Here is a 42,545-nt window from a genome sequence, read left to right as displayed (position 1 = left end):
TTTAATATTTATTAATTATTTTATAAAACTAAACATTATAAATAAATTATAATATGGGTTTAATAGCTATTTAAATATAAAGTAGTATAAGAATTATTAATTATAAAAATTAAAATAGAAAATATTAATAGTAATAAAAATAAATAATTTTGAAAGTTTAAAATGCCAAAATTAAGAATATGTAGACTTTTCATAAAATTTATAAAAATAAACATGTTTAAAGCATTTAAGAAAGGAACATTAGATTTTAAAGAACTATAAAATCATATTAACTTTCTAAAACATCACCTTCTGTTGAAAGAATAATACATTTATCACAAGAATTTTTTAAAGCTATTGAAAATCCATAATCCACCCCAATAACAATTGTTTCTTTACCATTCTCTTTTGCTTTATTTATTATAGGTAAAAAATCAGCATCCCGTGTCATTAATGCTATTATATCGATGTTGGGATTATAAATTAATTCCATTGCTTCAATTGCCATGTGAACATCTGTATCTCCCGCAACAACTAAAGGAGTAAAACCCTGGTTTACAACAGCTTCTATTAGTTTATCTGAAGCATATTGATTAAAGAGGACTTTAGCTATTCTCAAATCTCCTGAAATATCCATTAAATCCTTTATAACTTTTAAATCTAAATCAAATTCTTTCCTAAGTATATTAGGACCATCAACTAACAAACCAATGTTACTTTCTTCATTACCCTTTTTTTTAAGAGGCATATAGCGATTTAGTGAAGCTAATTTTTCAAATTTTCTCATAAATAACCAACAGATTTTTCAGATATTTTTGATAATGTATTTTTACACCACAATATTCTTGTATTACTATATTTCTTTTACATAATATATATATTTTTTATAAAAATTTAAAAATAATTATTAAAATAAGTAAAATGAAAAATTAAAGATAAATATAATTTAAATAGGAAAATAAATGTATAATAAGCAATATAAAATAATTTAAACCATAAAATAACAAATAATATTAGTAAATATAGAATTTTAAAAATTATATGAAAAAGTTGATTAAGAAGTTTAATATAATAAAATAAAGAATAATGAGTTTAAATAGCTAATAAAAATAATTTAACTATTAAAACCGATTTAAAAACAATGAAAAATAAAAATTTAAGTTAATAAATAAAATAATTAAATTATAAGAATATTTTAATCTAATTTGAAATTTGCTTTGAATATTTCGGTTAAAACATTTAAATCTTTGTCAGAAATAGGCAAAGAAGTAAAATTCTCTTCCCCTTCATTATATGAATATTCTGCATCAATTATTTTACCTTCAGCAGTAGTATAAAATATTATACTGTCCCCTTGCTTCTCTGGGTCTTTAGTAGGTAGAAATATTTCTACTGATGCTCCTAATTGATCAAAGAATTTTTCTTTTTCATTTTCATCTTTTGCAACTTTTTTAAATTTTCTAATTCTTGATTTCAATTTTTTTTCTGCAGCTTCTGTAATATCTGCCATAATATCACCCTTATAAACTAATTTAAAAATATATTATAAATTAAACAATATATTAAATAATAATTAAAGCATTTTCACCCTAAATTATTGAATTATTAATTATTAAAGTCATATAAACTATTAAATTTTATATAAACTATTAAATTTTAAATATGATTTTTTTACTTATAAATTTTTATATTTTAATATATACCAATTTTAAATTTACATAAATTTTATAACATAACACATTAAAAAATCATGTAGAAATTAAAAAATCATTACAAATTAAAAAATATATTATAAACTAAACATTCATATCCACTAAAAATTTAATATAGCTAACTTTTAAAGTTAGAAATTATTAAATGAAGTAGTATTATTTAATCTTATAATAGTATATAAATGTTTATAGAAATTTTTTATAAAAACCTTTTAATAGTAGGAAATATTTTTAATATAAGTTTTTTTCAAATAAGATAATATAAGAATTAAAGAATTAGTAGAAATAATATTAAATGATAATTAATGACAAATAAAAAAGATATTAATTAAATAAATAATATTTTTTAATAAAATATTTTAATAAAATAAAAATATTATTTATTAGATTGTTTATAAAAAAATGAAAGTTTAATTTAATTTAAAGAAACTTTCAATAACATACATGTCTAAATTATCTCCTTGCCACCCTATAGCAACATCTTTTCCATTAACAGTGAAATAGGCCCAAGTCATTTCACCAGTGAAATTTTGAGTAGAATAGTCATTATAATTAATTATTCTTAGATTATTACCCATCAACATTATATTTGTATCATTATTCACATTATTAGCTGCATATTCAGAATTAATCCTATTTAAAGGGTTTTCAATATTAGAGTCATTTGTTACCACAATAGAGAAAGAACCATTTTTTGCAACAAGTTGGGAAAAACTATTATAATCAACAAAATCTACTGATTTATTAGCAGTTAAATTCAAATAACCATCAAGGCCATTATATTTAGTTTTATTATTGACAATGACAAAATTATTATAATCCGATTTAATAAATCCTTTCATTCCATTAATAGTTATTTCAGAATATCCTTCTTTAGGTTCGATTTTAATGTCTGAAGTTTTTTTAACAGCTGTATGTTTTGATGTGTTTGAATCATTATGAGAATTATTCGAAAATTTATCAGTAATTGGATCAAAAATACCTGGCATTAAAATTGATAATGAAGCAATACCTACAACCAAAACAACTAAAATTATCAATAATGCAGGAATAATACTTTTACTTCCTTTTTTACCAGAATATACATTATCATCTATTCTATCATCATCTTTTTTTCGAAATATATTTACACCCCAAAATTTTATTATTCCAAAATGTAATTATTTTTAATAATCCTTTAATCATATATTTAACTAAATGTATATATTATCATGATTAGTTGTATAATATTTTGTATCTGCTTGTATATAAAATATAATAAAATCAAAACAAAAAAATAGTTTATTTTTAAAAATTAAAAATCTTAAAATATGATTAATAAACTTAAAAATCATGAAAAAATAAAAGAAAATTAAAAATAAATTAATAAAAAAATAAACTAATAAAAAATTAAACTAATAAAAAATTAAATTAATAGAAAATTAAATTAATAGAAAAAATGATTATATTAAATAATATACTTATTATTATTATTATTATTATTTATTATTTATTATACAATTTAATATAATACAATTGATTAAATATATATTATAATATACACAGATTATAAATCTACAATATCACATTTACCAGAAGGTAAAACTCTCACAACATCATCTAAGCTAATTATATCCTCTTTATTAATCTTATGTAGAATTTTTTTAGCTATTGCTTCTTTTTTTGTATAACCTGGTTTTATTACAACATAATTATCTGTATGGGCTTTCAAAGCATCAATTGGACCAGCCATGATTCTTTTTCCCTCATAATCAACAATTCCAACAGCAATCTTCAGATTAACTCCGCGAATATGGTTTCTATTTCCTCGAATTATAAAAGAACCTTTAGCTACAAATTCCCCAGATTCTGGAGTCTTTGATACTTGTTCTGGATTAACCCAATAAACATCCTGAGTTCCATAATTCTTTGACCATGCACTTGAAAATGAAGCTGCAAATATTGCAGATTCTTTAAGAGTATTATCATTTACATCATTACCTTCTGTTTTTATTACAACAGAAGATGCACCATGTATATCAGAATGAAGATAAATGTCATTATTATCTAAATATTTTTTAACAACCGCTTCATTAGTATTTGCATCACGCCCACCAATAACAAGAAAATTATCTGAAGAAACAAACCATCTTAACTTTTCATACCAATTAAGTTTCTTTTTAACCCTTTTTTGAGGAAGCATAACATTTTCCATTGCTATGTCCCTTTTATCCTCCATTTTCTTAAGTTGTTTTTCTGTGTTTTTAATAGCTATTAATGCTCCTTCAATTTTCCTTTTAGCTTTTTTAGCTTTCTCATAATAAACTTCAGCATTTTCAGGAATGGTTATTTTTGAGTCAATAGAAATCATTTTACCATTAATATCCAAAATCAAATTACCTAATTTATCCATAGACTCTAATATTTGAGCTTCATCCATCCCTGATTTTTTAGCATCCTTTAATGTTTTAGCAATTTCTTTCCAAGAATATTCTTTAGCCCTTGCATTTTGAATAACATTTAGAAGATTTTCAATTTGAGAATAATATGCATATAAAAGATCACCTTTTTCTTTAGAAATTTCTATTGTTTTTTTAAAACCTTCTAATGTTTCATTCTGAATTTTGAGTCTTTTTTCATATTTTCCAACTTTTTTAGCCCATATAGATTCTTGAACCCCTTTAATTTCATTTTTAACTCTTTTTGAAAAGAATTCATCAGCAGCCTCATTAAAAGTGCCGAAATGTTCCTTTTTATATTCATTATTATCTTCATAAAGCTTAAGTTCAAGAGGTAGGACATCTTCTTTTGGTTTATTAATATTACTAGAAATTTTTTCAGAAATACTACTTTCAGAGATATTTTGATCTTTTAAAACGATATTAGGAGAAATATTATGATCTTTTAAAGGATCAAATATGTCCAGAATAATATTATAAATATTTTTTATTTCATCATCACTTAATTTAGAAGCAGAAGCTTTTTTATCAATACCTGACCTTAAAACAATTTCTTCAGAATACACTCCACCCAAACCACTTCTAGCCAATGTTCTTATTAAATCTGTACTCGATTCTTTAAATACTTCATTTAGCTCTTCTTTTTTCAATTCAAGTGGATTTATTCCCCTTTTTGGAGGGAATTTATATTCTTTCTTAGAGCTAATATCCCGATCACTCCACTGTTTTCTCTTTAAAGGGATGATAATATTATCTTCTTCATCAAGTAATATTATATTACCCTTAGAAAATAGTTCTATTATTAGAGTGTAAACTTTTTCCTTTTTGATTTTTATTTCAACAACACGATCAAAATTATGTTGTTTTATAGAAATGACATTAGCGCCTTTCAGATGTTTTCTAAGAACCATTGGAAAAGAAGGAGGCATTTTTGGGTTATCTAAAGGATATTGAGTAGTGTGAATTCTTACACCTGCTTGAAATACAACATCAATCCGTCCAGTCCCTTTTACATGAAATCTCATAATAACAGTGTCTTTAGTAGGTTGAAATGATTTATCTACTCTCGCACCATTTAAAAGTTCATTCAATTCATAACATATAGCATTAATATCTACATTTGACATTGTTTTCATTTTAAAACCTTTTAAACCAATAATATGGATAAATAAATAAAATTAATTAAATTTAATTTATGCATTAATAAAATAATTTTGTAGCACGATATTATTCTAAAATAATAATAATAATAATAATAAATATAATAATAAAGATAATAATTAAGATAATAATAAATATAATATTAATAATAATATTAGTATTGAATAGTATATATAAAATTAATATTGAACTTGAATGAACTTAAACTTATTCTAAAATAATATATTAAAATAATTAATACTATGTTTAACTAAGTTTATACAACAAATCTAATATTAAAAAATATAGATTAAATATACATTATAACCATATTATAATTCATATATAATTTAAGATGATTTAATGATTAAATACCTACTGAAAATAATCAATAAACTAAACTATAAATTATTATTTTAAATTTAGTAATAATTTGATTTTATGAAAAATTTATAAAATTTTAAAATAGTTTATAAAAAGTTTTAAAAAATTTATAAAAAATTAAAATAAATAATTATAGAAATCTTTAGATAAGTTTTTAAAGGAATAAATTTATAATTATTAGCTACATATTTAATAATATCTGATAATATTTATAATTTTATGACAATTATCTATTACATATATTATTTATATAATAAAATATCATTATATAATTTTTATTTATGGAGGAAAATTAATGGAGATAGATACTAGTGTTAAAATCACCTCAATACACCTTGTAGCTGCAATAATCACAGGTTACATAACTTCTTTAATGAGTTTAGGAATGATACCTGGAATTGGGCAAAATCAGCTAGTTGCTGGAGTAATTGGAATAATCATACTTTATGCAATGGGCCAACTATGTGATAGGTTGTTTGGAAAGCAAGAAGGATTTACAAAATGGTTATGGGATGGAATAGTTCCATTTATATTTGCATGGTTTGTAGTCTGGACCCTTATAATAAATTATGCACCAGTAATTTTCTAAAATATATATCTAATTTTTAGTTAATTACTTAAATTTTATTTTTATTTCTAAAATTTTCCTATTTTTACAAATTTAAAAATAAAAAATATTTTTAATATTTTTCTAAAAATATTTTTAATCTATTTTTAATCTATTTTTATTCAATTTTTGTTATTTTTAGTTTTTATAGATATTTTAGATTTTCTATCTTATCTATCTTTTATATCTATTCTAAAAATTTTATATGTTCTACATGTGTTTTAAAACTAGTTTTTTGTTATTTTAAAAAAATATTAATGCTAAATTTATATTATATATGCATTGATATATCAATACTAATTTATACTCCTAAATCAATAATTTATTTGTATTTAGTTTTCAATTTATTTAAAAATGGTATTTAAATAAAAATTGTACTAAATAAAAATTTTTTAAAATAAAAATTTGTTTAATAAAAAATATTTAGATGAAAATTTGTTTAATAAAAAATATTTAGATGAAAATTTTTTAATTTAAATCTAAATTCCCGGCAAATAAAAAATCCAAACAAAAACAAATAATATTGCCAATATAAATATAATTGGGGCCATTATTTTACTAACTGCAACAATTGAACTAATAGTTGAAACAAGTTCAACAGAATTATTAGGTCCAAAGGTATTGAGTCCAACAATCCGCTCCACAGAACATCCTACTTCTACAGGTTCTAAATCATTTAGAGCATCTTTAAGGCCAGATTTAATATGTTTAATTATTTCATCTCTTTTTGTAAGGCCAACTGGATTATAACCATTTGATAATGTATTTACAAAGTGAGTGTCAGTAGTCATCACTTCAATTTCATCTATAGGTAACTCTTCATCAGATTGAATAGCTTTTATGATTTCCTCTCTAAAACCTATTTCCATGTTATTTGAATCTAAGAGAATATAAGCAGTTTTTTGGTTTTGAGTGTCAATTATCATTAATTTAAGGCCACTTTCACCAACACCATTATTCTTATCCAAATCTTCCATTAAATTTTCTGAACACCCTATTTTAATTCCTTTTTCAGTATCAGGACACTTAACTTTATCAATTGCATCTAAAAGTTGAAATACCTCTGGATTTCCAGGTAAAACCCTACCTTTTTCCTCATTGAAAGAATTATGGCAATCAACAACAATACTATTCTTAACATTACAATGTTTCTTACTTTGACTCATTAATGATAAACCTACACCAAATTCAATATCATCACTACCAAAAGGTGCAAAAGTACTTAAAATAACCATACTATCATTAAAAAATTGAACACCTACTTTAGCATTGGCTTCACAATATCTTAAAAATTTACTAGCTTTATCCCCATAATCAATATTTTTTAAAGCATTTTTAACTGTATTTTCAATTTTATTAATCTCTTTTTGAGAAACAGGATTGAAATCATGAGTAGAAGGTCCATGAGCAACCATTGTGAAATTATCAAATCTGCTTGCAAGGATTGTTGGCATATTAGAACCACCAATACTCCCAATTGGACCAGGATGAACACAAGGACTAATGAAAAGAGATTTAATATTATTTCCAATATTTTGATTTCCTAAATCAGTTATTTCATCATTATTTGGCATTTCATTCTTTCTTTTAAAACTAACTATACCTACTAATGTATCAATTGGTTCTCCAATATCTTCAAATATCTTTTCAAGAGATCCACTACCATCACTAAGATGAGATATAAATAGACTTACTAAGTCTAAAAGACCAATACCCAAATTTTTTCTCATTGGAGATTCAATTACTGCAACAAAGGAATAAATAGCTAATAAAAAAACTATATTTGCAACAATAACTTTTATAATTAGAGATAAAAAACCGAATTCAAATACTTTATCTGCATTTCCAAGGAAAAATACCACAATCAACATAGCTAATATTAATAATGGTTGCAAACATGCCACAATAGCTGATTTAAGAAGACCTATAGAAGAAGTACTCCAAAAAACAAATATTAAAAAAGCAAATACAAGTACACACCCAAATAAAACAGAGTTAGTTAAAAGTTCTATATGAAAAATTGAAGATATTATAGTCCCTATAATTGCAATTAAAACAACTAAAACCATTGACATCAATGCTAAAAGCATTGAATGTTTCGTTTTTAAGTTGATACCTTTCATGGAGGTTATTAGCTGTTGACTTAAAGCTCCTCCAATAATAGAGCTAATACCAAAAGCTCCAAAACCAAAAGCCCCACCATAAAATATTTTTTCAAGAATGGTTAAATTTATAGAAGGGTCTATAAAAAAAATCAATACTCCAGATATGAAACTTATAAATATCATTGAAAATATGGATATTTTAGTGCTAGGAAATGTTCTAATATACTTTGATAAACCTGCTACATTACTCATACTTGACATTAATTACACCTAACTTCATTTTAGATCAAAGCAATAGATAGACAATTTCATTAAATTTTTAATATAAGAAAATATTTAATATCAATGAAATAATTAAATATTACATAATACATTATAATTTTAAAATATAAGCCTTAATATTAATAACATATTTTTAATATTAATAAAATATAATTTAATAATTTAAATAACATTTTCAAAATTTAAATAACATTCCAATTTAAATTGTTATTTAACTTTCAAAATATTATCCCAATCTTGAAGGATTATTTAATATATTTAAATATAAATTAATATTAATTTATATATTAATTCATTAATATATATTTTTTAAAAATATAATCCTAAAAATATACTATTAAAAATATACTCCTAAAAAAATATACTATTAAAAATATACTTTATGATTTATTCTTTTAAATATTATAATTTTTAAATTATCCTCTTTAAAGATCATACTTTAAAAATATAATTTTTTAATTATTATTTTTAAAATTCTATTCAAAATGACACTTTAAATTTATACTTTTTACTAGTATAATTTTACTGAAAATTATGAAATTTATATACTAAAATTATATTAGGTCCATAAGATATTTAACAGTTCTTAAAAATAACATTATGTCAATTTTTAATATAAAAATTAATATAGGATAAATAATAAAGAAAAGATGAGAAAGTAATTAAAATATAAACTGATTATTAAAAAATCAACAAATAATAATCTAATAAAAAACAGCATATATACTAAAAACAAAATTTTAATTATAAGCAAACTTTAGAATACATATAAAACTTTTATTAAAAAATAATTAAGAAAATTTATGAAAAAATATTTTATGAAAAAATTATTTATAGAAAATAATTATTAAAATTATTTTATAAAAAATTATTATTAATAAATAGTTATAGTGAAAACATTATTAACAATAGGTGATTTTTTGAAAGAATTACTTACCCCTGTGAGTTCAAATGATATAAATGATTTAAAAGCTGGAGATGTAGTTACTATCAGTGGAAAAATCCTTACAGCTAGGGATCAAGCCCATAAAAGGATGATTGAACAAGGAAAAGATAAAATACCATGTAATATTGAAGGATCTGCAATATTCCATGCAGGACCCATAATTACAGGAGATAAAGAATCAGGATTTAAAATAGTTGCTATAGGACCAACAACAAGTATGAGAATGAACCCTTATGAAAAAGAAGTAATTGAAATGGGTTCAAAAATCATAATTGGAAAAGGTGGAATGGATGATACAGTCAAAGAAGCCCTTGAAAAAGAAGGTGCTGTATATCTTGTAGCTGTTGGAGGGTGTGCTGCACTTTATGTTGATTCAATAAAAAATATATCTGATGTTCATTGGCTTGATTTAGGAATGCCAGAAGCAATTTGGGAACTAGAAGTTGAAAATTTTGGCCCTCTTATTGTAGCTATGGACTCACATGGAGATAGTCTTTTCGATAAACAAAAAAAGTTTTAAAAATAAGAATATTATTAATATTTATAAAATAAACAAAATAGGAATTTAAAATATATTCCTAATTCTCTAAATCTATAAATATTATAAAATAAACAAAAAAGGAATTTAAAATATATTTATAATTATAAATTTGTAAAAAAAATAAAAAAATTATTAATCTTTTTTATCCCCTTTTCTATTCTTTCTTAAAAGAGAATTTATATCAATAGCATAATTGCCCTCTTTATCAGAAAAAACATCAGTTTCTCCTTCCAAAATATGATGAAGATTTACTTCATAAACCCCTTTATCTTCAACTTTTATACTTTCAACAGAATTTTTATCAATACTTATTTTTTCTTCAGGTGCAGGATTTTCCTTTTCTTCTTTTTCTCTGCGTTTTTTTTCCTCAATAGCTTTAGTATTGACGAATTTGAAAAGTTTGCTCCCACATTTTGGGCAACCTTTTAATAAATCATCGCCTTTTAGCTCTGTTCCACATTTACTACATATATTCAAATATACCACCATTATGAAAAAATAAAAATTAATAGCTAAATTTTATTATCTGAAGAGTTTAATTAATAATAAACATCCAATAATTCAAATGCATATTAAATTAAATTAAATTAAAAGTTAGTAAACAAAATTTATCAGCTACTTCCAAGATCTGCCACCATAGATAAAAGATTAGACTGTTTTTTAACAGTTTTCATTACATTTGCAGGTCCAATGATAGTTATAACAACAGTTCTCTTTTTTGATAAGCCAAAAAATGAGGCAGAATCTTTTTCTAAAGTGTGAACATCTATACCTACAAAATTTTCTATATCAATTTCCCTCATAGTGGTTTCAATAAGTTCTGCTCTTTCAGAAGGAGTTAAACCTCCTTCCATAACAACAACAGCCCCATTTTTAACTTTATCAATAATCATATATATTTTTTCCATGCTTGTAGCATTTTCAAGAGCTTCGGAGGATATGAAATCCATTTTTAGTCCTTCCATTTTATACACTCCCCTAATTGAACTTATTAAACATTGCTTTATAAAGTTCTTCTATTTTATCTCCGTTTAAAGCAGAAATAGGAATAACAGTGTGCTGTGGGAAAACTGAAACAATCTTATCAGGATTAGCATCTTCCATATCAATTTTATTAGCTACCACAATGAAGGGGATATTCCTTGCTTCCAAATTACCAATTATAGTTATGTTAGTTTGTGTTAAAGGATCAGTTGTAGCATCAACAACAAGAAGAACTCCTGTAACATCATCTAACCATTTTATTGCTTCAATGATTCCTTTAGTTGCCTCTTTTGCCCTACTTTTTGCTTCATCTTCCTCTAATCCAAACTCTAAAAAGTTTTGATAATCAATTTTAGTAGCTATACCAGGAGTATCAATTATATCAAAATCTAATTCATTTTCTCCATCCTTAATAACTACTTTCTCTTGTTTTAAAACAGTTCTAGTTTCATGCGGAATATTAGAAGCTGATCCAATATCTTTTCCCATCCAATCTTTAGCTATTTGATTAGCTAATGTTGTTTTACCAGAGTTTGGATGTCCATAAAGACCTATACTAACTTTTTTATTCCTTTTAAATAAATTTTTTATAAAATCAAGTAAACCCATTTTATCACTCAGAATAAATAATGAATTAATGAAATTCCAATGAATAAATATTTAACTAATGAAGTTATGAATAATATAAGAATAATGAAATTATGAATATCATCCAACTAATTATTTAGCTAATAACTATCTAACAAATGAATTAATGAATAATATCCAATGAATAAGATATAATAAATAAAATCTTGTATTAACAAAGAAAATTTTTAATTAATAAAATAAATTTTTAATTATAAATTTCTGATTATTTTTAACTATAAATTTCTAATTAATAGATTCTATTGATAATATTAATTTTTATAATAAATATATTTTAGTAAAAATTATAAAACTTTAAAAAATATTTTAAAGAAAATAATATTATTAAAACATATATTAATAATAATTACAACATTATACTATTTATATATGCATATAGTTTTATAATTTCAATCCTATTTTTTATATTATTTACAGTAAAACAGAATTCATAATTAAATTATAAATTCATTAAATAATATCAAAAATTAAAATATTCAAATGACATCTTTTTATTTAAATTATATAAATCAGATATTTTTGATGAATCAAATATTTTAAATTATTGTTTAAATTTAAATTAAATAATTTAAGTTAACTAATTTAAGTTAACTAATTTAAATTATATAAGATAAATTAGTTAATTTAAATTAGATAAGATAAATAAGGTAATTTAAATTATATAAGATAAATTAATTAAATTATATAAGATAAATTAATTAAATTATATAAGATAAATCAAATTTTTAATAAGAGATATATTAAATCAAAACTATTTTAATATCTTAATTTTTTATTTAATATTTTTTTGTTTTATTAATGAAATTTGAAACTTTCTCCAGAATTTAAAACAACAGTTTGTATTTTAGGAGTCATTTGCATTACAAAGTTAGCAAATATAGATGTATCTTGTTCAATTATTGGAAAAGTATTATAATGCATTGGAATCACAACATCTGGTGAAATCCACTTTGTTGCAATAGACGCTTCAAAAGGACCCATAGTAAATTTATCACCAATTGGGAGTAGAGCAATATCTGGTTTATAAATATCGCCAATAACCTTTTCCATATCACCAAAAAGACCAGTGTCTCCTGCATGAAATATTTTAGTTCCTTCTTCAGAAGTAATAAGGAAACTAGTAGCACAACCACCAGGTACAATCTCTTCTAGAAAATCAATTGTTGAAGAATGTCTTGCATCAAGCATTGTAATCTTTATATCATGAATAAATATCGATCCTCCGATGTTCATTCCAACAGCTTCTAATCCTTGTTGTGATAAAAATAAAGCCACTTCATGGTTTCCAATAATTTTTGCACCAGTTCTATTAGCTATTTCCATAGCATCCCCAAAATGGTCTGAATGGCCATGAGTTAATAAAATCAAATCTGCATCAATTTCCTCAACAGGGATATTGCATGAAGGATTATTACTTATAAAAGGATCTATTAATATTTTAATTTTCTTGTCTGAGAGTATTTCAAAAGCAGAGTGCCCTAACCATGTAATTTCTACCATTTAACCACTTCTTTTATAATTATGATAATTATATTAATCATATTTCAATCTAATAAAAAATTATTAATTAATTATACTTCAATAAAAAAAATTATTTATTGATTATATTTATGAAAAAATTATTTATTGATTATATTTATGAAAAAATTATAATTAAGTATATTTAAAAATAATTTATTAAAAATTATTTAATAAAATTGATTTAATAAAATTCATTTATATAAAATTTATTTAAAGCTAATTAAGATTATTAATTTTCAAATTATTTGCTATTTCCCAAGATTTTTCAAACATTGATTTGATTTTAGAAATAGATTTTGAATCATTGTAAACAGCACCAACATCCAAATCCTCTTTATTATTATCATAAATAACTAATGCATTAGATTCATCAGCTATCAAATTAATAGTATCTATTGAAGATAAAGTTTTTATTTCAATTCCTTGTTCAAGAAGAGATGTGATTAAAAGAACATGCGACATATTTTTAATATCAAATTCTTGAATAATTATTTTTACATTCAATGATGAAAGTTTTGATAAAAATTTATCATCATCAATATCTTTAATTGAATTTATTTTTAATAGCATTTCTTTTTTAGCTTTTTTAGCTAACTCTTCAAAAGCTTCTTTAGAAGTCATAGCACCTTTAGAGCAAACAACATAACTTCTTGAGAATTTAGAAAAGCTTTCATTATTAGAAATTTTTTTACTTAAATCGCCATCAATATTATTTAAATCTTCATCAACAGTATTTAACTCACTAATATTCTTTATATTATCAATATTATCAATATTATTTATATTTTTTATATTTCCCAAATCATCTATATCTTTAATATCATTTATATTAGATAGGTGATCTTTATTTTCAATATTTTCTAATTTATTATATAATTTGTCATTTGGATTAGAAATTTTTGATTCATATAAATTAGATTCATTGTGAATAGGTCTTATGAAATCATCAGACGCAAGTGCTTTTGCTACTGCTTCAGATTTCTTAATTCCTCCTGATTCAAACTTATTTTTATCTTCAGAATTATTTTTATTCTCATTCAAAGTAGAATTTTCTTCTTCATTTATTAAGTTTAATTTACTCTTTTTCTTTGGTCTCCTATTTACTTTCATAGGTTTTTCATAATTCGGAGTAAATCTAAACTTTTTATTATTTTCATTAGGTTTAGAATCTATTGGTGTTAGTACAGATTTGGGGTTTTTCTTCTTAGAAGAATTTTTAACTTTATTTTTTATTTTATCAGTGTCAATAGCCCCTAATTTATTATTAGATAAATTATTCTCCAAAGCACTAGCTAAAGCATTTTTTTTAGTTGCTTTGTTGAGATTTTTATTATTCTTATTATCAGAGCCATTATTGTTAATATTACCCTCTAAAATTCCACTTTTTGGTTTTTTATTATTTTTCTGAAAATTTTTTAAATTAGAAATTTTTCCTCTTTCAAAAAATGATAAAATAAGTAGATAAGCACCGATGATAACTAATACAATTCCAAAAATAATAAAAATATCTATAAGATGATATATAGAACTTTCATAAATTATAGTTATCCCCGCAGCCAATAAGACTAAGCCTCCAAATATTTTGACTATACTTGACATCAAAAACCACCTTACAGCAAATCCCTTTTAAAATCCAATGCATATTATTTAAGACCCTATTAATGTAATGGAAATAGATTTAAATATAATATTTAAATCCAATTTCTATTATTTTTAGTAATTTTTATTAATTTTTATCAATTATCTAAATTATAATTTTATTATATAAAAGATAATATCAAGATATAATATTTAAATTTGTTAAATATGTTTTAAAGGCACAAAGCAAATACAAATAACCACATATAATAAAAAAATTGACAATTATTAAATAAATATTAAATAACTATTATAATTATTGAAATTTCTAAATATCTATGTTACTAATTTTATGTTTAACAAATTTAAATAATATCCATTAATTAATTCAATTAATAAATCATTTAAATCAATTTATCTAATTAAACTAAATTTTATAATTTTATTTTGTAGATTTTTTATTGGATTAATAAATAAGCGAAAATAACAATTTTTTATAATGAACTTTAGTTATAACCCTAATAATCCTAACCCTAATCTATAATATAATATTTATAGTTTACTTTCTTTATAAATATGATGTTTAAATCAAGAAAATTTGTATAAAAAACCATTGTAAAAATGTAATACTTTTTTATAAATAGTTAATATTATATAGTTGTAAGATAAAAATAATATAGTAATAATTTATGGAGAAAAAATAATATGAATTTTTTTAATAAGTATTTTAATAAAGAAACTAAAGGAAATAAGATTAATATATTGAAAAAACTTAATTTACAGACAAAAAATGAAAAAATTAAATTTTTAAAATTAGAAATAAAAAATATCCAAAAAGAAAATACTGGGCAAGGAGCTGCAGAATATATATTATTATTTGGAGGAGTCATAGTAATAGCTATTGCCGCACTAATGATATATAGAAGCTATTTTTCAACTGCTCAAACTGATTTAAATGCAAGTAATGATGTTAATAGTGTTAGAGATTTGATGAACTCGACTTAAAGGAGCTTGTTTAAAATAAAAAATAAAATATATATAGAAGAAGAAGGTCAAGGGAGTGTTGAAATAATATTATTAATAGGGTCAGTATTGGTTATTGTCATATTAGCAGGTAGTTATGTTTTAAATATTTCAAATTCGATAAATAATAACCTTAAAACTCTTATAGAAGGTGTAAAAGACAATATTCTATTAAAAATATAAGAATATAAAATATAAGATTATAATAATATAAATAATATAATAAGATAATAAAATAATATGATACTAAGATAAAATATAAAAATAATGTATTATATTAATAAATGGCCTTTAGTATCTATTTCTCCTTTTCTTATTCTAGTAGAAGAAATAGGAATTCCATCTTCAGCATAAACAAAACTAATAACAATGATATCTAGAGGTTCCATTTTTTTGTTTTTACGAATCTCATTAATTTCAATAGCAGTTGGTTCAGTTTCTTCACTTACAACAATAGCATCAAAATCAGGTTCATAAACTGTAGACCCATAAGAGTCGTCTAATCTTGCAATATGGAAATTATTTTGTTTTGAAGCTAGAAAATCATTTAAATTTCCCATCCTTTTATCACAAGAATCAATATTACCCTTTTTACCAGCAAATACATTGGAAGTTACTCCAATAACAACAGATTCTCCATGTTTAAAAGCTTCTTCTAATAATTTTCTATGACCATTATGAAACCTATCAAATGTTCCACCAACAGCTATCTTTTTATATTGTTTTTTTACAGACATTTAACCCCTTAATAAGTATTTATTAATAATAAGTATAAAATTAATTATTTTACATTAATTATTCTATTTTTACACTTATATATTTATTGTTAATTTATAATTAAAAAAGTTAAAATTATAATTAAAAACAGTTTAAATTCAAAAAATAGTAATATAAAAAAATAAAATTAATAAAATAATAAATTTAGATATTAATTGATTAATAGAAGACAGATTAATTAATATATATAATAATAAAATAAATAAAAAAAGAAATTATTGATATTTAAAAATTATAAAAAAATGAATAAAATGATTAAGGAATAAACCTTAATCAACTAAATATTGATTTTATAGTTTAGCTTAGAAACTTATTGAAGAATAGTATCCATAAACCTTAGCAGTACTTGCTTTCCAGTTGTTAACAACACCAAAACTATTCCTTGAGCTTGTTGTATCTGCAACAACCCAAGTGTCTCCTATAAGTACTTGAGCCCATACATGTCCATAAGTATTACCACTAGTAAATTTAGCTTGACCATTAGCATATCTTGCCGCTATACCAGAAGATCTGAGTAATGCAATTAGTAAATGTGTTTTATCTACACAATTTCCAGTTCTAGAATTGTAAGTACCAGTAGCACCTTTTTTTGTATTGTAATAGAAACTATAAGAAACTTTGTCTCTAACCCAGTTGAATATTGCTTTTGCTTTAGATAATTGAGAAGTGTGACCACTAGTGAGTTTTTTAGCTAATGCTTTTATTTTTGAATTTGTAGATTGGCAATTTTTACTTGGATTTAAATATTTAGCTAAAGATTCTCCATTATATTTACTATTTAAAACACTAGAAGGAACTTTTTCTTTGCTTGAATCTGTAGTTGAAGATGAACTAGATCTAACATACTTAGGAATATACTTGTTTATTGAATTTTTTTTACCTACAGATATTGATAGAGATTTTAGCAATTTTGATTCATGGGAATTACTCCATTGAAGTAACATTGAAAGCCCAAAAATTGCTGTTTGATATTGCATTTTTCCTAGTTTAGTTGATATATAATTTGGTGCTTTATTGTATTTTTTCATAAACTTAATAATACTTTTTGAATATGAAGAATATTGAGCTTTGCTTAATTTACCTTTAACAGAAACTCCAGTTGGTTTTGATGGGTTTGAAATCCCATACTTAGGAGTTACAGCTGAATTTTTATTAGCATTCTTATAATAAACTGTTACACTCATTAAATATAAAAATTCTGGCATGGAAAATTTATATCCTGCAATAGTAACATAATTTGGTAATTTTTTGTATTTTTTGATATATTTATATACTGAATCAGAAGCAGCTAAAATCTGACTTTGAGAAAGTTTAGTTGGCCTTTCATCCCCACCAGCAGCAAATTTTGTATTTGAACTAGATTTTATGGTTTCATTAGCTTTATTAGTATTATTAGTATTATTAGTACTATTTGAACTAATATTACTAGATGAATTTGTATTTATTACATTTCCACTAGAAAAACTACCATTTGAGTCTAAATTGTCAGAACTAACATTCAAGCCTAAATTACCAGAACTAACATCCAAGTCGGAATTATCAGAAATAATATTTGAGTCTAAATTATCAGAACTAGTATTTGAACTTAATAGATTATTATTAGTAGAATTTTCAGAATTATTAATATATTCTAATCCATTATCTGAATCTAAAAGGTCTGATGTGCCTGAATCACTATTTGTTATATTATCAAAATTTTTTAAATAATTTTTTTCTTCAAAATTAATATTTTCATTATCGCCTACATCACTTGCAAATGTTACCCCTATTGAAAAGAAAAATAGCGATAACACTACTATAAGTAATGTCTTACTTTTTAACGAAATTTTTCCACCTCGAATTATCTCACTATACTCATCATCATTTAAACCTCACTCTTTAAATAAACAATTTGTATAATGGATAATTATTGTATTACACCAATCACTTATAAAAGTTTCTAATATAAAAATAAAGAATAAATTGAGCTAATTTATTAATAATTACTATAAATTGAGAGAATCAAATGAATATGAATATGATTTGTTATGACTAATTCAAAAATGTCCAGAGAAAATATTAAGTCATGGGAAGTTTTTAAGTGATAATTAATTTAGCTAAACTAAATATGAATAAACATACCCCTAATTAAAATTTAAGCACCTTGGATGAAGTATTTTAATTAAAAATAAAGAAATTGTACCTTATAGTTACTTATTTAATAGAAAGTTAATATATTATTTAAAAATTCATCCAATATAAGAAAAGAAAATAATTATCCCATTTAGGGATTATTTTACAAGTATTTTTAATATTATTTTTAAATTAAAACTAAAATATTAATAAATTAATATCTTTAAAAAAATATAAATATAAAAAACCAAAAATCTTCTAAAAATCATAAATATATAAATATAAAAATTATCGTGATTACTAAAAAATTAGGAAATAAAAATAATTAGGAAATAAATAAAATTAGAATATAATAAATTTATAAAACAATTGAAAATATAAAATAATTAAAGTAGTTTAGAATATAATTATTATTATAATTATAATTACAGTTACATGATTATTATGATTATTATGATTATAATAAATATTATATAACTATTATTAAAATATAACTATCATTGAGATATAACTATCATTAAGATATGACTATTATTAAGATATGACTATTATTAAAATTATATGATTATTAAAATCATTATTATTAGGTAAATAAATGATATATGAAGAGAATACCATTATAAAAAAGCCGATGAAGGTAGATATTAGATTTGCATCCGTTTATCCTAATTTATATAAAACAGCTATGTCCTCTTTAGGTTATCAAATAATTTATGGAATGGTAAATGAAAGAGAAGATACTTGGTGTGAGAGAGTAGTTTATCCAGAAACAAGAAGTATTGAATCTAATAGTCCTCTAAAAGATTTTGACATAATTAGCTTTTCACTTCAATATGAACAAGATTATTTCAATATGCTAGAGATGCTTAGAAAAGCAGAAATACCCATAAGAAGAGAAGATAGAATTCAAGAAAAAATTGAAATCAAAAATTCAAAATATGGTAAAAAATCTAATTATCCCTTAATTATAGCAGGAGGCCCATGTGTGACTGCTAATCCACTACCGATTTCGGATTTTATTGATGTTTTTATTATTGGAGAAATTGAACCAGTATTATATGATTTTTTAGATATATATAAACAATTAAATAACCCCCTAAACCAAGTAGAAGAATTTTTATCATTAAAAGGGATTTATATTCCTTCAATAAATAACAAAGTAGAAAGAATTATTGTTGAAAATATGGATAAAGCTTATCATGTGACTAATCCAATCATAGTTAAAACTGAAAAAGAGAAAGATAAAGATTATTTACCTGTTTTTGGAAATTCAATACTATTAAATGTATCTAGAGGATGTACTAGAGGATGTAGGTTTTGTATGTCAGGATATTTATATAGGCCTCTTCGAGAAACATCCCTAGAGAAATTATTTAATATTGCAGATGAAGCAAGAAGAAAAACTGGATTAAAAAAAGTTTCAATAATTGGAGCAGCAGTTTCTGATTATTCAAAGATAGATGAGCTAATAAAAGGATTGTTAGATAAAGATTTTCAAGTTTCAACACCTTCAATGCGAGTTGAATCAATCACACATCAAACTCTTAAATCATTGAAAGATAGTGGAGCTAAAACAATTACAATAGCTCCAGAATCTATTTATATCCTTAGAAAGTCAATTAATAAGAACATAAAAGATGATAAGATAATAGAGATTGTTAAGGAAGCTACCAAAATAGGACTTAATTTAAAATTATATTTTTTGATAGGATTAATTAATGAAAAAAAAGAAGATATTGATGTTTTAGCAAAATATATCAAAGAAATAGACTCTTTAAAGAATAAAAATAAAATAAAATTTAGTATTAATCCCCTAATCCCAAAACCACATACTCCTATGCAATGGGAAGGATATAATTTGAAAGATATTAAATTTAAAGTAAAATATCTTAAAAAAGAACTGAAAGGGATAGATGTTAAATTTGATAGTCCAAAGATGGGATTAATTCAATATGTCTTATCTTGTAAAGGAAGAGAAATAGGAAATATTTTAGAAAAATCTCTTGATTTTAAGATTCCTATTAAAGAATGGGTCAAATATAGTGAAGGATATTATTCTTCTACAGATGAGGATAATGAACTTAGTGGTAAAAATATAACAAAAAAAAGTTTAGAATCTAATCTACCTTGGGAAAACATAGAAATTGGATTAGATAAAAATTTCCTAAAAAAAGAGCGAGATAAAATGTTAAAATGCCAAGATACTGAATGGTGTCAAATAGGATCTTGCTACAATTGTGGCTCCTGTGATTAGTTTTAATTATAAATTAAATATTAAAATAATCAATAAATTATTTAAACAAAATAATTTTTAATAAATAACTCTTAAAATACAATAAACTAAAGATAATTATTATATAAAAATTTTAAGTACCCCTAAATTTCATTAAGCCCCTAGAAAGTTAGGCATATCTAATAATAGTAAATATTAACTAATATTATTAATAAAAATTAAAAATTATAATAAATTAAAATAAATTATATTAAATTATATTAAATTATAGTAAATTATAGTAAATTGGAATTATAATTACTAAAAATAATTAGATAATGGATATTAAATATAATTATTAGAAATAATTAGATATTAAATATTATAAATGTTATTAAAAAGAGGATAATTATGGTCAAACCTGCAGAAAGAATAAAATCAATCGAATTGTCACAAATAAGAAAGATGTTTGAGGTTTGTGATGAAAATGCTATTAGTTTAGGAATAGGCGAACCAGATTTTGATATACCCGAAAATGTTAAAATAGCAATTAATAATGCCCTTGATGAAGGTTTTACTCATTATACCCATAATAAAGGATTCTTAGAATTAAGAGAAGAAATATCAAAAAAGCTTAAAAATGATAATAAGTTAAGTATAGATCCAAATTCAATATTAGTAACTGTTGGGGCAAGTGAAGCACTATACATTTGTGCACAGGGACTATTTGAAAAGGGTGATGAAATATTGATCCCTGACCCAGGTTTTTTATCATATAAAGCTTGTGTAGATATTTCTGATGCTACAGCAATACCTGTTGAAGCAAAAGTTAATAATGATTATAAGATTAAGTTTGAAGATGTTGAAGAAAAAATCACAAAAAAAACTAAAGCATTCATTATGAATTCTCCTTCAAACCCTACTGGAGCAGTTATGGAAAAACAAGATATAAAAGCTATTGCTGATTTAGCTACAGACAATGATTTTATAATAATTAGTGATGAAATTTATGAAAAAATTATATATGGTAAAAAACATTATTCCCCAAAACAATTTACTGATAATGCAATTGTCATAAATGGTTTTTCTAAAACTTATGCAATGACTGGCCTTAGAATAGCATATTTAGCAGGTCAAGAAGAAATAATAGAAGAATTACTTAAAATACATCAATACAACACAGCTTGCGCCCCTTCAATTTCACAGGTAGCAGGATATGAAGCATTGAGGGGACCACAAGGATATGTAAATAACATGGTGAAAGAATTTAAAAGACGAAGAGATTTAATTTCAGAACGTTTAAATGATTTAAACCTTAAATGTACCCCATTAGAAGGAGCATTTTATGCATTTCCCCAAGTAGAAGATGCATCAGAATATGTTAAAAAAGCATTAGATGTTGGAGTAATTACAGTTCCAGGAAGTGGATTTGGAAACACATGTAATTGTAATGTTAGAATGTCATATGCAAATTCTTATGAAAATATAGAAGAAGCGATGCATAGATTAGAAAAAATAAAAAATTAAAGATAAAAATAAGATAAATATAAAGAGAAAATAAATCAAAAGAAAGATAAAAATAAGATAAATATAAAGAGAAAATAAATCAAAAGAAAGAGAAAATTAAGATAAATATGAAATTATACTCAATAATTTTAATTATATTAGGATGTGTTTAAATAGATTATTCCAAACGAAAAAAAGAAGGAAATAAAGCAGCTACAATAGGGATAGCAGGAAACATATTTTTAACTTTTTTTAATATATCCGTAGGTTTGATTTCAGGGAGTTTTGCTCTTGTAGCTGAAGGAGCTCATACATTATCAGACATAGCTACCTCTGTTATAGCTTATGTTGGTTTTAAAATAGGACAAAAACCATCAGATACTGAACATCCTTTAGGACATGGGAGAGCAGAGGCAATAGCAGGCCTTATAATTGTAATATTCTTAACATTAATAGCATATGAAATAATAAGTTTAGCAATTGAAAGAATATTTTTTGGAGGACAATTTATAGCTCCAACATATTTGGCGGGAGTAATGGCAATAATTGGGATAATAATCAATATATTAATGAGTAGATATATCATCAATATTGGAAAAAAAATAAATAGTCCTGCAATAGTAGCTGATGGAAAACATCAACAAATGGACATATTTTCATGTATAGCAATTTTAATTAGTGTTATTTTATCTCAATTTGGATTTACTTTTTTAGATCCATTAGTTGGCCTATTGATAGGAATATTTATATTGAAAGCAGCATTTGAAGTTGGTAAGGACAATATAAATAATATAATGGGGAAATTACCCTCTAAAGAGCTTATTGATGAAATAAAAGAAATCTCTAACTCTATTGATGGAGTTTATGGTGTTCATAATATTAGGGTAAATTATTTTGGTTCATATGCTACTCTAACATTGCATGTTGAAGTTGATCCAGATATATCATTAAGAAAATCCCATGAAATAATACATAATGTTCAAGATAGTTTAACTGAAAAAATAGATATAGTTCAATTAGTAATAGCTCATGGATGCCCATATGGAGAAGAATACGATCATAAAGAACCTATTGATAAAATGTGATTATCAAAAATTGTATATTATTTAATATAAAACACTAAACATGATTAAAGATCAAATTATACCAATTTATAAAACAAACTTAAATTAATATGAGAATAAATTTTTAATAATAAATATATTATTAAAAATAAAAATTATAATAAAAAAATATATTAAAATAATAAAAATAATAAATTAAAATAATAAAAGTATTAGATTAAAATAATAAAAATAAAAATAATAAATTAAAATAATAAAAGTATTAGATTAAAATAATTTAATAAATATAACTTTTTAATAGGCATGAAAAATAAGAAAAACGCCGGGGACGGGATTTGAACCCGCGTGATCCAAGGGATCATTGGATTAGCAGTCCAACGCCGTACCAGGCTGGGCCACCCCGACATGTGATTTTTAAAAATTAATTAAGTAGTTTTTAAAATAATTTTATAGTTTTATATTAATAATTTATATTATTTAAAATAGCTATCTTGTATTTGTATGATTCTACTTATAAATCTTTTCTATTTTTAACAATATCAAATATAAAAAGTTTATAGTTATTCAAGAATCAATAAATAAACATCTGAATACTCATATAAAATATTAATATATATCAAGAGGATTATATATCCAAAAGATTATAGAATATTAATATACATTCTGAACATTAGTATTTTTTAACATATAAGTATAACTATAATATTCCAATAAAGTTAAATCAATTATATCAAAATATTAAGCTATTAATTTTCATTTTAAATTATATTAATAATCATATTGGCACGTCCAGAAGTGGACAATTTTCAATAATAACAGTACTCTCCAAAATCAACTCCACCCCGCTATTCTACAAGCACCAAGTGTTTATAGTAGAGCTGCTCCTTTCCAGGCCTGACACGTTTCCATAATAAACATAATTAATCTTAACCCTCCAGTTAAGACCTTATGACCATTAATCCTGTAGGACGAGGTTTCTATATCAATTTTGAAGGCTGTTAGTAAATCCAAAAGCCGCCTTCTGAACTTCAACTGCACCTAAGGGGGTGTGTGCTTACAGAGGACCCCTAACCCTCCAGTCTAGCCAATAAAAATATTGTATTTAATGTTATATAAATGTTTTTAAATTTATATATAAACTTTCAAAATAAGCATATAAAGAAAAATATATATATATATATAAAATTTTTTTATAGAAAACTAAAACAGAGCAGATATGAAAATAAAAAGCACAAGATAGTAAATTAGAAAATAATATTTAAACAAAAAAGATAAAAAATAATTAAAAAAGATAAAAAATAATTAAAAAGCGATTAAAAAATGATTGAAAATTAATATAAAATAATTATAATTAAAAATGTTAAATAAGAAATTATAATTAAAAAAAGTTAAGTTAACTGATTATAATTAAAATATTTATTTAAGAGCTTTTATAATATCTCCATCAGATATTATTCCAACAAGAGTATCGCCTTCCAATACAGGAAGTTGATTCACAATACTCCCACCAGGAGCATTTTCTTCCATTGTGCAAATAGCATCATATAATGATTCTTCAGGAGCGACTGAAGTCACATCTTCAACCATAACATTAGCAACTTTTGTTCCTAATTTATAATTATCTAAAATCAGATTATAGCCTAAATCAGAAGCAGTCACTATTCCAATCATTTTTCCATTATCATCTAAAACTGGAAGAGCACTTATTTTATTTTTCATTAATTTTTCAAAGGCAAATACTACCTCCTCATCAGGGCTTGTAGTGAAGACATTTTTAGTCATCACATCACTAACTTTTTTATTTTTTAACATCATTCATACCTCCATAAGTCTCAGTTATATGTTTAATTATAGAATCGATAGTAGTTACAACATCAATATTTTCAATAGCAGGAACATCAAACTTACTTGCCTGAGATTCAAAATATTTGTGAGTTTTTCTAATTGCATAAAAATTATCCAAATATCTTTGAAGTGGCCTTCTAGCCCACATTTGCCTACATCTTGAGTAAAATCTACCTTTATGTATTTCTTTATCATGTAATGTCAAAACAAACATTACAACATTGTTTTTTTCCATTAATTCTTGTTTAATGAACCCCGGGACAACATGAACCCCTTCAATGACAATACTTATACCTTCTTTTAAAGATCTTTCAATTACTGCGTCAATTCCAACACTAACTGTATCAACATGATCTCTAAACCCAGCTAATACATCATCAAATTCTGGAGGAGGTGGAACCCTCATGCCCTTATATGCTGTGAAACTAGATTCATGTATAACCGGAATTAATTCTTTTGATACAATTTTACGCATAACTTCACGAATCATATCTGTACTTATCATGTTTCTAATACCTAAGCGGTTAGCTATTTCAAAAGCTATTGAAGAAGTTCCCACACCAGAAGCCCCACCAATAAGTATGATTAAAGGTTCGGTTCCTTGTTTTATCTGTCTCCATGCAATGTACTTTTCAGCTATATCCGGATCCTCTTCTCTTAAGTCTTCTACAATAAGTTCAACTAATTCATCAATAGTGATTAAGGTTAAATTTTTCTCTTTTAATTTAGCTTCAATACAAGAAGCAAATGCATAAGCTTTATTAGGACCCATTTCAGCCCGTGTGAGTGATCTTGAAAGAACACCTTTTGAAAAAGGTTCAGTATATACCTTTCCACTAACTTCTCCTTGTACCATAATCATTTAATCACCTAATTGAAAATGAAAATAAAAATTAAAAGTTTATAAAAATTTATATAAACAAAAATGATTAATTTAAATCTTGAATTTTCATATATAAACCTAAAAGTAGCTAGTTTACCAATATTTAGATAATTTTAACTAAAATTTAATTAAGCTAATAATTAGCTAAAAAATAGCTACATAACATAAAATATTTATCACTAACTTATATATTAACAAAAGCATTTAATATAATTTTTTATTTGATTCCATTAGAAATATTTTAAATATAAAAATAGTAAGTAATAGATTTTTATAAAAATACTTTTATAAAAATAAAATACTATGTATTTTAAACTTATAAAATATAGAAAATATTTTATAAAAAATAAAAATTTAAAAATAAAATCAAAAGATAATGCCCAAAAATAAGAAAAATATTAGAAATTTATAAATAAATAAGAATAAAAACAAGATAAAAATCTAAAAATAAGAAGAAAATAGAATAAATTTAAAAATAAATAATAATAAAAAAAAATAAGATAAAAAAATATTAATAAATTAACTAATAAATTAACTAATAAATTAGCTAATAAATTATCTAATAAATTAACTAATAAATTAACTAATAAATTAGCTAATCATTTTTTTACCAGATTTCATCCCCACTAAAGAAGCTATAACTGCTATGAAACAAAGTCCTGTTGAAATAATACAAGCTATTTGAGAACTTTGTATTAGAAGTGGGAAATATTGAGGAACAATAGGAACTGACCCCATTATAACTGCAAATATGACTGTAAGCATACCTAAACTCATTGTTTGACCAATAACTCTTACAGTAGAAACAGTTGCAGAGGCAAGAGATGCAAACTTCCTAGGAACTGAACCCATAATTGAATTAGTATTAGGTGAAGAAAATATTCCATAACCAATACCTTGTAAAATCATTGCAATTATAATAACATATAATGGTGTTGATTCATTTAAAAATATTAAAATGAATATAGCTACTGTAACAAATCCCATACCTAAAGAAGCTAATTTTTGAGGTTCAATTTTATCAGAAAGCCTGCCAGAAAATGGTGCAATTAATGCCATTAAAGCAGGAGTTACAATAAGTATTAATCCAGTAGTTTGAGGATCCATATCCCTTATATATTGTAAATGATAATTCAATATATAAGTTACTATAAAAGTAGCTAGATAACTTATTAATGCTGCTAATGTAGATGAAGAGAATTTAAGATTTTTAAAAAATTCAATATGAAAAACTGGAAACTTTTGTCTTAATTCCCAAAAAGCAAACCCTATTAAAAGAACCAAACCAAATACTGTTAAAAATACTCCTAAGATTTCATTCAATATGGTAAACCCATACATAAAAAGAAGTATTCCTATAGAGTAAATAATAGTTCCAATAAAATCAAAAGAATCATTTTTCCCTGTAATCCACTCATTTTTTACCTTAAGAAGTAATATAGCTAAAGGTATGATTATTAGGGGCAAAGTAACATAAAAAATACTAGGCCAACCTAAGTTTTTTGTCAATATTCCCCCTACAACAGGAGCAAGTGTAAGTCCAATATAAACACTAGAGATAGTTATTCCAATTCCTTTACCTCTTTCTTTTGGAGGTAAAGCCTCTGTTACCATAGCTAAAGAAGATATATTTAGCATAGCTGCTGCAATTCCCTGAATAACTCTAAAAAATATTAGAGAGTAAGCTGAAAATGAAAAAGATGCTCCAACTGAACCTAAAAAGAATATTATCAATCCTAATATAAAAAACTTTTTAAGCCCATATTTACCTGCCAATTTACCAAATGGAACTGAAAATATAGCTATAGCAAGCAAAAATGATGTAGCTAACCAATTTTGGAGAATAGCATTTATAGAAAATTGAGTTGCAATATCTGGAAGAGCTACAGCAATAGCAGATGTTGAAAATGCTGTAATAAATGAAGTTAAAGCAGCTAAAAATACAATAAGATTTTTAGAAGATTCTTTTTTTAAAATTCCGCCATCATCAACATTTTGATTATTAGAATTATTATTATTATTATTATTATTGTTAATATTATTATTAATATCATTATTGTTATTATTATTGATATCATTATTGTTAATATTATTATTAATATCATTATTGTTATTATTATTGATATCATTATTGTTAATATTAATATCATTATTAGGATTATTATTATTATTATTATTATTAGAATTATTATCAGAATTATTACTAAAACTAACAATATTAAGTCCTAGAATATTAAGTCTAGGAATAAATTTTAGAAAAGTATTCCTATCAATCATAGTAAACCTCTCTAATCTAAATTAACAAAATTAGCTATTATATTATTATTTTCATCTATTTCAATTAGGCAACCATGGCCATGCTCAAGCATTCCTGGGTTGATAATTATTGTGTCATCTAACATATCCATAGACCTTGCTTCATGTATATGGCCACAAATATTTAAACGAGGTTTGTATTCTTCAATAATCTTTCGAACACTTTCACTTCCTACATGAGATCCATTAACAATCTTATCGGCTTCAGTGTTTTTAGGTGGAGCATGAGTAACTAAAATTGAAATCCTGCCATTAGGAAACTCATCACTACTTTCTTTAACTAAATTAATATCTTTAGAATCTAAAACTTTTTTGATAGATTTATAAAGAGTTTCCTCATCAACTTCCCCCGGAGTATCAAAGGGAGTAGGATTAGATCCTCCAAAACCATATATAACTAAATTTTCATATTCAACAACATTATCATGAATACAAATAGCATTAGAATCAATTATTTTTCCCTCTACATCATCAGGATCACAATTTCCAGGAACAGCAAAAATTTTAGTTCCATGATTAGAAAGTTTGTTCATAAAGTACTCTACAAAATCTACAGGCCCAAAATTAGTTATATCTCCAGAAATGATTAGTAAATCAACATTATTATTATTTAAATAAGAATATAGACCATTATTTTCATTACCGTGGACATCACTAATAGCTAGAATATTCAAAATAACACCTCATTAATTCCATTATTCAATCATAACATATTTTATGTTTTAATGGTATTAAACTTTTATATAAATAATAAAATACTTGGTATTTTAAACTTAAAAAATATAAAAAATATTTTATAATACAAAAAGATGATTTAAAAATTAGATTTTAAAAATATATTAAAGATTATGAATTAAATAAAAATTAAAATAAATATAATTAAAAAACTAAAAAATCAAAAAGAAAAAATGAATCAACCAAAACATAGAAATAAATATAATTTTAAAAATTAATTAAAAAAAATTAATTAAATTAATATAAAAATATTAAATAAAAATAGCAAAAAATAGAAATTATTCATTGAAAAAAGGAGCAAATTCTTTTAAAGCTTTTTTTATATTTTCAGAATCTCCATAAATAGCTATAGTTGTGTCGTCTTCAAATTCTATTATTAAATTAAAATATTCAGCTATTTCTTGAGTACGATCTTCAGCTAATGGTTTTTTAAGATGAATTTTTGCTGAAGAAAATCCCGGAGGAGCTCCTCCAATAAATTTAGAAGCTGTTTCTGGTTGTTTATAAATTTCTTCACCTAAATTGGCCCTTCTTAATTTATCAACCCATTCATTAAAATATTCATCACCCATCTCTTCTGCATATCTAAGAAGAGTATTTTGAATTTCTGTAATTTTAATATTAGCCTTATCAAACTCTTTAATCATATCTGGATGTGACATATCCTTCTTATAAAAATTAATAGATGTTTTAAGAAGACTTATTTCTTTATTAATAGAATTAGGAACATCCTTCCCATTTTTCTTAAGATCAGTAAGTAGTTCAACTAAAATCAACCAAGTTTGTTCAATAGGTAACACTAAAAATCATCCCAAATAATAAAATATTTTATTAAAAACACAATAAACAAAACAAAAAATTATTAAACAATTTAAAAATTATTAAATATAAAAATGGCTAAATATTTAAAATTATTAAATATCTAAAATTATTAAATATTTAAAAAAATATACCTTATCTTTAAAATATACTTATAAAATTATTAAATATAAAAATATTATTAAATATCTAACTATTATTAGATATCTGAATAATATAAATATCTAAAAATTATTTAATAATATTTTCTAATTAATAATATTATATTTAATAATTTATATTATTTTTGAGTTATATAAAAATTACTAATGTTTTATAATTTATTAATAAGTTATAAATCATTTATTAATTCAGATTTTATAAATTACTAATCAATCTATATAACCCTTATAAAACCTATAAATCCATTAAAAATGTTATATCTTTTATAAAATATTTAAATAGAAAATATAATTTTTATAAAATATATAGCATTATCTAATAAATAAAATCTAAAATATAAAATTAATTATTAGCTAAATGGCCTTCCAATATCTTCAAAGTTGTATGATTAACCTTTGCATCTGCCTCTCTTAACTCTTCTTTAATCTCTTCAACATTATTATAAGAATCTAAGAAAAGGACATGATGGCTTTCTGTTCCAGTAATGTCTAATATGGCTATTTCATCATCATCTTTAATTTCTCTTTTTTCAATTGTCGCTTTAAATTGTACATAAGGACCATATTCCTCAGGAATATCTTTAAACTTGAATATTCCACCCAAAATTGCTATAAACATTGTAAATCACCATCCACTCTTTTGAAAATCTATCAATCGAATTATAAATCATCTAATATTTATAGTTTTACTAGTATAAAAAATTATTGATTTGATGTTGATTAATAATAATTTTTAAATAATGACTTTTTTTAAGGAAAAAATATTGACAATATTTGTAATAATAACCCCATAATCAAAAAAATTTAAACAATGAAAATATAAAATTAAAATATTGAACATTATGTGAAAATAAATGTAAAGAATATAATTAATATTAATAGTTATTGTAAAAAAATGATTAATATAATAAATATAATTAATATTAATAATTATTGTTAAAAATATGATTAATATAATAAATATAATTAATATAAAAATTTATTGTTAAAAATATGATTAATATAAAATAGTATATTAAAATAAGTTATCTAAAAAAATAGTATATTTAAAAATAAGCTATATTATGAAAATAGATTTAAAAAATAAAAAGAAAAAGTGGAAAAAATCCACTTAATAAAGTACGAATACTTAGTAATTATTCTCCGCCAGTAATTTTATCAGACGCAGCAACTATTTTTGCAAGTGCTGGTGCAGAATCAATTAAGTGAGAATCTAAGGTTAATTCATCAGAACCTAATCCCATAGCTAATCCTAATAATTGAGCTAAATGGAAAACAGGAATACCGAAGTCAGTATCATACATTTTGTTTACTTCAGTTTGACCTACATCAAATTGTAAGTGACAGAATGGGCAAACATCTACAATAGCGTCTACACCTGCTGCAGTCATGTTATCAAGTTTTTCTTTGGTGAAACTTGCAGTAACATCTATATCTCTAGATCTGAGACCTCCACCTGCACCACAACACATCATTTTGTCTTTGTAAGGTACAGATTTAGCACCAGTAGCTTCTACTAATTCATCTAAGATAGTTGGTTTTTCTGCATTATCAATTTGGATTTCATCAGAAGGTCTTAAAAAGTGGCATCCATAGTGGACAGCTACATTTAAGTCTAATGGGTTAGTTATTAATTCAGAAAGTTTATCAATACCAACATCATTGTATAAGATTTGTGCAAGGTGTTTTACTTCAACAGAACCTTTGAACTCTCTACCAGTTTCAGCTAAAACTTCATTGATTTCATCTTTCATTTCAGAATCATGTTTTAACATATGGTTAGTTTCAAATAAGGATCCAAAACATCCATTACATTCAGTCATTATATCTGAGTCCATATCTTCTGCAATAGTTATGTTACGAGCAGCGATAGAAGCCCAGGTTTTTTTATCAAAAGAACCGAATACACCAGGAGCAGGACAACAGGAAGCTCCAGCCATATCGTTAAGTTCTATATCAAGTTTATCAAATAAAATTCTTGTTGCTTTTTCAATACCAGGATAACGGTTGTTCATAATACAACCTAAGAAATATGCGATTTCCATTATTTATTCCTCCAGTAAAAATTTATTCAAGCTCTCCAGTAGCTTTGTTGAATCCAATTAAATCATCGAATCCAGTAATTTCACAGATTTTTTGTACTTCTTCTAAAGCTTCTGGGTATGAATGAGTTGTTGGTGGTAATTCAGCAAGTCCAACTCTTTTTCTAAGTTCCATAGTTGCATCGTTAATAGGTACACCGTGACCAGTTTTTATAACAAAGGAACCAGTAGCTTTATGTGCAGGAGCCATAAATCCATTTTGTGCAGCAACATTTCTTGCCATTTTGACGATTTCGACAATTTTAATTTGACGAGGACATCTTTCTTGGCAAGTATAACAGGTAGTACACATCCATAATGCATCATCAGAGATTACTTCATCTTTTAATCCCATTAAACATTTTCTTACTAATTGTCTTACTCTGTATGGGGTTCTTCTTCCAGAAGGACATCCACCACTACAAGTTCCACATTGGAAACAAATTTCTACAGAGTCAATTCCAGCATCTTTAAATATTTGAGTAAATTCTGGATCAACATTTTCTAATGTTAATTTTCTTTTTTCATCTAATAGAGTCATATTATCTCTCTTTTCTTCTTTATTCTTAGAATCATCATCTGAATGATCTTCATTATTTTCTTCTACAGATTTAGCAGCTTTTTCATCTTGAGAATTCTCAGATTTGCCAACTTTCTCAACAGTATTTTCAATACTGTCTTTAACTTCTTCAACCTTTTTTTCAATTTTTTCTTTGGTTTTAGAAGTTTTAGAATTCAAAGTCGGAGTTTCTACTTCAACTACTTCAATTTTAGTTTTTTCAGTTACAGCAGAGGTAGTATCATCGTTCTTTGCAGAATCATCTTGAGAATTATCGTTTGTAGAAGATAAAGCTTCTTTTTCTTCTTTTGTATTTGAGTTTGTCTGTTTAGGTTTTAAATCAGATGGTTCACCTGATTTTTTCCGATCCAATACCTTATCTTCAGAATTATTCTCAACTACATCATCGTTTGACCCGGTAAATAGAGCCTTTAGACGTTTGAAAACAGACATTTAAAACACACCTTGGAAAATCATTGAAAAGTATTTAACACTTTTCTTAAATCCCTAATTATAATAAGAAAAACTCCATATATAAAGGTTACTAAAAATTTCTAAAGTGTAACCCAAAAGGCACCACTTTGATTTTAGGCATTTTTCTAAAAATTTTTTATTTAAAAAAATTGATTTACATTATATTATATATTATTATAATAAACAAATTAAGTATTTTATAATAAAAAAATTAAGTATTTTATAATAAAAAAATTATAATAAAAATTATATTTTATAAAAAAATTGGTTCTTAATAATTATAAAATATTAACTAATTATAAATTATATATAAAAAATATGTGAAAAATTTTTAAAACTAATTTAAAAAAATCTAAAAATAGGTTAAAAAATACAAAATTACTAATATTAAAAAATTATTAAATAATAAACCACAATAATATAAAAAATATTATATAAAGGGATAATAAATGGTAGAAAAATTTGAAATAAGAAGTCATGATGGTCCAGGACGACTTGGAAAACTTGGAGGAATTCAAACTCCCACAATATTTGATGAAAATAAAATTGAAAATATAGTTGCTCCTAGTGAAGAAACAGCATATAACATTGAAAGAGAAATAGCTGAATGGGGAGTTAGAAGAACTATTGAAAAAGCTAAGGATAAAAAGGAAAAGAATCCAGAAGCTAGTATAGCTGTTATTCAAGGATCAAAATATGTTGATTTAAGAATCGAATGTGGTAGGAAACTTGAAGAACTTGGATACAATGGACTCATAATAGCTAATGGTGATGATTTATTATTACATCCTCAAGATCTTGTTAAGATGATAGTTGAACTTAGGAAAAATCTTAAACCATCTACTTATCTTATATTTACATTTGCAGAATGTTCTTTTATCCCATTACTTAGTTATATGGGAATTGATGGATTTCTATCTGACTCTGGAAAATATTATAGCTACTTGAATGTTTTAACAACAACTACTAAAAACTATGATTTAGAAGTTTATAAGATAGCTGAGATGAACCAAGAAGAGTTAGCTGAATATAATAGGAATACTCTTGATTTTATTGTAGCTGAAGTAAGAGAACATATGAGAAATAAAACTCTTAGAAACTTTATTGAAGAAAGAGGAGTTACAAGTCCTCAGAATGCATCTGCACTTAAAATTTTAGATAAACAGTACCAAGAATATCTACAAGAAAATACACAATTATATTGATTAAGATTTTATTTATTAAAATCATATTAGTTTAATCTTATTAACTTAAATTTATTGATTTAATCATATTAGTTTAATCTTATTAACTTAAATTTATTGATTTAATCATATTAGTTTAATCTTATTAGCTTAAATTTATTGACCTAATTTTATTAATTTAATTTTATTGGATAATTTAATAGAGGTGTTTAAATGAAAAAAAAATATTTAGCTATAATAATTATTATTGTAATAGCTATAATAGCAATAGGAGCAGCATTTGCATTGGGTGTTTTTAATAACAATGAACCTAGTGATAGTAGTGATTGGAAAAATAAAACTGTAGTTGGGATAACATTTAAAATACCTCCAAAATATGAACAAGGAACTAGTCAAAGTGGAAATGTAGTTGATGGAATTAGTACCGGAAATAGCTATATTTCTAATGATTTAATTATTAACATAAATAACACAAATTGGACTAGTGATTTAAATAAATCTATGGATTCTGATTCAGCTGTTATGACTGTTTTAGATGTTAATGGACATGAAATTGAAATATTTAGTAATAATGGAACTTCAAAAGCATTCTTCAAAGTTAGGAATAGTACTGTAGCTATAACTTGGTCTGGAGATAATGTAAATGGAGATATAAAGGCCCTTATTAATAGTTTCTTTAGCTAATGATGAAATTTTTAGCTAATGATTAAAAATATTGTAAAATATACAATTTGAGTTTATAGTTAATGAACAGTAAATGGATATTAGCTATAAATCTTATACTTTTTTTATACTTTTTTAGAAAAATTTCGAAAGATTTATATAGTAAAAATGATAAAGTAACGATGTGAAGATATATACAGTTCAATATATGTCATAATTAGCTACCTAAATACTCTCTACTAGGTAGAATCATGAGTTGATGTTTAAGTTTTAATGTCTCCTTGTATGGTACCCACAATTATTATCTTCTCAACCTACGAAACACGACCAAAGATCATTAAAAAATACATATGCCATATAAAACTAATCATCAACTCATCTATTTTTTAAAAAACAGTGATTTAATCCATATAATTACCAATTATTATTTTTATTAAATTTTTATTTTATTATTGATATTAAATTTTATTTTATTATTGATATTGAATTTTATTTTATTATTGATATTAAATTTTATTTTATTATTGATATTATCTTAATATTTTTATTAATCTTATATTCTCATTATATTAATAAAATTTGAAATAGCTATTAACTTAATGATAATGGACTGATTGAATTTATAAATTATTATTATATTAAGTATGATAACTTGTATTTTAAGACAATTAGTTTAATGAATTTTAAAATAATTAGTAAAAATATTAATGAAAATAATTAATGAAAAGAATAAGATCAATAATATTTAGAATATTGATAATAATGATAATACAGATAAATGATAATATTGATAATACTGATAATAATGATAATAATGATAATATTGATAATAATTATGATATTTATTTAATTTTAAAATAAGTATTATGGAGGCTAAAATTAAAAATTGATATTATGTTAATTAATCATAAAACATAGTCTTGTATATACTTTTTATATAATTTTAAGAATTATTAGAATTATTTCGAAAGATTTATATAGTAAAAATGATAAAGTAACGATGTGAACATATATACAGTTCAATATATGTCATAACGTACCTACCTAAATACTCTCTAAAAAGGTAGAACTATGAGTTGATGTATTAGTTTTTTTATGTCTCCACATATGTTACCCATAATTTAAATATTATCTTCTCAACCTAAGGTATACAAAAAAAGCATATGTCATACAAAAAACAGTACAATCAATTCATCTATTTTTTAAATTATAAAACTTATATAAAAATAAATAGTTAAAATTCTATTTTTAAATTATAAAATTAATATATTAAACTAAATAGTTAAAATTCTATTTTTAAATTATAAAATAATTATAATAAACTCAATAATTAAAATCATTGCTAATTTAAATATTTAAAATATACTTAAAATATACTTAAAATATACTTAAAATATATTTAAAATATATTTTAAACATACTTTTTCAATTAATTTACAGTATGTGCAATTTTTCCACTAACTGAATTAAGTTTTTAGTAATGAAATATATTTCCAATAAAAATCATTTAATGTTCATTTTATTGTTTTAAATGTTTAGCTAGTTTTTAAAAATTCATAAACAGATTTATGTTTTGATCCATTTAAAATCATGACAAATGCTTTTTTGCCTAACATCACATTGTCGAAATTACCAATTAAGGAAATTTCATTACCATAAATTTTTATGGATATTTCAGCAAGTTCACTTATGGTATTTATAACCATACCATTTCTACCAATTACTCTTTTTGTTTGTTTATCTAATTCTTCTTTAGATTCACCAGAGTATGCTTCTAATTCAATTATTTCTAAATAATAATCATCATCATTTAATTGAATAGCTTTTTCAGGATGGAAACCTTTACCAATAGATTTAACTATTTCGTATGTTTTTGAAACAGCGAAAGGATCTTCCATATCCTCAGTAGGTGAAATAACCACAGTTCCATCGTTACTATTAATATATAATGAAGTACCAGTTAATGATTCAATTTCTTTTTTAACTGCACCGTTTAATCCAATTAAAGGCCCTAATCTATCTAAAGGAATTTTAAGACTTTCTGTTGTTGGCAAATCATCACCTCAATAAAAATTATAATAAAAAATTCATCAAAAAAATTAATTCATAAATGATCCATTAAAGATTTCACCAATATATATGGTTTATTAAATTCATTAATTAATAATTTACAAAATATTCCACTCATAAATAACCTATTAAATTATCTATCAATTAACTATTAAACATTTCACTTATAAATAGTTTATTAAATTAATTATAAATAATTTATTAAATGATTGATTCATTAAATCATTCTATTAAATATTTAAAAAAAATATTTTAAGATTATACTTTAAAATAAGTTAAAAGCAATGAATTATTCTCAATATTCAGTCCATCTATGACTTTAGATTTCATCAGTAAGTTTAGGATTTTCTTTTCTAAACTTTTCAAATTCTTTTTCAGCAATTTCTAATTCTTTTTCATCTTTTGTTGTTATAGTTTTTAAAAACAATTTATGAAATTGCATCTCTTTTTCATTTTTAAGATTCATGTGACCACTTTATTTAATCTGTTTATATTTTAATTTCTATAAATTTTATTTATATTTTAATTTAATTAAAATTGAAATAAAAAGATATAGAATATTAAATTTGTTAATATTAAATTTTAACCCTAAAAATATTCCATTCCAAAATAAATAATGAAAAAACCATATTCTTTAAAACAAAAATCCCAAATTTTGATTATATTGAATAATGAAATATGCATAATTAATAAAAAAAACTACATATCATTTTTAATCTTTTTTAAAATTCTATCACGACATTTTAAAGCATTATTATCATTATTTTTCATATCTAAAATACTATTACAAATTTTTAAAGCCTCATCAAAACGATCCAATTCATATAAAACATTAAGTTTATTATTTAAAATAAAGATATCATCAGAATCAAAATCCAAAGCTTTATTATAATATTCTAAAGCTTTTTCATATTTTTTTTGATGATAATATATTTCGCCAATATTATTAAATACATCCCCATTTTCAGAATCTAAATTTAAACATTTATTATAAACTTCTAAAGCCTCATCATAACACTTCATATTATCTAAAACAAACCCGATGCTTATCATAATATTTAAATTATCAGGATCCAAATCTAAAGCCTGATTGTAATATGATAAAGTTTCTTTATAATATCCTTTTTTAAATAAAATATTGCCTTTATTGAATAACACTTTATAATTATTTTTATCATTTTTTAAAATTTCATCATAAACATTTAATGCATCATCAAATCTCTTTAATTCAGATAAAATAAAAGCTTTTCCAAAAAGTAAAGAATAATGACTAGGATTCAAGCTTAAACCTTTATCACAACATTTTAAAGCTTTATTAAACCTTTTCAATTTATCAAAAGTCATCGAAAGATTATTCAAATAACTAATATTTTCTTTATCTAAATTATAAGCTTTTTTATAGTAATTTAAAGCTTCTTCAAACTTCTGTTGTTCATAAAATATAGTACCTTTAATATTGAAAACTATAGGATTATTAAAATCATTATTTAAATTTTCATTTAAAATGTTCAATGCTTCTTCAAACCGTTTAAGTTTCATTAAAGAGAGAGATTTTTCAGTTAAACCATTAATATCCGTAGGATTTATATTTAAGTATTTATCAATATAAATTAATGATCTTTCAAATTTTTTCATCTCATAAAAATTCTTAGAAAGATGAAAATAAGATTCAACAACTTTATAATTCTTTTTTATCAAACTTTCAAAAATTTCAGAAGCCCTCTCATAATTACCATTATTTTCAAGCTTTAAAGCATTATTAAAATCTCTTTTTAATTTTAAATTACCAAATAACAATTTCAAACCCCCTATATTTTTTTAAATATAAATAAAAGAACAATTATTAAAATATTCACTTAAATAACAATTATATTAAAAAATATAAACTTACATAACAATATTTTAATTACTATTATTTTAGAAATGTAAATTAGAATACTTTTAATAAAAAGTTTAGTATATTTTACTGAAAGAAAAAATTATAAAAAAATATAAATCTTTCTATATTTATATAAATATTTCTATTTTATTATAATCTAAAATAGATATTTTTATATTTTCTATTCCTTCTTTTAATTCATTTAATCCCATTTTTAAAGCAAATAAACTTTATTCAAAATCTTGTTTTATTTTTTATTATCCAATTTTGTTAATTAATTAAACAAATTTGGTTTTTCATCTTTTTATAATATTCATTAACTAGAATTCTATTTCATACAATTTTATTTCCCAAATGAATATTTATCATTATTCTCTTTTTTATACTTTTTAAAATTAAATATAAAAACTTATTATATATTATTCATAAACACCTAAATATAAATATTATAATGGAAAGTTAAAAATGAGAATTAGAAATAAAATAATTATAATCCTTTTATTAATTGGATTGTTTGCAAGTATAAGTTCTGCATCTGCATTTTTTGGTTTTTTTGAATCAGAACCAAAATTAGAAACATTTGATAACATCACAGATGTTCATTTATTAGAAGAAGGCGAACCTGCTTATACAGATGGTTTTTTTGTAGCTATTCAAAATGGTACTGAAGTTTATTATTTATATCAAGCAGATGTAATTGCTTTATCCGGAGACTTTAATCAAAGTTTCAAAGCAGAAGTTGAGAGAAATCAAACTGTTGGTTTAAATACAAATGCCAACATAATTATGAATGTTTACGACATGAACGGCAATAAACTATCAGAATAAACAATTAAAAGATAATTTAAAATATTTTAAACACCCCTAATTTATTTTAATCTTTTTAGTTTAATTTAATATTGAAAAAATTTAAATCATCCATCAAAATGATAAATTAAAACAAAAAATTATATAATATAATGTATAAAAAATGATGATATTCACATATATAACTATAGAATAGCTATTTTTTATCATTAAATATGGTACCCATTAATCAAGTAATAGAAAATAAATTGTCTAAAATTCAATATTAATCAATTTTTATCTGATTTTTTAAAGTTATTGATATAATTTAAAAAAAAATTTTAAGCCATTTAAATGGCTTAATTAAAAAAATAGTATATTTTATTATTTTTTACGAGCTAATACGCCAATACTTGCCAATAATACTAATATTGCTGCTATTATTGGTATTCCTGTTTCTCTCATATTAGCAGAAGTAGTAATATTATCAGTTATAACATTATTACTTTTTAAATTAGGATCTTCATAAATATTGGTTGCATTTTTAGTTTTATTCTCCAAATCTGTTTTATTATTTGAATTAGTATTGTTATTAGTATTATTATTAGTTGTATTATTAGTTGTGTTATTAGTTGTGTTATTAGTTGTGTTATTATTCACATCATTAGGAATTAGAGTTAATTCTGTATGATTTATACTTTGACTATCAAAAAGGAAGATCATTAAATCCTGAACACCTACACCCCATCCATCACCAGTCATACGAAATGTGAAAGTATCTATGATTTCTGTCCATTTAGTAACATTATATAAAGAACCATTAATATTTTGCTGAGTGGTTATTTTCTGATATTCATGGACTCTTTGTTGTTTATAATTATCAGGATACTGTTTAAAAGGTAATGAGGTGTTTTGTGACAAATTCCAAATGCCATTTTGAAACTCTGTAAAATTTTCAGTTTCATTTAATCCTTCATACCAATTATTGACAATATAGTTAATAACACCATCTCTAGTTGTTATATTTTCTTTAGTACTTACATTTGAACCAATATATATACTTCTTTCCTCATCAATAGATACTGCGTTGTAAGATACATTATTTCCACTTTCATTAAGAATAACTAATCTATCACTCTCTAGTGTACCATTATCAGCCATAACCGCTGAAATACTCCCTATTAAAAGGGTTATTAATATAATTAACAAATATTTTTTCATTTTTCATTCCCCCCAATGAAATATGTTTTTATTGTAAATTAAAATTGTTCAATATATATAAAATAATTGAACATACAACATTAATATACAATAAATATTATATATAGTTTGTTGTTGTAATAATAAAATAATATTGAATAATAAAAATACTTAGTATCTTAAATTTATATAAATAAATAAAAAAAATCTTCAATCACATAACAACAACCATTAACACAAATATTATAGGCATGTCAACAGCAATCCAACTATAAATATAATTCATAAAATTCTAAAGCTAATTTAGTTAGATTAACAAAGAATTAATGAATATATAGTCAGATAGACTATGTTCTAAAACAAAGATATTTAAATTATAGAAAATATGCAAAATTGCCAATTAGAAGATTTAAAGAAATTGACTTTTTTGAGTGCATAATAAACAAATATAATATTATGGAAAAAAGATATTTTTGGAGAAGAATCGCTGGATAGAAAAATATTAAATTATAAATGAAATTACAAACTTTTTTTAAAAACTTTTTTTAAAATTTAAAACAAATATATTGTATAAATATTAATTTTTAAATAATAATCAAAATATTACCCAAATCACTAATTGAAGAATTACTCCAAATATACCAAGTGGTTGGAAAAAATCAAAGGCTTTTTTAGATCTTATATCATAAGACAAATATTTATTAATATAATCTGGAAATAGAGGAATCAATGCAAATATAAACCCCATTGGAATTAAAAAAGGAACATACAATGGAATAGGATTTAAAAAAAGACCTGTAAAACCAAACATCAAACCTGGCCAACTAGAAAAAAATGAAAACTTAAAACCCAAAAAGGGATCATAACCTAAACCAGTTTCAGGCAAAATATTAGACTCATTAAAAGTACGAATACGCAACAAAAGCACAATACCCGGCACAAAAAAGATTAAAAACAAACCAAATTTAATCCCAAAAGTACCAACAGCCATAAACAAAAACAAAACACTAAAAGTCAAACTAAGAATAGCTAACCAAAAAGACTGCCCTTGATAAGTTAAACCATTTAAATTCATTGACCCATCATAACCTTCACGGAAAAAAGAAAAAGGAAGATTCCTATCCAAAAATCTCCACAAACCAATTTTAAAAAGAACCCAAAACAATAGGCCCAATAACAATGCCTCAACAATCAAAAGAAATAATCCAAAAATAGCTAACAAAATCAAAAACCCCTTTTTTACTTAATAAAATTATAAGATTACACCAATATAGATAAAGCTATAAATACCCATGAAATAGCAAAAAATATCCAAGTTATCTTTTCTAAAA

35 protein-coding genes, 1 tRNA gene and 1 other RNA gene are annotated in these 42,545 nt (G+C 23.3%); 10 read left to right on the top strand and 27 right to left on the bottom strand.

Translation table 11 applies throughout. The features are described from left to right. Window positions 1–268 precede the first annotated feature (268 nt). From Q0087_RS08595 to rqcH, 4 genes are all read right to left on the bottom strand, one after another. Window positions 269–766, bottom strand: coding sequence for a TIGR00288 family NYN domain-containing protein (locus Q0087_RS08595; RefSeq protein WP_297899496.1), 498 nt, complete (start codon window positions 764–766; stop codon window positions 269–271). 408 nt (window positions 767–1,174) lie between these two features. Further along, complete coding sequence (locus tag Q0087_RS08590) at window positions 1,175–1,489, bottom strand: hypothetical protein (protein WP_297899494.1); 315 nt, start codon at window positions 1,487–1,489, stop codon at window positions 1,175–1,177. Window positions 1,490–2,101: 612 nt separating this feature from the next. Next, window positions 2,102–2,731 carry a hypothetical protein gene (locus tag Q0087_RS08585; protein WP_297899492.1) on the bottom strand — a complete coding sequence of 210 codons (630 nt, stop codon included), beginning with the start codon at window positions 2,729–2,731 and terminating at the stop codon, window positions 2,102–2,104. A gap of 506 nt (window positions 2,732–3,237) precedes the next feature. After that, the gene (gene rqcH, locus Q0087_RS08580; RefSeq protein WP_297899490.1) at window positions 3,238–5,265 is read right to left on the bottom strand and encodes a ribosome rescue protein RqcH; all 2,028 of its coding nucleotides are present in this window, start codon (window positions 5,263–5,265) and stop codon (window positions 3,238–3,240) included. Between the two features lie 683 nt (window positions 5,266–5,948). On the opposite strand from rqcH, the gene Q0087_RS08575 reads away from it, so the two are divergent. After that, window positions 5,949–6,242 carry a hypothetical protein gene (locus Q0087_RS08575; RefSeq protein WP_297899488.1) on the top strand — a complete coding sequence of 98 codons (294 nt, stop codon included), beginning with the start codon at window positions 5,949–5,951 and terminating at the stop codon, window positions 6,240–6,242. Between the two features lie 497 nt (window positions 6,243–6,739). On the opposite strand, the gene Q0087_RS08570 is transcribed toward Q0087_RS08575, so the two are convergent. After that, window positions 6,740–8,626 (bottom strand): DUF2070 family protein, encoded by a 1,887-nt coding sequence (locus Q0087_RS08570; protein ID WP_297899486.1) that lies wholly within the window; start codon window positions 8,624–8,626, stop codon window positions 6,740–6,742. Window positions 8,627–9,567: 941 nt separating this feature from the next. Between Q0087_RS08570 and Q0087_RS08565 the strand changes: the two genes are divergently transcribed. Further along, a complete protein-coding gene (locus Q0087_RS08565; RefSeq protein WP_297899484.1) occupies window positions 9,568–10,113 on the top strand; it encodes a FumA C-terminus/TtdB family hydratase beta subunit in 546 nt (181 codons plus the stop codon). Window positions 10,114–10,266: 153 nt separating this feature from the next. Here the strand turns inward: Q0087_RS08565 and Q0087_RS08560 are convergent, their stop codons facing one another. The 5 genes from Q0087_RS08560 to Q0087_RS08540 form a co-directional block, all read right to left on the bottom strand. Beyond that, window positions 10,267–10,611 (bottom strand): Zn-ribbon containing protein, encoded by a 345-nt coding sequence (locus Q0087_RS08560; RefSeq protein WP_297899483.1) that lies wholly within the window; start codon window positions 10,609–10,611, stop codon window positions 10,267–10,269. A gap of 134 nt (window positions 10,612–10,745) precedes the next feature. Then, entirely contained in the window at window positions 10,746–11,099 is a 354-nt protein-coding gene (locus tag Q0087_RS08555) for a DUF2073 domain-containing protein (RefSeq protein ID WP_297899481.1), read from the bottom strand. A gap of 13 nt (window positions 11,100–11,112) precedes the next feature. Further along, a complete protein-coding gene (locus tag Q0087_RS08550) occupies window positions 11,113–11,727 on the bottom strand; it encodes an Era-like GTP-binding protein (RefSeq protein WP_297899479.1) in 615 nt (204 codons plus the stop codon). Between the two features lie 834 nt (window positions 11,728–12,561). After that, window positions 12,562–13,266, bottom strand: coding sequence for a metal-dependent hydrolase (locus Q0087_RS08545; RefSeq protein ID WP_297899477.1), 705 nt, complete (start codon window positions 13,264–13,266; stop codon window positions 12,562–12,564). Between the two features lie 237 nt (window positions 13,267–13,503). Then, on the bottom strand, window positions 13,504–14,886 hold the full coding sequence (locus Q0087_RS08540; protein WP_297899476.1) for a DUF308 domain-containing protein: 1,383 nt from the start codon (window positions 14,884–14,886) through the stop codon (window positions 13,504–13,506). Window positions 14,887–15,663: 777 nt separating this feature from the next. Between Q0087_RS08540 and Q0087_RS08535 the strand changes: the two genes are divergently transcribed. Continuing rightward, window positions 15,664–15,870 (top strand): class III signal peptide-containing protein, encoded by a 207-nt coding sequence (locus Q0087_RS08535; protein WP_297899502.1) that lies wholly within the window; start codon window positions 15,664–15,666, stop codon window positions 15,868–15,870. A 6-nt stretch (window positions 15,871–15,876) separates the two neighbouring features. Next, a complete protein-coding gene (locus Q0087_RS08530; protein WP_297899474.1) occupies window positions 15,877–16,071 on the top strand; it encodes a class III signal peptide-containing protein in 195 nt (64 codons plus the stop codon). Window positions 16,072–16,160: 89 nt separating this feature from the next. On the opposite strand, the gene Q0087_RS08525 is transcribed toward Q0087_RS08530, so the two are convergent. Both Q0087_RS08525 and Q0087_RS08520 read right to left on the bottom strand, forming a co-directional pair. After that, entirely contained in the window at window positions 16,161–16,625 is a 465-nt protein-coding gene (locus Q0087_RS08525) for a phosphopantetheine adenylyltransferase (RefSeq protein ID WP_297899472.1), read from the bottom strand. A gap of 342 nt (window positions 16,626–16,967) precedes the next feature. Further along, a complete protein-coding gene (locus Q0087_RS08520; RefSeq protein WP_297899470.1) occupies window positions 16,968–18,458 on the bottom strand; it encodes a transglutaminase family protein in 1,491 nt (496 codons plus the stop codon). A gap of 914 nt (window positions 18,459–19,372) precedes the next feature. Between Q0087_RS08520 and Q0087_RS08515 the strand changes: the two genes are divergently transcribed. The 3 genes from Q0087_RS08515 (at window position 19,373) to Q0087_RS08505 (ending at window position 23,580) form a co-directional block, all read left to right on the top strand. After that, window positions 19,373–21,031, top strand: a complete 1,659-nt coding sequence (locus tag Q0087_RS08515; RefSeq protein WP_297899468.1) for a radical SAM protein — start codon at window positions 19,373–19,375, stop codon at window positions 21,029–21,031. 369 nt (window positions 21,032–21,400) lie between these two features. Next, complete coding sequence (locus tag Q0087_RS08510) at window positions 21,401–22,516, top strand: pyridoxal phosphate-dependent aminotransferase (RefSeq protein ID WP_297899466.1); 1,116 nt, start codon at window positions 21,401–21,403, stop codon at window positions 22,514–22,516. 152 nt (window positions 22,517–22,668) lie between these two features. Next, entirely contained in the window at window positions 22,669–23,580 is a 912-nt protein-coding gene (locus Q0087_RS08505) for a cation diffusion facilitator family transporter (RefSeq protein WP_297899500.1), read from the top strand. 299 nt (window positions 23,581–23,879) lie between these two features. Here Q0087_RS08505 and Q0087_RS08500 read toward each other — a convergent pair. The 10 genes from Q0087_RS08500 to hdrC all read right to left on the bottom strand — a co-directional run bounded on the left by Q0087_RS08500 (window position 23,880) and on the right by hdrC (window position 33,411). Beyond that, a tRNA-Ser gene (locus tag Q0087_RS08500) sits at window positions 23,880–23,964 on the bottom strand. 372 nt (window positions 23,965–24,336) lie between these two features. Next, window positions 24,337–24,650: signal recognition particle sRNA (gene ffs / locus Q0087_RS08495), an RNA gene on the bottom strand. A 325-nt stretch (window positions 24,651–24,975) separates the two neighbouring features. After that, on the bottom strand, window positions 24,976–25,371 hold the full coding sequence (locus Q0087_RS08490) for a CBS domain-containing protein (RefSeq protein WP_297899498.1): 396 nt from the start codon (window positions 25,369–25,371) through the stop codon (window positions 24,976–24,978). Beyond that, window positions 25,358–26,266: a 2-phosphoglycerate kinase gene (locus Q0087_RS08485; protein WP_297899464.1), complete on the bottom strand. Its 909-nt coding sequence runs from the start codon at window positions 26,264–26,266 to the stop codon at window positions 25,358–25,360. Before Q0087_RS08485 ends, Q0087_RS08490 begins: the two co-directional genes overlap by 14 nt. Before the next feature lie 612 nt (window positions 26,267–26,878). Continuing rightward, window positions 26,879–28,564 (bottom strand): MFS transporter, encoded by a 1,686-nt coding sequence (locus Q0087_RS08480; protein WP_297899461.1) that lies wholly within the window; start codon window positions 28,562–28,564, stop codon window positions 26,879–26,881. An 11-nt stretch (window positions 28,565–28,575) separates the two neighbouring features. Then, complete coding sequence (locus Q0087_RS08475; RefSeq protein WP_297899460.1) at window positions 28,576–29,277, bottom strand: metallophosphoesterase; 702 nt, start codon at window positions 29,275–29,277, stop codon at window positions 28,576–28,578. 339 nt (window positions 29,278–29,616) lie between these two features. After that, on the bottom strand, window positions 29,617–30,138 hold the full coding sequence (locus Q0087_RS08470; protein ID WP_297899458.1) for a DUF2096 domain-containing protein: 522 nt from the start codon (window positions 30,136–30,138) through the stop codon (window positions 29,617–29,619). 523 nt (window positions 30,139–30,661) lie between these two features. After that, the gene (locus tag Q0087_RS08465) at window positions 30,662–30,937 is read right to left on the bottom strand and encodes a DUF749 domain-containing protein (protein WP_297899456.1); all 276 of its coding nucleotides are present in this window, start codon (window positions 30,935–30,937) and stop codon (window positions 30,662–30,664) included. A gap of 517 nt (window positions 30,938–31,454) precedes the next feature. Further along, the gene (gene hdrB, locus Q0087_RS08460; RefSeq protein ID WP_297899454.1) at window positions 31,455–32,363 is read right to left on the bottom strand and encodes a CoB--CoM heterodisulfide reductase subunit B; all 909 of its coding nucleotides are present in this window, start codon (window positions 32,361–32,363) and stop codon (window positions 31,455–31,457) included. Between the two features lie 22 nt (window positions 32,364–32,385). Further along, window positions 32,386–33,411 carry a CoB--CoM heterodisulfide reductase subunit C gene (gene hdrC / locus Q0087_RS08455; protein ID WP_297899452.1) on the bottom strand — a complete coding sequence of 342 codons (1,026 nt, stop codon included), beginning with the start codon at window positions 33,409–33,411 and terminating at the stop codon, window positions 32,386–32,388. A 470-nt stretch (window positions 33,412–33,881) separates the two neighbouring features. Here hdrC and Q0087_RS08450 point away from each other — a divergent pair, with 470 nt between their 5' ends. Together Q0087_RS08450 and Q0087_RS08445 are read left to right on the top strand one after the other, a co-directional pair. Beyond that, complete coding sequence (locus Q0087_RS08450; RefSeq protein WP_297899450.1) at window positions 33,882–34,637, top strand: archaeosine tRNA-ribosyltransferase; 756 nt, start codon at window positions 33,882–33,884, stop codon at window positions 34,635–34,637. Window positions 34,638–34,829: 192 nt separating this feature from the next. Continuing rightward, a complete protein-coding gene (locus Q0087_RS08445) occupies window positions 34,830–35,300 on the top strand; it encodes a hypothetical protein (protein WP_297899448.1) in 471 nt (156 codons plus the stop codon). Between the two features lie 1,514 nt (window positions 35,301–36,814). Here the strand turns inward: Q0087_RS08445 and Q0087_RS08440 are convergent. The 3 genes from Q0087_RS08440 to Q0087_RS08430 all read right to left on the bottom strand — a co-directional run bounded on the left by Q0087_RS08440 (window position 36,815) and on the right by Q0087_RS08430 (window position 39,146). Next, window positions 36,815–37,333, bottom strand: a complete 519-nt coding sequence (locus Q0087_RS08440; protein WP_297899446.1) for a KH domain-containing protein — start codon at window positions 37,331–37,333, stop codon at window positions 36,815–36,817. Window positions 37,334–37,668: 335 nt separating this feature from the next. Then, window positions 37,669–37,815 (bottom strand): hypothetical protein, encoded by a 147-nt coding sequence (locus tag Q0087_RS08435; protein ID WP_297899444.1) that lies wholly within the window; start codon window positions 37,813–37,815, stop codon window positions 37,669–37,671. A gap of 233 nt (window positions 37,816–38,048) precedes the next feature. Next, a complete protein-coding gene (locus Q0087_RS08430) occupies window positions 38,049–39,146 on the bottom strand; it encodes a tetratricopeptide repeat protein (RefSeq protein ID WP_297899442.1) in 1,098 nt (365 codons plus the stop codon). A gap of 547 nt (window positions 39,147–39,693) precedes the next feature. Between Q0087_RS08430 and Q0087_RS08425 the strand changes: the two genes are divergently transcribed. Further along, window positions 39,694–40,056 carry a hypothetical protein gene (locus Q0087_RS08425; protein WP_297899440.1) on the top strand — a complete coding sequence of 121 codons (363 nt, stop codon included), beginning with the start codon at window positions 39,694–39,696 and terminating at the stop codon, window positions 40,054–40,056. Window positions 40,057–40,398: 342 nt separating this feature from the next. Here Q0087_RS08425 and Q0087_RS08420 read toward each other — a convergent pair whose 3' ends face one another. Together Q0087_RS08420 and Q0087_RS08415 are read right to left on the bottom strand one after the other, a co-directional pair. Next, window positions 40,399–41,235, bottom strand: coding sequence for a hypothetical protein (locus Q0087_RS08420; RefSeq protein WP_297899438.1), 837 nt, complete (start codon window positions 41,233–41,235; stop codon window positions 40,399–40,401). 574 nt (window positions 41,236–41,809) lie between these two features. Continuing rightward, window positions 41,810–42,436, bottom strand: coding sequence for a hypothetical protein (locus Q0087_RS08415; protein ID WP_297899436.1), 627 nt, complete (start codon window positions 42,434–42,436; stop codon window positions 41,810–41,812). Window positions 42,437–42,545: the final 109 nt, after the last annotated feature.

Source organism: uncultured Methanobrevibacter sp. (assembly GCF_937881195.1).
In the GTDB taxonomy this organism is placed as follows: domain Archaea; phylum Methanobacteriota; class Methanobacteria; order Methanobacteriales; family Methanobacteriaceae; genus Methanobinarius.
The sequence above is the reverse complement of the archived record's forward strand: the minus strand, read 5'-3'. Positions and strand labels throughout refer to the sequence as shown.

Bases quoted from the DNA above. Each gene is read 5' to 3' on its own strand.
- Q0087_RS08595 (WP_297899496.1), bottom strand. From the start codon at position 766: ATGAGAAAATTTGAAAAATTAGCTTCACTAAATCGCTATATGCCTCTT.
- Q0087_RS08590 (WP_297899494.1), bottom strand. From the start codon at position 1,489: ATGGCAGATATTACAGAAGCTGCAGAAAAAAAATTGAAATCAAGAATT.
- rqcH (WP_297899490.1), bottom strand. From the start codon at position 5,265: ATGAAAACAATGTCAAATGTAGATATTAATGCTATATGTTATGAATTG.
- Q0087_RS08575 (WP_297899488.1), top strand. From the start codon at position 5,949: ATGGAGATAGATACTAGTGTTAAAATCACCTCAATACACCTTGTAGCT.
- Q0087_RS08570 (WP_297899486.1), bottom strand. From the start codon at position 8,626: ATGTCAAGTATGAGTAATGTAGCAGGTTTATCAAAGTATATTAGAACA.
- Q0087_RS08555 (WP_297899481.1), bottom strand. From the start codon at position 11,099: ATGGAAGGACTAAAAATGGATTTCATATCCTCCGAAGCTCTTGAAAAT.
- Q0087_RS08550 (WP_297899479.1), bottom strand. From the start codon at position 11,727: ATGGGTTTACTTGATTTTATAAAAAATTTATTTAAAAGGAATAAAAAA.
- Q0087_RS08545 (WP_297899477.1), bottom strand. From the start codon at position 13,266: ATGGTAGAAATTACATGGTTAGGGCACTCTGCTTTTGAAATACTCTCA.
- Q0087_RS08540 (WP_297899476.1), bottom strand. From the start codon at position 14,886: ATGTCAAGTATAGTCAAAATATTTGGAGGCTTAGTCTTATTGGCTGCG.
- Q0087_RS08525 (WP_297899472.1), bottom strand. From the start codon at position 16,625: ATGTCTGTAAAAAAACAATATAAAAAGATAGCTGTTGGTGGAACATTT.
- Q0087_RS08515 (WP_297899468.1), top strand. From the start codon at position 19,373: ATGATATATGAAGAGAATACCATTATAAAAAAGCCGATGAAGGTAGAT.
- Q0087_RS08510 (WP_297899466.1), top strand. From the start codon at position 21,401: ATGGTCAAACCTGCAGAAAGAATAAAATCAATCGAATTGTCACAAATA.
- Q0087_RS08490 (WP_297899498.1), bottom strand. From the start codon at position 25,371: ATGTTAAAAAATAAAAAAGTTAGTGATGTGATGACTAAAAATGTCTTC.
- Q0087_RS08485 (WP_297899464.1), bottom strand. From the start codon at position 26,266: ATGATTATGGTACAAGGAGAAGTTAGTGGAAAGGTATATACTGAACCT.
- Q0087_RS08480 (WP_297899461.1), bottom strand. From the start codon at position 28,564: ATGATTGATAGGAATACTTTTCTAAAATTTATTCCTAGACTTAATATT.
- Q0087_RS08465 (WP_297899456.1), bottom strand. From the start codon at position 30,937: ATGTTTATAGCAATTTTGGGTGGAATATTCAAGTTTAAAGATATTCCT.
- hdrB (WP_297899454.1), bottom strand. From the start codon at position 32,363: ATGGAAATCGCATATTTCTTAGGTTGTATTATGAACAACCGTTATCCT.
- hdrC (WP_297899452.1), bottom strand. From the start codon at position 33,411: ATGTCTGTTTTCAAACGTCTAAAGGCTCTATTTACCGGGTCAAACGAT.
- Q0087_RS08450 (WP_297899450.1), top strand. From the start codon at position 33,882: ATGGTAGAAAAATTTGAAATAAGAAGTCATGATGGTCCAGGACGACTT.
- Q0087_RS08445 (WP_297899448.1), top strand. From the start codon at position 34,830: ATGAAAAAAAAATATTTAGCTATAATAATTATTATTGTAATAGCTATA.
- Q0087_RS08435 (WP_297899444.1), bottom strand. From the start codon at position 37,815: ATGAATCTTAAAAATGAAAAAGAGATGCAATTTCATAAATTGTTTTTA.
- Q0087_RS08425 (WP_297899440.1), top strand. From the start codon at position 39,694: ATGAGAATTAGAAATAAAATAATTATAATCCTTTTATTAATTGGATTG.
- Q0087_RS08420 (WP_297899438.1), bottom strand. From the start codon at position 41,235: ATGAAAAAATATTTGTTAATTATATTAATAACCCTTTTAATAGGGAGT.